The sequence below is a fragment of the Secundilactobacillus paracollinoides genome (assembly GCF_001702155.1).
In the GTDB taxonomy this organism is placed as follows: Bacteria; Bacillota; Bacilli; order Lactobacillales; family Lactobacillaceae; genus Secundilactobacillus; species Secundilactobacillus paracollinoides.
The window spans coordinates 1614800-1672470 of record NZ_CP014912.1; the positions used below are offsets into that span (position 1 = coordinate 1614800).

The 57671-nt window shown below is 43.4% G+C and carries 41 protein-coding genes and 4 pseudogenes (2 of these 45 running past the window's edge); 32 read left to right on the forward strand and 13 right to left on the reverse strand.

The window, feature by feature from the left end; genetic code table 11:
* The 4 genes and pseudogenes from AYR61_RS06785 to AYR61_RS15165 form a co-directional block, all read left to right on the forward strand.
* Positions 1-116: the 3' portion of a GntR family transcriptional regulator gene (locus AYR61_RS06785; protein ID WP_054712470.1), read on the forward strand. 964 nt of this gene lie to the left of the window's left edge; 116 of the gene's 1080 nt are visible here — the last part of the coding sequence; its start codon lies beyond the left edge, outside the window; its stop codon occupies positions 114-116.
* A 471-nt stretch (positions 117-587) separates the two neighbouring features.
* A complete protein-coding gene (locus AYR61_RS06790) occupies positions 588-1007 on the forward strand; it encodes a hypothetical protein (protein ID WP_054712467.1) in 420 nt (139 codons plus the stop codon).
* 245 nt (positions 1008-1252) lie between these two features.
* Positions 1253-2528, forward strand: a pseudogene (locus AYR61_RS06795) (IS1380 family transposase).
* Between the two features lie 418 nt (positions 2529-2946).
* Entirely contained in the window at positions 2947-3096 is a 150-nt protein-coding gene (locus AYR61_RS15165) for a hypothetical protein (RefSeq protein ID WP_156319416.1), read from the forward strand.
* 59 nt (positions 3097-3155) lie between these two features.
* On the opposite strand, the gene AYR61_RS06800 is transcribed toward AYR61_RS15165, so the two are convergent.
* Together AYR61_RS06800 and AYR61_RS06805 are read right to left on the reverse strand one after the other, a co-directional pair.
* Positions 3156-3779 carry a DedA family protein gene (locus AYR61_RS06800; RefSeq protein WP_054712913.1) on the reverse strand — a complete coding sequence of 208 codons (624 nt, stop codon included), beginning with the start codon at positions 3777-3779 and terminating at the stop codon, positions 3156-3158.
* Between the two features lie 127 nt (positions 3780-3906).
* Entirely contained in the window at positions 3907-5103 is a 1197-nt protein-coding gene (locus AYR61_RS06805; RefSeq protein ID WP_054712910.1) for an NAD(P)-dependent oxidoreductase, read from the reverse strand.
* A 79-nt stretch (positions 5104-5182) separates the two neighbouring features.
* Here AYR61_RS06805 and AYR61_RS06810 point away from each other — a divergent pair, with 79 nt between their 5' ends.
* The 6 genes and pseudogenes from AYR61_RS06810 (at position 5183) to AYR61_RS06835 (ending at position 13696) form a co-directional block, all read left to right on the forward strand.
* Complete coding sequence (locus tag AYR61_RS06810; RefSeq protein ID WP_065902260.1) at positions 5183-5812, forward strand: DapH/DapD/GlmU-related protein; 630 nt, start codon at positions 5183-5185, stop codon at positions 5810-5812.
* Positions 5813-6393: 581 nt separating this feature from the next.
* Positions 6394-7776: a group II intron reverse transcriptase/maturase gene (gene ltrA / locus AYR61_RS06815; protein ID WP_065900954.1), complete on the forward strand. Its 1383-nt coding sequence runs from the start codon at positions 6394-6396 to the stop codon at positions 7774-7776.
* Positions 7777-8417: 641 nt separating this feature from the next.
* A pseudogene (locus AYR61_RS06820) lies at positions 8418-9827 on the forward strand (NAD-dependent succinate-semialdehyde dehydrogenase).
* A gap of 841 nt (positions 9828-10668) precedes the next feature.
* The gene (locus tag AYR61_RS06825; protein ID WP_065902262.1) at positions 10669-11790 is read left to right on the forward strand and encodes an NAD(P)-dependent alcohol dehydrogenase; all 1122 of its coding nucleotides are present in this window, start codon (positions 10669-10671) and stop codon (positions 11788-11790) included.
* A 173-nt stretch (positions 11791-11963) separates the two neighbouring features.
* Positions 11964-12296 carry a PTS lactose/cellobiose transporter subunit IIA gene (locus AYR61_RS06830; RefSeq protein WP_065902269.1) on the forward strand — a complete coding sequence of 111 codons (333 nt, stop codon included), beginning with the start codon at positions 11964-11966 and terminating at the stop codon, positions 12294-12296.
* A 91-nt stretch (positions 12297-12387) separates the two neighbouring features.
* Positions 12388-13696: pseudogene (locus AYR61_RS06835) on the forward strand (nucleobase:cation symporter-2 family protein).
* A 591-nt stretch (positions 13697-14287) separates the two neighbouring features.
* On the opposite strand, the gene AYR61_RS06840 reads toward AYR61_RS06835, so the two are convergent.
* The 3 genes and pseudogenes from AYR61_RS06840 to AYR61_RS14875 all read right to left on the reverse strand — a co-directional run bounded on the left by AYR61_RS06840 (position 14288) and on the right by AYR61_RS14875 (position 17061).
* Positions 14288-15292, reverse strand: coding sequence for a hypothetical protein (locus tag AYR61_RS06840; RefSeq protein ID WP_065902271.1), 1005 nt, complete (start codon positions 15290-15292; stop codon positions 14288-14290).
* 121 nt (positions 15293-15413) lie between these two features.
* Positions 15414-15716 carry a hypothetical protein gene (locus AYR61_RS06845; RefSeq protein ID WP_065902273.1) on the reverse strand — a complete coding sequence of 101 codons (303 nt, stop codon included), beginning with the start codon at positions 15714-15716 and terminating at the stop codon, positions 15414-15416.
* Between the two features lie 323 nt (positions 15717-16039).
* Positions 16040-17061: pseudogene (locus tag AYR61_RS14875) on the reverse strand (IS30 family transposase).
* Between the two features lie 543 nt (positions 17062-17604).
* On the opposite strand from AYR61_RS14875, the gene eutJ reads away from it, so the two are divergent.
* The 7 genes from eutJ to AYR61_RS06890 all read left to right on the forward strand — a co-directional run bounded on the left by eutJ (position 17605) and on the right by AYR61_RS06890 (position 26192).
* Positions 17605-18510: an ethanolamine utilization protein EutJ gene (gene eutJ, locus AYR61_RS06860; protein WP_083215512.1), complete on the forward strand. Its 906-nt coding sequence runs from the start codon at positions 17605-17607 to the stop codon at positions 18508-18510.
* A gap of 28 nt (positions 18511-18538) precedes the next feature.
* Positions 18539-19279: an MBL fold metallo-hydrolase gene (locus AYR61_RS06865; RefSeq protein WP_065902276.1), complete on the forward strand. Its 741-nt coding sequence runs from the start codon at positions 18539-18541 to the stop codon at positions 19277-19279.
* A gap of 565 nt (positions 19280-19844) precedes the next feature.
* Positions 19845-20093 carry a hypothetical protein gene (locus AYR61_RS06870; protein WP_065902278.1) on the forward strand — a complete coding sequence of 83 codons (249 nt, stop codon included), beginning with the start codon at positions 19845-19847 and terminating at the stop codon, positions 20091-20093.
* A 283-nt stretch (positions 20094-20376) separates the two neighbouring features.
* The gene (locus tag AYR61_RS06875) at positions 20377-22077 is read left to right on the forward strand and encodes a DUF262 domain-containing protein (RefSeq protein ID WP_065902280.1); all 1701 of its coding nucleotides are present in this window, start codon (positions 20377-20379) and stop codon (positions 22075-22077) included.
* A gap of 164 nt (positions 22078-22241) precedes the next feature.
* Entirely contained in the window at positions 22242-22565 is a 324-nt protein-coding gene (locus AYR61_RS06880) for a MazG-like family protein (protein WP_065902283.1), read from the forward strand.
* Between the two features lie 17 nt (positions 22566-22582).
* Positions 22583-24361, forward strand: a complete 1779-nt coding sequence (locus tag AYR61_RS06885; protein ID WP_065902285.1) for a DUF2075 domain-containing protein — start codon at positions 22583-22585, stop codon at positions 24359-24361.
* A 103-nt stretch (positions 24362-24464) separates the two neighbouring features.
* Positions 24465-26192, forward strand: coding sequence for a DUF262 domain-containing protein (locus AYR61_RS06890; protein ID WP_083215513.1), 1728 nt, complete (start codon positions 24465-24467; stop codon positions 26190-26192).
* 94 nt (positions 26193-26286) lie between these two features.
* Here the strand turns inward: AYR61_RS06890 and AYR61_RS06895 are convergent, their stop codons facing one another.
* Positions 26287-29181, reverse strand: coding sequence for a DEAD/DEAH box helicase (locus AYR61_RS06895; protein WP_065902289.1), 2895 nt, complete (start codon positions 29179-29181; stop codon positions 26287-26289).
* Positions 29165-29578: a (deoxy)nucleoside triphosphate pyrophosphohydrolase gene (locus AYR61_RS06900; RefSeq protein WP_065902291.1), complete on the reverse strand. Its 414-nt coding sequence runs from the start codon at positions 29576-29578 to the stop codon at positions 29165-29167. The genes AYR61_RS06895 and AYR61_RS06900 overlap by 17 nt, the downstream gene beginning before the upstream one ends.
* A 1204-nt stretch (positions 29579-30782) precedes the next feature.
* Here AYR61_RS06900 and AYR61_RS15515 point away from each other — a divergent pair.
* The 8 genes from AYR61_RS15515 (at position 30783) to AYR61_RS06940 (ending at position 39880) form a co-directional block, all read left to right on the forward strand.
* Entirely contained in the window at positions 30783-32018 is a 1236-nt protein-coding gene (locus AYR61_RS15515; RefSeq protein WP_225356459.1) for a CRISPR-associated endonuclease Cas3'', read from the forward strand.
* A gap of 18 nt (positions 32019-32036) precedes the next feature.
* The gene (cas3, locus tag AYR61_RS15520) at positions 32037-33512 is read left to right on the forward strand and encodes a CRISPR-associated helicase Cas3' (RefSeq protein ID WP_225356534.1); all 1476 of its coding nucleotides are present in this window, start codon (positions 32037-32039) and stop codon (positions 33510-33512) included.
* Between the two features lies 1 nt (position 33513).
* Positions 33514-35235, forward strand: a complete 1722-nt coding sequence (locus AYR61_RS06910; RefSeq protein ID WP_065902293.1) for a type I-E CRISPR-associated protein Cse1/CasA — start codon at positions 33514-33516, stop codon at positions 35233-35235.
* A gap of 6 nt (positions 35236-35241) precedes the next feature.
* The gene (gene casB, locus AYR61_RS06915; RefSeq protein WP_065902294.1) at positions 35242-35841 is read left to right on the forward strand and encodes a type I-E CRISPR-associated protein Cse2/CasB; all 600 of its coding nucleotides are present in this window, start codon (positions 35242-35244) and stop codon (positions 35839-35841) included.
* Positions 35842-35846: 5 nt separating this feature from the next.
* Entirely contained in the window at positions 35847-36917 is a 1071-nt protein-coding gene (gene cas7e / locus AYR61_RS06920; protein ID WP_065902295.1) for a type I-E CRISPR-associated protein Cas7/Cse4/CasC, read from the forward strand.
* On the forward strand, positions 36898-37614 hold the full coding sequence (cas5e, locus tag AYR61_RS06925; protein WP_065902297.1) for a type I-E CRISPR-associated protein Cas5/CasD: 717 nt from the start codon (positions 36898-36900) through the stop codon (positions 37612-37614). Before cas7e ends, cas5e begins: the two co-directional genes overlap by 20 nt.
* Before the next feature lie 12 nt (positions 37615-37626).
* Complete coding sequence (gene cas6e, locus AYR61_RS06930; RefSeq protein WP_065902299.1) at positions 37627-38295, forward strand: type I-E CRISPR-associated protein Cas6/Cse3/CasE; 669 nt, start codon at positions 37627-37629, stop codon at positions 38293-38295.
* A gap of 925 nt (positions 38296-39220) precedes the next feature.
* Positions 39221-39880, forward strand: a complete 660-nt coding sequence (locus AYR61_RS06940) for a GNAT family N-acetyltransferase (protein WP_065902303.1) — start codon at positions 39221-39223, stop codon at positions 39878-39880.
* A 142-nt stretch (positions 39881-40022) separates the two neighbouring features.
* Here the strand turns inward: AYR61_RS06940 and AYR61_RS06945 are convergent, their stop codons facing one another.
* The 4 genes from AYR61_RS06945 to AYR61_RS06960 form a co-directional block, all read right to left on the reverse strand.
* On the reverse strand, positions 40023-41453 hold the full coding sequence (locus AYR61_RS06945) for an FAD-dependent oxidoreductase (RefSeq protein WP_065902305.1): 1431 nt from the start codon (positions 41451-41453) through the stop codon (positions 40023-40025).
* Complete coding sequence (locus AYR61_RS06950; protein WP_225356460.1) at positions 41428-42207, reverse strand: SDR family NAD(P)-dependent oxidoreductase; 780 nt, start codon at positions 42205-42207, stop codon at positions 41428-41430. Before AYR61_RS06950 ends, AYR61_RS06945 begins: the two co-directional genes overlap by 26 nt.
* 143 nt (positions 42208-42350) lie before the next feature.
* A complete protein-coding gene (locus AYR61_RS06955; protein ID WP_065902307.1) occupies positions 42351-42890 on the reverse strand; it encodes a TetR/AcrR family transcriptional regulator in 540 nt (179 codons plus the stop codon).
* A gap of 116 nt (positions 42891-43006) precedes the next feature.
* A complete protein-coding gene (locus AYR61_RS06960; RefSeq protein ID WP_065902309.1) occupies positions 43007-44482 on the reverse strand; it encodes a PucR family transcriptional regulator in 1476 nt (491 codons plus the stop codon).
* A 267-nt stretch (positions 44483-44749) separates the two neighbouring features.
* Between AYR61_RS06960 and AYR61_RS06965 the strand changes: the two genes are divergently transcribed.
* The 5 genes from AYR61_RS06965 to AYR61_RS06985 all read left to right on the forward strand — a co-directional run bounded on the left by AYR61_RS06965 (position 44750) and on the right by AYR61_RS06985 (position 51916).
* Entirely contained in the window at positions 44750-46552 is a 1803-nt protein-coding gene (locus AYR61_RS06965; protein ID WP_083215514.1) for an FAD-dependent oxidoreductase, read from the forward strand.
* A gap of 34 nt (positions 46553-46586) precedes the next feature.
* A complete protein-coding gene (locus AYR61_RS06970) occupies positions 46587-48626 on the forward strand; it encodes an oxidoreductase (RefSeq protein ID WP_065902311.1) in 2040 nt (679 codons plus the stop codon).
* Between the two features lie 97 nt (positions 48627-48723).
* A complete protein-coding gene (locus tag AYR61_RS06975) occupies positions 48724-50109 on the forward strand; it encodes a DHA2 family efflux MFS transporter permease subunit (RefSeq protein ID WP_065902313.1) in 1386 nt (461 codons plus the stop codon).
* A gap of 14 nt (positions 50110-50123) precedes the next feature.
* Positions 50124-50699 (forward strand): NADPH-dependent FMN reductase, encoded by a 576-nt coding sequence (locus AYR61_RS06980; RefSeq protein WP_065902315.1) that lies wholly within the window; start codon positions 50124-50126, stop codon positions 50697-50699.
* A 395-nt stretch (positions 50700-51094) separates the two neighbouring features.
* Positions 51095-51916, forward strand: a complete 822-nt coding sequence (locus AYR61_RS06985) for a glycerophosphodiester phosphodiesterase (protein WP_065937602.1) — start codon at positions 51095-51097, stop codon at positions 51914-51916.
* Between the two features lie 98 nt (positions 51917-52014).
* Here AYR61_RS06985 and AYR61_RS06990 read toward each other — a convergent pair whose 3' ends face one another.
* Both AYR61_RS06990 and AYR61_RS06995 read right to left on the reverse strand, forming a co-directional pair.
* Entirely contained in the window at positions 52015-53304 is a 1290-nt protein-coding gene (locus AYR61_RS06990) for a cation:dicarboxylate symporter family transporter (protein ID WP_065902319.1), read from the reverse strand.
* A gap of 344 nt (positions 53305-53648) precedes the next feature.
* Positions 53649-54368, reverse strand: a complete 720-nt coding sequence (locus AYR61_RS06995; protein ID WP_065902321.1) for an SDR family NAD(P)-dependent oxidoreductase — start codon at positions 54366-54368, stop codon at positions 53649-53651.
* Between the two features lie 340 nt (positions 54369-54708).
* Here AYR61_RS06995 and AYR61_RS07000 point away from each other — a divergent pair, with 340 nt between their 5' ends.
* Entirely contained in the window at positions 54709-55953 is a 1245-nt protein-coding gene (locus AYR61_RS07000) for an MFS transporter (protein WP_225356461.1), read from the forward strand.
* A 513-nt stretch (positions 55954-56466) separates the two neighbouring features.
* Positions 56467-57671, forward strand: the 5' portion of a protein-coding gene (ltrA, locus tag AYR61_RS07005) for a group II intron reverse transcriptase/maturase (RefSeq protein WP_065902193.1). The gene runs 178 nt beyond the window's last position; only the first 1205 of its 1383 coding nucleotides appear in the window; it begins with the start codon at positions 56467-56469; its stop codon lies off the right edge, out of view.

Sequence of the window (57671 nt, forward strand, 5' to 3'; positions counted from 1 at the left end):
GGATGGGCCACGATTCGGCACGGTTATTGATGACGATGATTGGCAAGAATCCGGTCGAATCCATTCAGTATGAGCCGGAATTGATTACACGAAAGTCGGTTGCAAAAAACGACTAATCACCAATCTTTCGAAAAATGGCAAACCGGGTTTTAAATGGTCTAAATAACTGATAAAGCCATTAATAAATTTGAATTTTGCCCATTATTTTCAGGCATTTTGGTGTATGATAATACCAGTCACATGTTTAACATGGATGATTAAAGGGAGATAGGGGCCTGTTAGCGCTGAGATGCGATCCTGCGCCGCTGACTGATGGAAAGCAGCGATGCTGTCATCGGTGTACCGGTCGGGTCTGCCTAACACGACGCAACATAACAGTTTCCTACAACATACAAAAAGCGTTCAGACAACCAGCTGTTTAGCGAGATGGTTGTCTGAGCGCTTTTTTTGATTTGCTGCAAAGGAGTATTTAGGGCTTAGCTGAAAAAACTTTTTGAAAAAAACTTTGAGTGTTTTACTTCGTAGTTATTTAGTAAAGCAATACAAAGAGGGGAAAATTAAATCCTCAAACTACTGGAGGAAGTTGGATGAATGAAGTGGGTAAGATTTTTGAAGCCAGTCAGCAGATTACATCAGTATTTTCAAATGTTGCCACGATAATGGGTGTTATTCTTATCGTGATTGCTGTTATAGAATTTAAAAATAATCGAAAGAAAGTTTTCAGAGAGGGAGAACAGTTGTTAGTTCAAAATTCGATTAATGTTTTGAAGACATTTAATGAAAGCATTTTGCCACAAATCGAAGAAGTGAAAAAGACTTATACGAGTAATTTTAAATTGATTAGGAAAACAAACGAGAATAAAATTGATTCAGGTCAAAGACTAGAAATGTCTCCAAATATATCAAAAAATCAACAGACCTTAGAAAAAAAGATGATATGGCTGGCAAAAAATAAAAGCGGTTATGGGCACTCTTTAACACGCTTGAACGCATTTCAGTCTATATGAACTACGATTTAGTAAAGGAAAATTTAGTCTATGAACCAGTTTATAAGATTTTCTTGGAATTTATTAGTGAAAATGTTGACTACTTCCTGATTTATTCACAAAGATATGCAAAATACCCATCAAACACATGCATCACGCGTTTGATGGGTATTTTGTATTTTCACCTTTTAAGTACACAAAAAGAGCCCCAGCTCTGGTATAGTTAAATTGCTAAACAAAACCACATGAGAGAAGAGGACTCTATATTGAAAACTTTACAGGAAATGGCATTAAATTTCAACAAAAACATTTTAGTATCGCATACGGGTGGTCAATTATCTTCCGATGGCGGGCTAACATTGTGTGTAGAGCTGATGGCAAAATTCCAGTTCACCATCTTGGCCGACAAACTATTGAGGTTCAATGACCAGCGACGATATTGTCAACACAGTAATTCTAGTATCTTAAAACAGTTAATTCTTCAGATTATTGCTGGTTATAGCGCAGATTCTGCGGCAACTTCTTTAGAAAAAGAACCGCTTTTTAAATTATTATTGGATAAACCGTCTTTGGCAACGCTTTGATAAAGATAGTGTTAGCACATTACAGACTTTAAATGAGGCTTTGATCGACCGTGTTCGACTATTAACCAACCAGACAGCCACGATTATTGATATCGATTCGACTCACTCAGACACTTATGGCAAACAGGAAGCCACTAACTACAACGCACATTATGGTACTGAAGGATATCATCCATTACTGGCAACTGATCAAGATGGTAACTTATTGAAAGCTGTCTTGCGTCCTGGAAATGCCTACACCAGCAAAGATGTAAAAGCTTTTTTAACACCACTATTAAAGCATTATCAAACTCAGCTGCCCACGACTGACATTCTGGTTCGTGGTGATAGTGGCTTCGCCACGCCAGAAGTTTACGATGTCTGTGAAGCCAACGATGTGTTTTACATTATTCGACTCAAATGCAATCGAAAATTACAGAATCTAGCTGAAAAGTTCGTCAAGATCAGTGATCAAACCCAGTGGCAAGAGGAAGAGACTCATTACTACTCTGAAATCTATCAATCAGCATCGTGGCCTAAGCCACGGCAGATTTATATTAAATCAACTCGAGTAGCTGGTGAACTGATCTTTTCACATGAATTTATCGTCACTAATCTGACTAATTTAACGGCTGAAACTGCCTTCGAACTGTATCACAAACGCGGCCAAATGGAAAATTACATCAAAGAAGCTAAAACAGGTTTCTTTTTCGATAAGACTGATAGTCCAACGTTTAATGCCAATGCTGCCCGGATGATGGTTAGTGTACTGGCTTACAATATTGTCAACTTTTTAAAGCAGCTAGCACTGACAAAACATGATTCCGGCTTGTGCGTTAGCACATTGCGGATCCGTTTATTCAAAGTTGCGGCACGTGTTGTGCATACTGGCCGACGCATTCAGTTGCGGCTGAGCTCGTATCATGTTTACCATCGGCTGTTCTACCAGGCTCTACAGCGTATCCAGGCTATTGAATAACCGGCAAAATTAAAAAAATCTGTACAACCAAGGGACAAGTGTATCCAAAAGTTCAAAGCAATTCTGAGTTAGTTGAAAGATCTCACTAGCTAGAACTGATAAACATCGTATTTCAGCAAAAGATAAAGACATACCCGTCAGTTTTCGAAAAAATACGAAAACTGACGGGATTTTTATGAACTATGAATAATTCAGGTACTTAATTGAAATTAAAAGTGAGGAAATTCCCTATACAAATTTGATTCATTTGTTTTTAAGATGGCACGACAAGTCTGATATTGAACGACAGAAAGGTAATCGTGCGTTAGATAACGAGAAGTTAGAACGAAGACTAAGGGCGGTTATAAAACAGTAATGCGATTCTATTTATAACCTGCTGAAAATATGATATATTCCACGGTAGGAGGAGGCTAAGCCAATGGAAAGCCAACAGGATATTTATGACCAAATCATTCGAGAAATTGATCGAGAAAACGCTGAATACCACAAGAAATTAGTGAGACATGCCTATTTAAGTTTAGATGAAATGATTGCCGAAATGAAAAAGGAAAACCAAAACGAAAAGTAAAAAAGCGTTCAGACAACCAGCTGCTTAGCGAGATGGTTGTCTGAGCGCTTTTTTTGCACTTATTTCGTGGCATTGGCTCGGCGTTTGCGTAGGTAGTAGTAACCGGCTAAACAGCAGGCGGCAATGACGATTACGGTAATGGCTGAACTGAACGATTCGATGGTGGCGAGAATCGTTTGCCAGTTGTCACCAGCTAGGTAGCCGGCAGAAATCAGAACTGTGTTCCAAATAGCAGTCCCCAGGGTTGACAGGACTGTGAAACGCACGAGTGGGTACTCGGCCATTCCGGCTGGGACTGAGATCAGACTCCGCACGACTGGAATAAAGCGCCCGAAGAAGATGGCTTTACCACCGTGATGGTTGAAGAAGGTAAACGCCTTGTTGACGTCCTTAGGCTTTAGTCGCAGGAGTTTCCCCACACGTGTAGCCAGGAAGTAATTTAAGCGGTCTTCTGTCAGTAGGCGGCCGATGCCGTACAAAATAATGGCGCCGAGAACCGAACCAGCAGTTGAGGCAAGAATCGCACCGGGAATTGTGAGGTGCGTTGATAGAATGAGGAATCCTGTAAAGGTGAGGATGATTTCTGATGGAATGGGGGGAAAGATATTTTCTAAGGCAATGAGCAGTAGCACTGCCAAATAACCGTACTGGTCAATGAGTGTCATGATGGTAGTGGTGTCCATGGTGGCCCTCCTGAGCGATTTCTTAGTTACCGTAGTTTACCGGATAGTGGGCGAGAACGCAATCACTCTTACTTTGGATCGGCAGGACTTAAGAAAATGCCAAGAAATTGGTGGTATTCAGTCAGTATTAAATGGATTCAGGCGGAATTGGTGTTTCGATAAAGTCTGACGGATTGGCCAACAGCCGAACGCGAATCATGCCCGGGACATTGCTTAGGGCGCTCAATATCGTTTCAACTTGGTCTTGGTCCTGATTCATTTCCGGAATCGTTGTATTGACCACGGTATACCCATAGTCGCCACGGGTGTTGCCCATCATTTCTTGCATGGGCAGTTCAAAGTGGTTGAGCACATCTGAGACGTCGGACCAGAAATTGTTGCGTGTTTTGAAAAACAGGGTGAAGCGGTAGGGACTCGTGAACGGCAGATCGACCGGCGGGAAGTTGACTGAGGAACGGATGGTGCCGGCTTCGAGAAAGTCGAGGGTGTTTTGCAGCGTCAGGTTGGCGCTGTTTGACAATGCTTCCACCGTATTGCCGCCAAGGTGGGGCAACATCGTGATCTGCGGTTCATCCTTCAGGTCATTTTGCGGGAAATCCGTAATGTAGTGGGCAAATTGACGCTGATGGAGGGCCTCCTTAACGGCGTCATCGTCAACCAGTGCTGCCCGGCCGAAGTTTAATAGGAAGGCAGTATCCTTCATTAACCGGAACTGCGCCTTACCCATCATGTGCTCAGTTTCATCGTTCAGCGGTAATAAGAGCACCACGAAGTCAGCCTGTTCGAGCACATCATTGATGTCTTCCATTTGCTGAACGTGTTGAAGATTCTTGAAGCTGCGGTTGTAGCCGAGCACCTGCATCCCGAGATGATAGCACGTGTTGGCCAGACGCTGGCCGATGGCACCAAGACCGAGAATGCCGACCGTTTTCCCGTAGAGTTCTTCGCCAACGTAGGATTTACGGATGCCCTCTGCCGCTGCTTGCAAGTCGTCAGCGACTAACTTTCGGGTGGCTGCTAAGGCTGAAAAGAGCGGCCGACCGCTGTAAAACAAGCACTGGATGATGAGTTCCTTTACCGCATTGGCGTTCGCACCAGGAGTGTTAAAAACCGCCGTGCCGTTTTCCGTACAGGCATCAACGTTGATCGTATTCGTGCCAATGCCAGAACGCGCGACAAGTAGCAGGTGCTCTGAAATCAGCTCGTCCGGCACCTTAGTACTACGAACCAAAACGGCATCTGGTGTATCCGATTCCGTCAATCTAAACGTGTCACCCGCAAAATCGGTGACGTCAAAGGTATCTAAAGCTTTCACTTGAAACATATTTTTCCACCCCTTTAGCCAAAAAAGACTTATAATATTCTGAAAACATCATAACGCAAATGAATTAGGAAGTGACACGATGCACATTAATTTTGTAAAATTGTCAAAGGATGAACCCGTCATTGGAAAAGGCGGGGAACACAAGGACATCACGTTTGGCCAGTACGTTGAAATTGGCGAACAGAACTATTTGGATAACAGCGCCATCGGTGATTATACCTATACCGGCCAATTCTGTTTTATTCAAAACAGTACTTTAAATAAGTTCATTAGTATGGCCGCCATGATTCGCATCGGCCCAACCAACCATCCCTACGACCGACCAGCTCAGCATATTTTTGCGTATAACGGTGCAGCGTACGGTTTTGATAATCCGGATACCGAATTTCTGGCTGGGCGCAAGATTCGAAAAACGGAGATCGGCAACGATGTCTGGATCGGCCACGGTGCCGTTATCCAGTCAGGCGTTCACGTCGGTGATGGTGCGGTGATCGGTTCAGGAGCCGTTGTCACGAAGGACGTTGCCCCGTATACGATTGTCGGTGGCGTGCCGGCAAAACCGATCAAGGACCGTTTCCCGGATGAACTCAAGGCTGACTTAGAAGAAATCAAATGGTGGGATTGGTCACGTGAAGACCTCGAAAAATACTATGATGACTTCCGGCTGCCAATTGATGAATTCGTGGCGAAGCATTTGAAGCGAAACTAGTATTTTCTCGAAAACGTCTGTTATTTTGAGTAAAAGGGCGTTACCATAGTGTTATGACACTTGATGTCGCGGACAATCATGTTAAATCATGATGTCATTGCACTTTTATGTGCTGCACCCTTTCTGAGGAGAGGGTGCTTTTTTTGGTGCGCCCGGCATGGGCGCCAACTAGACGGTGAAAGTCCGTTGCGGGCCGTAGTAGTCGGAACCGCAAGTCAATGACAAGGGTGTCCATCGTGAGGTGGAATCTGAAGGAAGTCGGCGACAAAGTACCGCATTGATGTACAAGAATCAGCTATAAGGCTGTGTTGGTCGGACGAGGTTGCCAAACAAACCAAAGTCCAATACTACTCGAGGCCATCGCAGTAAAGCTGGCAATGACATGGTACGAAAGTGGGCGTTCTTACCCGGGGAGGCCTGTATCGTACGTTCCCGACAAGAGGCGCGCTAAGCGCCACAGGAACAAACATCGCAGTGATGTGGTGCAGAACGATACAGGAGTCAGCCGAGGCCATAGTAGTGGTATCTGCCACGAAGGGCTGAACAATAATAGGTCATCATTGATATTGGAGGTGGAGACAGTGCAACAACCGCAGAATACAGAAAAAGCTGACCGCCGGCGGACAGTAGGACTGGAAGCCCAAGAACAAGTCGGGGTGCGTAGCACTGACTCTGGTGAAAATACGATGATGAACGGCACTAAGTTTCAAGAGTTAGTCTTAGACCGAAATAACCTGAACGAGGCTTATCTTCGCGTCTGCAGAAACAAAGGTGCAGCAGGACTAGACGGAATGACCGTTGACGAACTGTTGCCCTACTTGAGGAAACATAAACAGGAATTACTGCAAGCTTTACAAAACGAGACCTATCGGCCTCGTCCCGTTAAGCGGGTTGAAATTCCCAAACCTAATGGTGGTAAACGCAAGCTCGGAATACCAACTGTGATTGACCGACTTGTTCAACAAGCCATGGCGCAAGTCATGGTGCCAACATTTGAGCGTGTCTTCTCAGATAATAGTTTTGGGTTCCGACCGAATCGAAGTGCTAAAGATGCCATTGATAGAGTGGTTCAGTTCTACAATCAGGGCTATCACTATGTCGTGGATCTCGATTTAAAAGCATACTTCGATACGGTCAACCACGATCTGCTTATTAAATTTATTGAGCAGTATATTACGGATCCATGGATACTGCATCTCATTCGTCGCTTCCTAACCAGCGGTGTCATGAATGGTGGTCTATTTGAACGAAGTGATAAAGGCACCCCTCAAGGTGGCCCCTTATCGCCACTTTTGGCTAACATTTATCTCAACGAACTGGATAAGCTGTTAACTTCCAGAGGTCATAAGTTTGTCCGCTATGCGGACGATTGTAATATTTATGTCCGAAGCAAACGTGCTGGAGAACGGGTTCTGACTAATGTTACTCGCTTTCTTGAAGGCGACCTAAAGGTCACCGTCAATGAGGACAAGACATCAGTAAGTTCGCCTCTGCGGGCCAAGTTCCTGGGATTTTCCTTGGGGGTTGGTCGAGGAGGTGCGTATGCGCGACCTGCTTGGCAGGCCAAGCAACGCATCAAGTCTGCACTCAGGAAAATGACCAAGCGCAATCGGGGCGTTTCGTTAAACCTGGTGTTTAACGAGATTCATCAAAAGATGCGTGGGTGGTTACAGTACTATTCGGTCGGGAAAATGACCAATTTTATCCGTCACTTAGACGAATGGTTGCGAGCAAGGATTCGCCAGTATATTTGGAAACAGTGGAAGAAGCTCAAAACAAAGGTCAATCATCTTGTAAAACTGGGGCTTTCTGGCACCAGTGCTTATACAATGGCCAATACCCGTAAGGGTTATTGGCGAACTGCGCATAGCAAGACATTGACCTATACTCTGACAAACAAAAGACTGGAACGCCTTGGACTCATCAATATGAGCAAGACACTCCAGTCAATACAAAGTGCTTAAATTATTGAACCGCCGTATACGGAACCGTACGTACGGTGGTGTGAGAGGTCGGTAATTGAATTAATCAATTACCTCCTACTCGATTAGAGTGTGAAACCAGGGGCGGTTAAGGAGTGGAGCCTAGGGGACTTTGACCAGTAAAGCCTGGGCTTGGCTTTGGTGGTCGAAGTCCCCTAGGTGCAACTCCTTGCCCCGTGTAGCACGTTTAGTCTCGAGGACATGAGTGCGCGGTGAAGACTGTATTTTTAGTCAAAGTTAAATTAAACATCAATTGCGGAGGAAGGACGTCCCCAATCCAAAAAATCAAAAACAAGTCCCAATACATATGCCAAACAAACCCCTAATGAAACACAAATGAAAGCCTCCAAAAAACTTTCTAAAATGAAAGTTCACTCACATGTACCTTGCATCACTTGCAACATTTCCAGCTTACATCAATCACCAAAAACAGCATCAACGACTCCACCGAAACACGCGTCTGATAAATGGCTATACCATTCGATAACTAGCACCACTTGTGAAACCGAACACACTACTACATCAATCTTTCTTATTGATTTTAACAAACTATGCTTCTATACTATTGGCAACGGTTACAAAAGGTAACCTGCACTAGTCCACGAGAGAAAGGAAGCAACTAAATGGCTTACCAAACAATCAATCCGTATACAAACAAAGTTGTTAAAACCTATGAAAATCACGACGATGCTTACGTTGAGGAAACCCTGACGAAGGCTCACGCGCTGTACAAGCAATGGCGTAACGAACCTGTTGAAGGACGGGCTAAGATTTTACACCAAGTTTCTCAATATTTTACTGATAACAGCGATGAATTAGCGCGCGTTTTAGTTGAAGACATGGGGAAGTGATTTGAGGAAGCCAAGGGTGAAGTTGCCATTTGTGCGGCCATTGCTGAATACTACGCTGCTCAAGGTGAGCGCTTCTTAGAGAAGGAACCCATTGAGACCGTTATGGGATACGCCCACGTTGAAAATCATTCAATGGGGATCGTTATGGCCGTTGAACCATGGAATTTCCCATTCTATCAAATGATGCGGGTATTCGCGCCAAACTTCTTAGTCGGAAACCCACTATTATACAAGCACGCAAGTAACACCCCAGGTTCAGCCGTTGCCTTTGAAGCTGCGGTTAAGGCTGCTGGCGCGCCAGATGGTGCCTGTGTCAACCTGTTTATCAACTACGACCAAGTCAACAAGATCATTGCTGATATTCGGGTTCAAGGTGTTGCCCTGACCGGTTCAGAACGTGCCGGGAAGGAAATTGCTGCTGAAGCTGGCCGTAATTTAAAGAAGAGCTCACTAGAATTAGGTGGGAGCGATCCATTTATCATTTTGGATGATACCAATCTTGATGAAGTCAACAAGATCATTGATAAGGCACGTTTGTATAACGCTGGCCAGGTCTGCACCTCATCTAAGCGATTTATCGTGACTGAAAAGAACTACGATAAAGTCTTACAAATGATGAAGGACGCCTTCAGCAAGGCTAAGACGGGTGATCCGCTTGATCCAAACACCTCGTTGGCCCCATTGAGCACCAACAAGGCCAAGGCCGGTTTGATCAAGAAGGTTCAGGCTGCTTTGGATGATGGCGCAACGTTGGCCTTTGGCGAAGTTAACGAAGATATGGATAACAACTTCTTCGAACCAATCATTCTGACCGACATTGACCGCGACAACTCCGCTTACTGGACTGAATTCTTCGGCCCAGTTGGTCAAATGTACAAGGTTAAGGATGAACAGGCAGCCATTGATTTAGCCAACGACTCAAACTACGGCTTGGGTGGCATCGTCTTCGGCGGCGACCCGAACCACGCCGCAGAAGTTGCTGGTAAGGTTGAAACCGGGATGGTCTTCGTCAACAACTTTGGTGGTACCGTTCCTGAACTGCCATTTGGCGGTATCAAGAACTCTGGCTACGGCCGTGAGCTGGGTAAATTAGGCATTGAAACCTTCGTCAACCCAGAAATGATCATGGTCAACGAAAAGGATTACGTCGATATGGATAACACGTTCGGCGGATTCGTTTAAACTTAGGTAACATGATAAGTAACATCCTCCTTTAGAAACATGGGGCAGTCAGCAAGTGCGTGCTGGCTGTCTTTTTTTGAGTGCGCGGAAAAACGCGTGTCTATGGCACCCTGAAGGATTTTTCCAGTGTTAGGTGATAGTCCGATTTGGCACGGCATCGAAGTGGCTCGCGATGAAGCTAATTCGATTTCTGCTGCGCAGCTCTCGAATGGATCTTCATCGCATGTCACTAAATGGCCCAAGAACGGCCATCAAGTGACATCGACACCACGATGCCGTGCCAAATTGCTGCATTCCACTCACTGTGAGCATGTTGTTAATTTCTGTTAAGCATCAACAGGCAGTCACAGACCGTTCGCGGATTATTCGCCCTCGACTGCTGATTACCTGTTGTCAGCTAACCTATCGATCGTGGCTGTTAATTGTCAGTCGACATAGAATTGCAAAGCTATTCAACGTTACAATGTGCGTTGGCGGTACAGACTATCTTGATTTCCAGCAATTATCAGCGAAGTGGCGCCGTTCGGCATTGCAGGCTGGGGTGTCGGGATTAGTTAGCAATCGTTTTTGGTCGGTTACTAATACGGGAGACGTTGGAGATCCTTGAATTTCTGCCAAGACATTCACTAGCTCCCCGAAGCACCCCCACCTCAGCCTGCAGGGCCGAGCGGCGCAACACAGCGGGAATGGCACGCCAAAACGTGTTGTGACCATGCTAATTTATTGCACAAAATAAAACGTCGACAAAATCATACTGATAAAACTATTCGAAACCGCTTACATTTCTAGCGCGCTTGTGCAATAATAAACGTGTAACTAACAAACTGAAAGGGTGTTTTTCATGAAAATTAAAGCAGCCGTTGTTGATCAACAAAATGCGGATTTCGAAATTCGAGACGATGTTGAGTTAGCTGAAATGGGTCCCGATGATGTGCAGGTGCACATGGTCGCTAGTGGGATCTGCCACTCTGATGAGGCCTTGCGGGTCGGGGATGCCGTTATCGACTACCCAATCGTTTTAGGGCATGAAGGTGCCGGAATCGTCGAAAAGGTTGGACCGGAAGTTACGCAGGTCAAACCAGGGGATAGTGTGGTACTGGGCTTTTACGCTTGCGGCAACTGTAAGAGTTGTTTGAGCGGGGTTCCTACTCAGTGTGAAAACTACGCTGCCAACAACCTTTCAGGTGTGCGGCCGGATGGGTCAGCGCACTTTACCGAAAATGGTAAGAAGTTAGCTGACATGTTTGACCAAAGTTCTTTTACTTCAACCACGGTCGTGCGTGAACGTAACGTGGTCAAGGTCGACAAGGAACTGGATCTCCGCAAGCTTGGCCCACTGGGATGTGGCTACGTGACTGGTTCTGGGACTGTGTTGAACACCTTGAAACCAAAGCCGGGCGACACGATTGCCGTGTTTGGGACTGGTGCCGTTGGGTTGGCTGCGATGATGGCTGGTCGGATCTCTGGCTGTACAAAGGTGATCGGTATCGATATCGTTGATTCACGGTTGGAACTGGCCAAGGAATTAGGCGCAACGGATACCATCAACAGTAAAAACGAAGACGTTGTTGAGTCTGTCAAGAAGCTCACTGGCGGCTATGGCGTGAACTGGGCCGTTGATACCACCGGTGTGACTAAGGTCATGCAGGATTCGATTCAGGTGCTGGCTCAAGGTGGGACGACCGCAACGATTGCCGTGACGCCAAACCACATCGATCTGGATACTTGGAACGACCTGTGTGTGGATGACCGCAAGATCGTCGGCGTGAACATGGGCGATTCGATTCCGCAAGTCGATATTCCACGCTTGATTGAATTCTATAAGTTGGGCATGTTCGACTTTGACAAGACAGAGAAGTTCTACAAGTTCAGCGAAATTAATGAAGCCAATGCTGATTCACGCTCAGGAAAGACCATCAAACCAGTGTTGATTATTGATGATGACTACAAGCCGGGGGATTAACCCTTAGGAAGATAAGAAAAAAGCGCCAAGTCGTTTAAACGATTTTGGCGCTTTTTTGCGTCTATATAGGATGAGCCCAAATTTGGACACGAATGCCATAGTTGTCCAAAAAGTAATTGCGTTTGTGGCGAAACGGCGCTACGGTTAATTAAAGACCTTTTGGAGGAATCGATATGACGGCAGATGAGGAACAGCAGATAGTCATGCAGCTCATTTTGAAATCGGGCAAGGCACAATCGCAGGCGATGGCCGCGATAACGGCGGCAAAGGCTGGCCAGATGCAGGTGGCGGCGGATGACATGACCGAAGCCGAACAACAGTTGGCAGCGGGCCATCAGGCGCAGACGGACCTATTGGCGGAGGCGTCAGGTGAGGATCTGGCCCCCTCGTTGCTGATGGTGCACGCGCAGGACCACTTGAGTATGGCGATGATGGCCATTGAATTGGGTAAGGAGATCATTGACGTTTATAAACGACTTAATAACCCGAACAATGAAACTAAATAGGCGGTAATTGTTAATATTAAATTGCTAGACGGCTAATTAAATGATAAACTAGTCTCTGGTAATTCAAAAAATACGAATAAGGGGTCGAACAATCTTGGAGAACGCACAAAATGACCGCTCCGTTGTGAAAAATTTGATTTTAGGGTTTCAGCACTTATTAGCCATGTATTCTGGCGATATCCTGGTGCCGCTGCTGATTGGTGGCGCACTGCACTTTACAGCGGCCCAGATGACGTACCTCGTTTCTATGGACATCTTCATGTGTGGGATTGCCACACTTTTGCAACTGAAGCGAACGCCGATCACCGGGATCGGGTTGCCCGTTGTTTTGGGGTGTGCGGTTGAATACGTTGCCCCACTGCAAAGTATCGGGAAACACTTCGGTCTGGCATATATGTATGGCGGGATCATTTCTGCCGGTATTTTTATCTTCTTGATTGCGGGTATTTTTGCGGATCTGCGGCGGTTCTTCCCACCAGTTGTGACGGGCTCGTTGATCACACTGATCGGGTTTACGTTGATCCCTGTGGCGTTTCAAAACCTTGGCGGTGGTGATAATACGGCTAAGAGCTTTGGGTCACCGACAAATTTGATTTTGGGCTTTACAACGGCACTAATTATTATCGTGATTAATATCTGGGGTCGTGGTTTCTTAAAGCAGATCTCGGTGCTGATTGGAATTTTAGTAGGGACGTTACTCGCTATTGGCATGGGCAAGATTGGCTTTGCGCCCGTTTCTGCCGCCCACTGGTTCCAACTGCCGCAACTGTTTTACTTTGGCGTGCCCAAGTTTGAATGGTCGTCAATTGCAACCATGATCTTAGCTGCAATCACGTGTATGATCGAATCCACCGGTGTTTACTATGCGCTGGCAGACATTTTGGGGCGTGATTTGGATAACGCCGACTTGAAGCACGGGTACCGGTCTGAAGGGATTGCTGCGATTTTCGGTGGCATTTTTAACACGTTCCCGTATTCGACGTTCTCGCAAAACGTTGGGATCGTGCAACTGTCTGGGATTAAGAAATTACGGCCTGTGTACTATTCAGCCTTCTTGCTGTTGTTGCTTGGCTTGATTCCAAAGTTCGGTGCCATTGCAACACTGATTCCATCTTCTGTTTTGGGCGGTGCCATGCTGGTAATGTTTGGGATGGTTGGTGCTCAAGGCATTAAGATGTTGATGAAGGTTGAGCTTAATAACAAAAACATGCTCATTATTGCCATTTCGATTGGGCTTGGGTTAGGTGTTACGACGCAACCTACGTTGTTCCAGTTCTTGCCTGCTGAAGTGCAGACGATTTTGAGTAATGGGATGGTTGTTGGAAGTTTTACTGCCGTTATTTTGAATTTGTTGTTGAATAAATACCTCCCTGAAAAATAAGGTGGAAGAAGATAGCTGATTTTTACCAAACATTATTATCAAGTCATAAAAATGAGAGACTTTCTAATTATTGGATGCCGGTTTGACGGGATTTGTTTAGTGTGTTCCCCGCATGTGCGGGGGTGATCCCAATGTGGTGGGATCATCGTTCGTCAACCTCAAGTGTTCCCCGCATGTGCGGGGGTGATCCCATATGGAACGATACCAATCGTCTTTTAAGATAGTTTAATCGTAGAATTAGAATCTGCATACTCAAGAGCTTCAAGTATCATGTGATAACTGAATCCATCTACTTCATGAAATGTTTTCAATTGAGCTAAAATTTTTTTGAAAATACTTCAAATGAAATTTCTGCTTTAACCAATTAACAACTTGAATTCTTTCTTTATCGTTCTACAGCATGATCGGATAACGTTCAGGACAACTGTTCTTACCCTTAAATTTGTCATTTCACTGATTTCAAACTTCTTATTGTGGTCAAAGAAAGACTTGCCGTAACATTTGTGTTTCATATTCAACCCTCTTTTCACTATTGATTTATATATAGCTCAAGGTTAAAGAGTAAATTTATGTATTAAAAAGAGTGCTAAGAGCACCCCTCTTAAATCTATTATTTCCAAATTTGTTTATCAATAGCGTATGAAATTTGATCATAGTTATCTTGATAGAGGTTTAAAGTCCTCTCTAAACTATTCAACGTTTCCATATCATTTTTCATGTTGTTAACGTTGTGGTCCTGAATTTCTTTGTCTTTTTCAGTATCATATAAAGTTGTCTCTTCTTCTTTAGTTAAAACTATTCCAGCCGATTGCTTACCCTTAAGATTCGTAATTACTTGACTATCAGTACTGGATTTGGACAAATCCCTTTCGTAGTCTTTATATTCATCTTCTAAAGGCTTTAAAGCAGTTTTTCCTTGTTCGAGCAACATTGAATAATGGTCTTCCAACCCATACAAAATAGTTCGTAAATCATTTGGAGTGGCGAATGTTTGTCCTTTGATTGCGTCAGGAATAGCAACATCATTTAATGCAGTTGCATTCCTATCAAGAACGATTGGCTGTCCTGACCAGCCGTATTCTTTAATCTGCTCCTCAACATACGGGTTCGAAGACGTTGTATCTGATTGTGCTTGAGTTGGTTGTTGAACAGTTGGTGTTTGACTTGCTGTTGGTTGGGTCGTAGCTGTTTGATTTATTGATGTTTGAGAAGACCGATCAGATACTGGTTTTCTACTAGAAACAACAGTAGTTTGTTGATTAGTAACTTTCACCTTACCATTTAGAACATCTTTGGAGCTAATCCATCCAGTCCACATACTACCTTTAATTTTATAGTAAGTTCCCATATTAGAAACCTTAGCCTTGCGAGTGACTACAAAATTAGTTTTCTTGTAGTTCCAAAGGTTGTGTGTCTTGTGAGCTTTCTTGGTAGTCTTTGGCAGATAGTTCCAAACATAAGATTTTTTGTTCTTATAATGAATGAACGTCTGCTTGGAAACAGCTTTGTTCGAGAGAACTTTATAAGAACTCGTCTTAGCTTGAACAGTACTTCTAACAGCAAACAAAGATGATGCGACAACAAAAGCGACCCCTACAGTTACTTTCTTAATCATAATTTCCAACTCCAAATAAGTTATTTTTGAACATATACCAATTGATTATACTTGAATAGAAAATCTATTTCCATTTTTCTTTTGAATAAAGTTTGTGGATCTCTATCATGTATCCCATGACTTAAATCTTTCCAATGAATAAATAGTATAATATTTCAACTTTTTTAGTTCCCATATACCATTCTTTAAGAATCTTTTCTTCATGAGCTGAAATCAAATTTCTTGCAATGATTAATTTTTCGTTATCATCTTCATAAGGCCCATCAGGAATATCAGATATGAAATTAATTTTTGTAAGTGTTGCAGTTCTGCCTTTCATCAGTGCCATTGAGTCATCGTGCTCTGCTTGGACTTCACCTACTTCATCAACATAATCTGAATTATGATAGTCATAATCATAAGGAATGATTTCGTTTTTCAGCATGTGATTCCCAAATAGATCAAAAATTTCTGTTAACTGATTTGTATTCGTTTTTTCGTTAAGCCAATGCTTATAGTATTGTTATATATACATAATCGCAGCACTCTATATCACGACATAATATAATCGAACACGCTAAATAAAAAAATATCCCCTGCATGTGCAGAGGGGATTCTAAAACTGGTCTTGGGCTGACCACGCCCATGGAGTATTCCCCGAATAAGCAGTGGCGTGTATCATGATCAAATATTGTAATTGAAATTTATAAAGGAAAAAATTACCCGGAAGGTCAACTCAAGCGCAACACCATGGAGCCAGGCCGTGAGCTAGCTTGCTAGCGCGGCCTCAATAAGCTTGGCGGCGTTAGCGTAGCCGAGTGTCATGCGATGTTTTTGATTTAGCGCATCTTGAATCTTAGCGATGTCGTCCTCAGAGAAGCCATGTAGCGATAGGTCTTTCGGGATGTACTCTCGGATCAGACCGTTCTGGTTCTCATTACTGCCGCGTTCCCAAGGTGAGTAAGGGTGCACAAAGTAAATCTGAGTCCCTTCAACTTGGTCCAGCAGTTTGACCTCTGATCCATTATCAAAAGTGATTTTCTTAAAGTAGCCAGGATGCCGGTCAATGGTGGCCTGAAGCTTGTTTAAGCAGGTGTCAGCATGATAATTAGGAATCTTAATGATGATTTCATAGCGAGTCCGCCGTTCGGTCAATGTCATCAAAGCTGGTTCACTAGCCTGACGTTTACCTTTAACCAAGTCACCTTCCCAATCGCCAAAGCGTTCACGGTTATTGATAGCCTCTGGTCGTTCATCAATTGAGGTATCAGCCAGCCGTTTGTGCGTGAGTGGGTGTGACGATTGGACTTCACATGACGCCGCAGCTTGGCAGGCAGGTCGATATTTTTAATGTCTAAGCGCCCTTGATCAATATACCGATAAACAGTTGGCGTAGAGGGACATGGTTTGTCAGGATGAAGCTGTTTAAAGGCGTGTACGAAACCATCAACACTATCAATGCGTGGTCGACGTTTAAGGGCTGTTTTAAGCATCTTGAAGAACAGCCAGCAGACCTTTTCTAGTCCTCCAAAACGGCAGTTTTGACGGGCTTTATCATGTATAAGTTGGCTCGTATCCGCAAAGTGTTTGGTGAAAAAGAGATAGTCAGAATTACGCTGTCGAATAGTACCACGCTTGATTTCACGTGAGATGGTACTGCGACTGCGATTGATCAGACGCGCAATATCGGCTTGGGTTTTCCCAGCATTCAAATACGCTTCGATCTCGCCTCTTTCTTCTGGGGTAAGTTGTTGATACTGCTTGGTAGTGCTATTCTTGGGTTGGGTCATGGAGATGTCCTTTCTTTAGAGTTTCGGCACTTTAAGTTTAGGTCTCCATGGCCTATTTGTATAATTTGAACTTGTTGCACTTAGATTTTAAATCCGGGGAGGAAAAAAATTATACATCAAAATGCCTTTTTCGTACCATCAACATTTGTATGTACTCTGGCTAACGTCGTTTTTATATGTAAATATGTTGTTTGCTTTTTTAGAAAATGTAATGAAATTGTAAAAAAATTAAAGGCTCCCTTTTATAGAAGCTGGTTACTAATAGATAAAGCGAAATGTATTTCAATAGATCTTAATTGAAAAAAAGGAAATTATTGAAATAATACATGTTTGCGTATTATATTTTTATACTGAGCGTAAAATAAATGCTAGTTTGAAATGTTAAACTTATCTTATAAGCGATTTACTAGTAAGTGAACAAATTTAAATAGTACTTATAAATCAAGAAAATTTTACTATTCAAGTAAATGTAAGCGCATACTTATTCTGAGATTATAGGTACTGAGTATTTTGCGCTAATTTAAAGTAAAGTTGGGGATTGAAATGGCAGTGAAAAAAACAAAGAAAACGGCCGGGGAGGTCACACCACAGAAAAAAGCAGCACCAGCAAAAAAGAAATCAAATCTCGACATCGCTAACGAGAAGTTAGACGAATTCGCAAAAGTCGTGAATACTGATAAGGCGATGCGCAAAGCTAAGAAGGGTGAAACCTTCAAGTGCGGCGTTGATCTCGGGACGTCATCAATCGTGTTGACGGTGCTGGATCAAAATGACAACCCGATTTATGGTGCTTTTGAATATGATCATGCGGTGCGCGACGGCATTGTTGTGAACTACATGGAGTCTGTGAATATCCTGAAAAGGCTAAAGGCCAAAGCTGAAGAAGTCTTGGGTGTTGAATTGACAACAGCATGTGGCGCCATTCCACCACAAACAGGTGAGGGTGCTTCGAAAATTGTGCAAAACGTTATCGAGTCAGCGGAATTCATCTGCAACGCAGTGGTGGATGAACCGACTGCTGCGGCCAAATTCTTAGCAATGAAAGACGGTACCGTTGTGGATATTGGTGGTGGGACGACTGGAATCAGTATCTTTAAGAATGGCAAACTCATCGACGTGATGGACGAACCGACTGGCGGCTTCCACATGACGTTAGTTCTGGGCGGTGCGCACCATATTGATAACGATGCTGCGGAATTACTGAAACGGGATCCGAAGCGCGAAAAGGAAGTCTTTGGTACCATTAAACCGGTAGTTGAGAAGATGGCGACCATTACAAAACGTGGGCCAAGTGTGCCGGTAGTCGAACCTGTTATCGTTGTTGGCGGAGCTATTAACTTTGAAGACTTCATTCCTACCTTTGCTAAAACGTTGAGCATGCCGGCCTACAAGCCTGATTTTCCCCAGTTTGTTACGCCGCTAGGTATTGGGATGTACGATCACGAGTAGCATAGCGTTGTAGGAAGAGTGAGCTTAAATGAGTGAGTTAGAACCTTTAAAAGTGACACAACTTGATGATGATTTATACCAGTTCCAGCTGGATTTCGTTCACGCGTTTTTGATTCACGATGAGACGGATGGTTGGATTCTCATTGATGCTGGCTTTCCGGTGAAGCCTGAGCATCCCAATATATTGGCACGAGCGTTGAAACAAATCGGGTTGCGGCCCTGCGATATTGACCAAATCATCAGCACACACAGCCACCCGGACCACGTGGGAAATTTGGACCTCATCGAAGCCCAGTCCCATGCGCCAATCTGGATGAATGATGTTGAGGCGGATGTGCTGGAAAAACGGGTGCCGATGCGACCGGTGTTTACGCTGACGGGCGGGCCAAGTAACCTGGATCATCCACGTGCGGCAGTTCCCGTGTCAAACCGCATTACTGGCGAGACGCAGCTTCCATTTGCGGGCGGCATTGACTTTGTGCCAACACCTGGTCACAGTATTGGCCACTGTTCACTGCTGTGGCACAGGCATGGCGGTGTGCTGTTTACGGGTGATCTCGTTGTGAACGAAACGGGCCAGTTACGGATGGCAGCTGGAAATGAGAACTATGATCAAGAACGTGAAAGTCTGATAAAAGTAGGGCAGTTGCAGTTTGATCCGCTGCTGGTCAGTCATGGTGATGATATTTTGGCGGATGCGGCTGACATATACCGACAGGCGTTGCCACGACTGGTTGCCCAAGCACAACAGGCAATTACTATTCAGTAGTCGTTCTGACCGCGAAATGGGCGATAGGCTGGATATCGTTTCAATAAAAAAGAAGCAACCACTAACGGTTGCTTCTTTTTTATGACTCATTTTTCTCAATCTTAACCGGTTCTAACGCCGTGGTAACCAGTTTGAAATGGCTGTTGGAGAGCCGAACAAACACTTCGCCGATGGTAAGGATTCCACGGTTGATTGACTTGTTTGACTCTCTTGATTGATGCATAAAATTAATCACTTACATGTTTCTGTACCGGAAGAATACTCTTTGCAGAGTCCATGGACAATGGAATTTGTGCACTATGAAACAAATTACATCTGCTGCAAGCTATTTGGGGGAATTTGTGGCAGATACGGGTTGAAATGCTGCCGTTTGTTTTGAACAGTCGTTGGATTTTGTACCGGAAAATACATTTTATGAATAAAAAACTTTTGCGGGAGAAATACGTATGGTACCCTTAATGAATAAGATGTTACTAATGATCCTAGTTAATATAAGTGACGTTTGTAAACCATGGTCCAGAACTGACGACCTTAAAAGCTGAATTTATTGGGGGTCTCCATTTTGATGAAGACAATGAAGAAAACTGTATTGACTGTTGTCGTTGCCCTGGGATTGGTTGGCGGTAGTGTGCATGCTATTCTTACTACGACGGTTGCTCATGCTCGGACGACTTATGTTTGGATTGCGCCGAACCACGGGAAAAAGTACCACTACACGAAGAGCTGCCGCGGTTTAACGCTCGCTAAGTCTTATCGTCATGTGACTTTGAAGTGGGCTAAGAGTCATCACTATACGAAGTGTAAGCTAGGTTAATTATCTGCTTTCTAAAAATTGTGGTTGTTAATCATCCGGATATGAGTAGGATTAAAGCCAACTTTTTGATTGTGATAAATCTAAAGTAGACTAATGTGAAAAATATTAGTCTTATTTTTGCTTTCTTGATTGTAAAAAAACAATATCGGCGATCTCTGTCGTAGTTATATAATGAAGATTAGAATTGTTAGTTTTGGTCTTCAATTATTATAAAATAATTTTGCTGATTACTTTACTTACCGCTATAAAGTAACCAGTAAATAGAAATTTGTGGGTGAAAAATATGCAAGATTTTGTAGATATTCCTGTGCCGTCACGGTTTAGATTAGGAGAATTATTTAAAGACAATAACTTTAAGGTACCGCTATATCAGCGGAACTTTGCCTGGAAAAAAGAGGAAGTTGATGATTTTTGGAACGACCTGATGGATATAGTGTCAGGCGAAAGAAGCAGTCATTTCTTTGGCCAAATTGTGACCTTTCAGAATGAAAATCATATTCAAGAAATTATTGATGGTCAGCAGCGATTAACGACTAGCTCATTATTTCTTGCAGTAATTCGAGATGTTGCCAATGAATTATTTGAATCAAATAGAGATCATTTGATGAATGCAAGCGGCGATTCATTGCGCGATGTGATGTACAACGTCAAAAAGTATCTGCGAGGTGAAGACAACTCTATGTCGTCCTTGATGTTGCAAGAGGATAGCGAAGACCCAGACAAAAGTTTGAGTGCCTTCTTTATTCAATTAGTACATCAGGGGCATGATGTTGCAGAAACTGAACCTGAAAGGAAGCTTGTTTCAGCATATAAGATGTTGCACCAGCAGATTATCTCTGCCATTAAACAAGAAAAAACTATCACGGATCGCGTCAACTTGCTTAAGACAATTTTTGAATGCTTTACTGACCGTTTTTATATTGTGATGATCTCTGCACCTAGTCAAAAGGATGCATTCATTATTTTTGAAACGTTAAATAGTCGAGGTAAAGATCTAAAAGCTTCGGATATGATTAAAAATCATTTGATGTATGTTTCAGGTGACTCAATGAAAGCAGCTAATGGGTTATGGAACATTATTTCTCAGCGATTAAAGGAAGACAGTAATCGAATTACAAAATTTATTAGAACGTACTGGGCCGCGCGAAGCAAACTTGTCACTGAGGCAAAACTTTACCGATCACTGAGTCAAAAGATCAAAACTGAAAATGACGTTAAGAACTTTCTTGAAGATTTAGGGCATTTAGTCGACTTATATGCTGTTCTAGAATCGCCAATGTCACCTAAGTCTAACCTTGAATACTTTTCGAATGATTTACTGTTAGAGAAGGTCGATATTTTAAATCGTCTTCAAGTGAAATTGTATTATCCAGTAATGCTTTCTATGAAGATTGCTGACTTTAATGAAGAAGAAATGCTCAAAGTTGTGAATAAACTCTTGTCGGTATTTATTAGGCACCGAACAATTATTCATGATGGGACTAATACGTTGGAATCAGGTTTTTCGAACGTAGCCGAAAAAATTTATTCGGGTGAGCTGTCATCGGTTCAAATGATTAATGAGTGGATGGATGACAATTTGCTCCGAACGGATGATGAGGTTCGAAGCAGTTTTGATACATTGAAAAAAGATGGTGGACTGCGTGGAGCCAAGAAGTGGACCATTGTCTATCTACTGAGTGAATTATACGACGAGGATCTTTATGAGAAGGCTTTCGATAATGACAACTATCAACTAGTTCATATCTCTGAAAATCAGGTATCAAGTGAACTCCTTGATTACCTTGGAAATTGGACAATGATCGAAAAGACTTTAAAAACAGAATTCGATAAGGCAAAAAGCATCAACGAACAGCAAGCGTTGTTAAATAAGTCTGACTTAACCGAGAACCATGATATTGCAAACTTGCTCCCAAGTTGGAGTGATTCTGCGGTTCGAGGCCGGCAGGACAGGCTTAAAAAGAATGTTACCGTGATGTGGTAATCACATTTCGTGTTTATAAGTAGAGGTGGAAAAATTCACCTCTATTTTTATTGTGAAAAATTAACTTTGTATCATGCAGATCTAGTTCCGAGAAGGTTCAAATAGTATAATTAAGGTATTATCTAAGCTTTAGAGTTGGATAAAAGCTAGAGAGGATTGCACTGATGGAATATAAAGTAGTCATTGACGAGTTAATTGCATTTCGTAATCAGAAAAACTGGCAAAAATACCACACATTGCCAGGATTAGCACGGGCGCTATCGGTCGAGTCAGCTGAGGTCAATCAATTGTTTTTATGGCAAGATTCAGAGAATGATGACGTTATCTTACAGGATGGTAAAGCTGCCCAAGATTTAAAAATGGAACTTGCTGACACATTAACGTATGCATACTATATGTGCGAAAAATTGGGAGTGGAACCTAATGATTTGGTCCACGAAAAGTTACAAACTAATAAAAAACGGCACTGGAAGTTTGATGAAGATTAGGTAGGGTTGGTGTTGAGATGAGTGAAGATCATATAGATGCTCCAATTGTGAAAAGAATTGGATATAACGCTGTGGATCTATGGGAATTGTCCAAGAAACCAGATGATCATGAGCTGCTGTTTGATTACCCCACGGTTTATCTAATCTATAACCGTGATAAAAAAGGAAAGTACGATGTTTATGTCGGAGAGACGAATGATATTAAGCAGCGAACACGACAACATCTTATTGAAGATCCCAAAACTCGTGAGGATTGGGATGAGCTGAGGATCTCTGAAGATGCTAGCATGATTATTATTGGGCATAATCGATTTAATAAGTCGTTAACTCTGGATATTGAAAATAAGATGATGCTATATATGTCGGGAATCACTGACGTTGATCGGCTGAATAACCGGCGTGAAAATGAGCAAAATAAATACTTTACGGATGATATTCGCGATGTTATTTTCTCAAAGATTTGGCGGGAGTTACGTACCGTTGATAACGATTTATTTCCGCTGGAACGAATTATTCAAGATTCTGCCATTTTTAAAGCATCGCCATTTCATAAACTGACGGATGAACAGAATGATGCTAAGAATTTAATTTTGGAACGTGTAAGTGAGGCATTAATTGGTAACCAAACCGGCCAACTTATTTTGGTCGAAGGCGAGGCTGGCTCTGGAAAAACGGTGTTGTTAAGTACAATTTTCTACTTGATGACTCAATACAGTCATAATGACGAATTTCCAGAGTTTAAGAACACCCGTAATTTTCTATTAGTTAATCACGATGAACAGCTTAAGGTTTACGAAGATACAATCGAAAAACTGGGAATTCGTGGCGATGGTGAAAAGATTGTGTCTAAACCAACGACGTTTATTAATAATCATGAGCCTGAGGATAAGGTGGATGTCGTTCTAGTTGATGAAGCACACCTTCTCTGGACACAGGGCAAACAGTCTTATCGTGGTAAGAATCAATTACGGGATATTATGGCACGAGCTAAAGTAACAATCGCAATCTTTGACCCAAAGCAGGTGCTCAAAACGGAGGAATATCTCGAAGCAGAGCAAATTTTGGCTCTAGAGAACCATGCTTATAAGCAGAATAATTTAATTAAATTAAAGAACCAGTTGCGGATTAATGCTGATGATCAAACCGTTGACTGGATCCGGGCTATCACGGATGAACGCGTGATTAAGCCGATGCATAAAGATAGCAAAGGCTATGATTTACGAATTTTCGATGATCCTGTAAAAATGTATCATGAAATACAAAAATTGAACGGTGATCGAGAGAAGGCTGGTCTATCAAGACTTTTGGCTACCTTTGATTGGCCATATAAACAAAAAGGACACCCTGACGATTCACCATATTGGATGGTGAATACAGGTGACCTAAGCTTACCTTGGAATCTTCAGCTGCCGGTTGATGAGTCTCAAAGCCATTTGCGGAAGCATCTGTCTTGGGCTGAACAGAGTCAGACGGTTGATGAAGTTGGATCGACTTATACGATTCAAGGATTTGATTTGAATTACGCTGGTGTGATTATTGGCCCGTCAGTAAAGTACGTTGATGGGAAAATTGTATTTGATCCTGAGCTTAGTGAGAATAAAAATGCCGTTCGAAATCGGACTTTGAGTAATGGTAAGAAAGCTCAGGTCAGTGATGAGCTGTTGGCTAATGAGCTGAATGTCTTGCTCACTCGTGGGGTTAATGGGTTATTTATTTATGCGGTTGACTCTGATTTGAATAGTAGATTGCATGGTGAAATGATGACAAAAATTAGGATGGTGCGTAATAATGAGTAGTTATGATAATGAACGTTTACTTTTTAAAACAGACATTGATAGAATCAAGTTACCTAAATTTCAGCGTTTATTAGTTTGGAATACAGCCAAAAAAAGAGCTTAAATTTCGACCCTTCATAAAGGCTATCCTTTTGGGACGCTTTTAGTAGCGCCTCTTAAAAGTGAAGGTACGAAAGAATCAAAGGAGTACCTAAGACTACTTGATGGGCAACAGAGACTCTCTACTATAATTGAATATGAAAGAAATAGGGCGGAGTATTGGAGAAGTTTAAACGGTGAAGAATATCATAAGTCACTTAGTGAACTAAATGATATTTTAAAACAACAGACAGAAAATGATGTTGCTGTGGATCCAATTGACGAAATACAGTATAACGAATTATTAAATGGTAAATATAAGTTGGCTGATTGGACGGATAACTATGATCGTATGAAAGGCAGACAAACAAAAATAAAGCTTAGAGAAATGGTTGAAAATGTGCAAAAAAGGATTCATGATTATGTTGATCTCGATTCACTAGTACTACCAGCTATCTATTTCTATGGTGACGAGGCGGATCTTCCAGAAGTATATGAAAATTTAAATTTGAATTCTTCTCCCTTAACAAAGTATGAAATATTTAATGCAACATGGGCAGATGTCAATTTAATATTGCCAGAATATAATGAGAATTCATATTTAAATAACTTGGCAAATGAAGTTCTTTCGGATGTGAAAAATTACTACAACAGAATGACTGATGAAGGTGAATTTGAATTAGAGGGGTTTTCTGAGGATGAGATCACTCAAAATAGGATAATTAACTTAGCAGAATTTGGAAGAGCAATTGGTACCATGGTTACACAAAGAATACCATCATTAATATCGAAGAATGATGACAAAATTAAGAATGAAATTGGCTTTGGAATTCTTGGAATTGCAACTCATATTGATAATAAAAATCTGGTTAAAATAGATAAAAAATTAAGTTATATTCAATCAAATTTAGAAGAAATATTGAGTAGAGTTGATATGATTTCCTCAAAGCTAAATGATATATTCGCAAGACTACTTAGACAGAATATTTCGTTCAGTAAGAATAGAACCTCACCTAAATATGCGTATTCTACAGGATTAACAACTTCCTTTAAAGCTTTATCTTATTTTGCCACTCTATGGGAAATGAATAAGCAGGATACTGAAAAAACCATTTACAATATTCCGGCATACTATGTGTTCGATTATTTAACTGGAGTTTGGAGTGGGCACGGCGATCAGCGCTTATATGATTACTACCACCTAGTAGCCAAAAAAAACTATTTAAAACCACTAACTATTACTCAGTTTAACAGTGCATTTGCTGCATGGCTTTCAGAAAACAATGCTATGAGAAAAACCTTTTCGAAAGAAGTTAAGGCATTAATTACTATCCATTCGAATTTAACATATTTATCAGGTACTTTTAATAATGGTGAAGACTTTGAATTTGAACATATTATTCCTAAGGCACGGGCTTTAAAGGCGGATAAAAATTTAAGTTCGTTAAATTTAAGTTCTCTTGGAAATGGTATGTTTTTACCTAAATCATTAAATAATCGAAAACAAGAATTTACAATATATGAGGCTTCCAACAAATCAGACGGGATACAGAAGGAGCCATTATTAGAAGTATCAAACTATAAACAGCTGATTCATTCCTCGGACTACTTTTCTGAAAAAGAATTTGAAAATATATTTAGTAGGCTAAAAAAATATGATTTTGAATACGTGAATAAAAAGATTAGAGGCCGAGCAATACGAGTTGGGAAATCTATAGGAGAAAAATTGATCACACTAAAAAAATTCAACTAATCCTAAATTACTTTGATTGAAAAGATACCATACAAATCTCTGTAGTTCAGGTCTTTAATTGTTTTTATTGGATAACTAATGTACGCGAAAGTGGTTAATCGAATTTACTTAGAGCATGGTACAAATTAATATCTACGGGTTTTTGTAATTTTAATTTGAAACTGACAAGTTTAATTTGTTTATGTTCATTGTTAATGCGTGTAACATCATCCGCTTCAACAATTTTTGCTGAACCCAAATAATAAAAATCGTTACCTTCCTTTTTATCATCATCTGATTTCTTAACAAATAATTGAATCATCCCATACGATGGATTATTAATAACAGTCCGCTCTTGATTACTACTAGTTGAGCGGCCACTCTTAGAAAACCATCGCATGGTCCCGCGGTCTATGAAGGCATCTTCATAGGCCATTTTGTTTTGAAATTTTTCTGTCTTTTCAAGGGCGATAAAGACAGGGAAGAAGCGTTTATCTGGTCGCATGGCATAGCCACCGACATTTTGTGCATTTTGTTCTCCAGGCCAATCTAAGAGCTTAATGACGTCATTTCGAAAATACTTGTTACCAATAGTGAATCGCTCGTCAAACTTAAATGAAGCCTTTTTTAACGCGCATAGATTTGAATCGCAAACGTCTTTAACATACTCTGAAAAGATGAAGTATCGAAGATCATTTTTAAATTGTGTGCTCAACGCCCAGGTATTATGTTGATGGTCAACAAGTGGTATACCACCATACTTGTCTTGATTCATTTCCATGAAATAGGACACGTTCAATACGGATGCGACGTTAACCAATGTTTCTTCATCATAGAATATATGCTGAGTTGACAATAGTGATCGTAACTGCCGGTCGTCTAATGATCCCTTTTGAATAAGATGGTTTAGTAAAATAGCTTCTATCGGTCTTTTAGAAACAGCGATTTCTCTTGATAAGAATAAAAGAAATTTGTATTGCCGATCAGTTAACTCTGCAATTGGTTCTTCTTCAAACTTCAAACGCATATTGTACAGTGTTTTAAATTTACGAACGATGTCAGATACATTGACTGATCCAATTTGGGCAAAGTCTAACAAGGTAGGTTGTCGTCGACCAATCTTATCTTTAAGACTCTTATATGCATCCCTAAATCGAGACATAGCGTCTAATTTAGCGCGGCCCACAGCGTCAAGAATCCGTTTTCTAGCGATATGTTCAAAATTAATCGTAGAGACACCTGAGATTGTTGGCGAAATGATCTGCTTTCTAATTTGTTCTTTGTTACTAGAATGGGCTTTATCAAAGGCCATTGGGATCATGTAGTTTTCGTTATAATTACCAATAAAATCGAGGACTGTCACATAGTCTTTATCGTGATATTTTCGTAATCCTCTACCAAGCTGTTGTAGGAAAATAATGCTGGACTGTGTCGGACGCATCATCACAATTTGGTTGAGACAGGGGATATCAACTCCTTCGTTAAAAATGTCCACAGTTAAAATATACTGCAGTTCCCCGTTGTTTAAACGTTCAACAGCATCCTCACGCTTTTCAATAGGAGTTGCAGAGTAGACAAACTCAGCGTTGAAACCTTGTTGATTTAATTTGATTGCCAGTTTTTGACCTTCGTCTATACGACTAACAAAGATTAACCCATGTAACTTGCTGGGAGCAGGGCCATAGTAGCGTGTCTTTTTGATGAGGTGCGCCACACGTTCATCAGAAACGAGATGCTTCAAATCGGTTGTATCGGTAATTGTCTGACCGTTTTTTTCATAATCAGTGACGCCGATATAATGGAAGGGTGCCAGTAGGTCATTGTCTAGGGCGTCGATCAAGGAGTTTTCATAGGCAAGATTATAATCAAAATAGGCGTAAACATTGGTGCCATCCGTTCGCTCAGGAGTAGCAGTCATGCCCATCATGAATTTAGGATGAAAATATGCCATCAGTTTTTGATACATAGAAGCACGTTCACCTTCCACGTTTTGGCTAACTCGATGTGCTTCATCAATTAAAATGTAATCGAAGGCATCTTGTCCAAACTGTTCACGTACGTCTTTTCTTGCGGCCATGTTGACAGTTGCGAAGGTATATCGACAATCTAAATTCTTCTGGGTGCCACTTAAAATGCCATAATCTGAGTCTTTACCACCTAGTATTTTTTTGAAGCTTTTCATCGCCTTACTTAAAATCTGTTCACGGTGCACGACATAAAGCATCCTTTCAGGTTTAACATTACGAACATCGAAGGCGGCTAGATAAGTTTTTCCAGTTCCGGTGGCGGCAACGACTAAAGCTCGTTTGGCATGTTTTTCGGTTCGTAGATTACTAATTGCTTTAAGTGCTTCTACCTGCATGCTATTTGGTTGAATCAAATCTTCAGTCTTGTTGGTTTTGGATGGTTTAATAGACGCTCTTGGCACAGGACGCCATACTTGCTGGTAATCTAAAACCCATGCCTCAGTCAGTGGTTTCGATTTAGCCCATAAAGCGTCTAGGTCGTCTTTAACATCACAAACTACATCGCCACGTTCAGTTGAAGTCACGCGTAAGTTCCATTCGAAATTTTTCTTTAATGCATTTTGCGTCAGATTAGCACTACCAACAATCACACTTTCATAATCGTTATGGTCGAAATGGTAGGCCTTGGTATGAAACCCATCCTGGTCTAAGAGTCTGACATCGAGATTAGGGATGTTTAGCAGATCTTCGAATACTTCGGGTTTATTGAAATTCAAATAAGTAGATGTAATTAGGCGACCATGAACGTTGTGATCAGCAAGATCAGCTAAGATCGTTTTTAAATCGATTAAGCCACCACAGGTTACGAAAGCAACTGCGATCGTAAAGCTCGTAGCAGTTCGTAGTTCATCTTCAAGTGCATCCAAGACTGTATTTTCATGCGAATTAGTCACTAAAGTTGGTTGATAAATTTCTAACGATTCAGTTTGATTATTAATAAAGCCGAAGTTGACGGCTTTAGCGATTTCATCTTCTGTACTCATATGTAAAGCCTGCCTTCGCGAGTTCTTTAATAACTGGAACGTCTGTCGGTGCCCATTCCAGTTCTAGTGATTCAGACTCTGTTACCCAACGCAAATCGTCATGGGCAATTGTTTTAATGATTTCACTATCCAGTCTGGCGTAGTAGCAGTGTAGAATAACTTCACCAAAGTCGAATGTCGCGTCACCATTGATTGTAAACGGTTCAAAAATGGTAGCTTTTGCGCCAAATTCTTCACTTAGTTCGCGGGCTAGCGCGTTTTCTGGTGACTCATCTGGTTCAATTTTACCGCCTGGGAATTCCCAGAGCGAACCCAGGGCTCGATTTGCGGCACGTTGGGCAGCTAACAGCTTGTTGCTTTTTAAGATTATGGCACCAACTACTTGGATTTTTTTCATGAGGTATTGGTCCTTTCACGTAGTTTCTTAGTGTTAAGATTATCATAAAATAAAGGACACGTGTGCACTGATTTATAACGCAGGCGGGGTTTAAAGACATGGTGTGTTCTTGGATAATAAAATCCAGAAGAAAAAATCTTTGCCAATTTTTATATTGGCAGAGAACTCAGTCTGAGATAAAAAAATATGAATAGGTCAATTAAATCTTTGTGGAGAAAGTAGCGTGTTACAATAAATAAGATCTATTTGACACTGCTTTTAGGTGGGCTGTTAAATTGAGACTAGTTTATTCAATTGCAAGTCATAAAAAAAACGGGTTTTCCATTTTTAGAAATGTTGGTATGGCGGCCTTTGTTTAGTGTATTCCCCACGCATGTGGGGGTGATCCCACCACGGGCAATGCGGGCAACGAATACGGTAGGTATTCCCCACGCATGTGGGGGTGATCCCGGTGAGCGTCGTGGAAAAATTCAAATCAAAGAGTATTCCCCACGCATGTGGGGGTGATCCTAAAGCAAAGTACGCTGTCTTAACTCGTAAGATTTATTCCCCACGGATGTGGGTGACTTTGACAATTTGTCAGACACTGTTGATTCAATGGTGTATTCCCAACACATGTGTGAGGCTAGGAAAACTCTATTAAAATTTCTACTGATAAGTTCTCTCTATGTGATTTGGGTGTTTGCAGGCAGTAAAAGGTAGGTATATGTTGCTCACGTAACAGGAGATAAAAAATTGATATGAGAAAGCTTTTATTACTAACTTTTTGAAAACATATTGCTAATATTTTAATAAACAAGACTCTTGAATAGCCAAGGAGCAGCGAAGAAAGGTTCTTATTTATTGGAGCTAATTGCCGCAACATTACATAAAAAAGATAATGAAATAAAAGTTACCAACTGATAGTTATAAATTGCGGGTCTATTGCAAGCGCAGTTCTTTTAAAGTGGTATACTATTTGCAATAGTAGCCATTGAACCGAGTATTTTTAATAAACATGTTCAAATTGTTCCCCACACGTGTGGGGGTGATCCGAATGTTTAGAGGATATTCGAAAGAAAATAGGAGTGATCCCCATTTATGGGGGATAGTCTATTGCGATGGTTAGTAGAATACACTGCTAGGTTGAAATTATTCTTAGATTAGTGTATTTTATTAATTGTTAAGAACAATGTTTAGAGTATGCAAAGAAGAAAATTCTACGATGATTTTATCACCCGAAACAACAAGTTTATGGGCGAAGAAGCAAACCATTGATGGAGAAACGGCTTGGCTCCCCTTAATCGCTCATTTAATTGATACCCAAAATGTGATTACTTGGTTGTACAAAAATTGGCTTACTGCTGATCAGCGACTGTTTTTAAGCATCAACACTTCGAAGAATGATACGCAAAAACTAGTCAAATTTATAGGCTTCATGCATGATATTGGGAAATCTACTGCTGCCTTCACATTTAAAAAAGGTTTCGATGACCATTTGGATAAACGATTTCTTAGAAAATTAACTAAATCAGGGATACCCTCTAAAAGTACTGAATTGCTCTTTGATTTTAAAACCCCACACGGTTTGGCAGGTGAGGCCTTATTGTTGAAGGAGTACGGTATCCCTAAATCAATTGCTGCGATTATTGGTGGTCATCATGGCTTTCCTATTGAATATGATCCATCAGGTCAAATTGACGATTTTAAAGCCAATTATTTTCAGGATGACAAGAATGAACAAACACAGTTGGTTTGGAGAAAAATGCAAACGGAGCTTTTCCAGTATGGTCTAGAAACAAGTGGCTATAACTCATCAAGAGAAATACCTGAAGTATCCCAACCTCAGGCAATCATACTAGAGGGCTTATTGATCATGGCGGACTGGCTGGCCTCCAGCGAATACATGGACAAAGATAAAAAGAAAGTCTTGTTCCCACTAATTCCATTGGATAAGGGTTGGCAAGATATTTCAACAGATGAGCGATTTGAAACAGCAATGGCAAATTGGTCCCAAGCATTCAACCAATGGATTCCACAGGCAGTATCAACGAAAGAAGATCCATATCAAGAACGCTGGCATTTTAAAGCTTCTCAGATGCAAAAAATCATGACGGATGCTATATCAACATTCAAAGAGCCTGGGATGACAATCGTTGAAGCTCCAACTGGGAGCGGTAAAACAGAAATCGCACTGATAGCAGCTGAACAACTGGCAAAATCCGGTAAATGTAATGGGGTGTACTTCGCACTTCCGACACAGGCAACAACCAATGCTATGTATAAACGAGTCGAAAAGTGGCTAGCATTTCTGGCAAAGAAACAGAACACATCCTTTTCAATCAATCTGGCGCATTCTAAAGCTAAATTAAACCAAGACTATTTAAATCTCCCAGATGCATCGGGTATCGATAGTTTTGACGGTAAAGACAAGACAGGAACGGTCACTGTCAACAGTTGATTTTCAGGAAAAAAGCGAATTCTATCGCAATTTACCGTCGGGACAATTGATCAATTGTTGCTCATGTCAGTTAAGCAAAAGCATCTCTTTTTAAGACATCTTGCTTTCAGTGGCAAGGTGGTCGTAATCGATGAAGTGCATGCAAATGATTCATTCATGAATCAGCACCTATTCAAAGCCCTCAATTGGTTAGGTGCCTATCACGTGCCCGTCATTGCATTATCAGCGACATTGCCAAAAGAGACGCGAGTAAACCTACTAGCTGCATATTATCGGGGCAGATTTGGTAAGAGTATCAAACATGCGGAGGCCCCAGAAAACTGGCAAGAAACACAAAGCTATCCTCTACTCACCATGCTTGACGGCAAGCAGGTTAAGCAGGTGACTGAATTTGGAAATGAACAGACTCCTGTCACCGTGAAAGTGAATCGCCTCGACCAAACAAACGAAGAGCTCATGAATTCCATATTAAATAAAATAAAAAAAGGTGGAATAGCCGGCATTATCGTAGATACTATCAGGGAGGCACAAGAACTGGGCCGTTTAGTACCAGATGATGTCCCACATTTAGTTTTACACTCAGCATTTTTGGCAGGAGAGCGAGCAAGTAAAGAAGCGACGTTGCAAGAAAAAATCGGAAAGAACGGTCATCGTCCTGACAAAATGATTGTGATTGGAACACAAGTTTTAGAACAGTCTTTGGATATCGATTTTGACGTGCTATATACCGATATTGCTCCAATGGACCTTTTGCTTCAAAGAATTGGTCGGTTGCATCGACATCATATCCAGCGACCAGATGAATTGCGTCAACCAGAAGTCTTTATTATGGGTATTGAAGCATTTGGAAAGTACCGGGCAGGCATTTCGTTTATTTACGAAAACTATTTACTTATGAAGACTGACTACTATTTGAAAGATGAGCTCACACTGCCAACGGATATCTCACCCCTAGTCCAACAAGTTTATGATTTTGAGTCAAATGAAGAAATTCCCGACTTAAAGAAAGTGAAAACTCAATTTGATACACACAGGGAGAAACAGGAATCAGAAGCTAAGGCATTTCAAATCGGCTTGCCAAAACAAAATTGCAATCCGATTCATGGTTGGCTTAAACATCCGTACGACCCACAAAATGCGGATGAAAAGTCCGGCGCCGTTGTTCGGGATATTCAAGAAACGCTAGAAGTTATTTTAGTTAAACAAATTGGTAGTGAGTGTTTCACGCTATCAGGCACGAGAATATCGGATATGTCAGACATGGCAATTGCGGAGCAGACAATTCGACTTCCGGTAAGAGTAACTCAGAATATGGGAAACGTTGTCTCGAAACTTTTGGGACAAACCAATCGTTTCTTTGCCAATTGGAAAGAGAGCAAATGGCTCAAAGAATCGTATGCGCTTGTATTAGATCAAGACCAATCGGCCATTTTAGACGGCTGGCAGTTGCGTTACTCGTCTGACTGGGGATTGAGTTACAAAAAGGAGGAATAGTATGGCAACGAGATCGTTTAACTTAACGACGGAACCCTGGATCAAAGTTATTGAGTCAGCAACGAATCAGGAGAAAACCGTGTCCTTGATCGAATTTTTCGAAAATGCGCAAGATTATCAACAACTTGCTGGCGATATGCGCAGTCAGGATTTTGTGGTTTTTCGGTTGCTTCTGGCAATATTGACGACGATATATTCACGGGTAGATTTTAATAGTGATCCATATGATTGGCTGGAGCTTGATCAGCAGTTTCGTGTTTCCGGTGACGTTGAGCAAGATGACTACCAAGAAGATGATTTATTAGCAACTTGGCAGCAACTGTATGAGAATAAAAAGTTTTCTTCAGCAGTCAAGGATTATCTGATTGCTAATCAAGACCAGTTTGATTTGTTTGGCGACCATCCGTTTTATCAGGTGACCGAGGCAGAGTTCGATGCATTAGTGCCTGATAATAAGAAGGTTGCTACTGGGAAAGGCACCGTTGGCCTCAAACAGATCAATCGTCGAATATCTGAAAGTGGGAATACGCTCGCAGTATTTTCACCAAAGACTGGCAACTTCAAGAATCATGTACCAATTGACGAGTTTGCACGTTGGCTAGTGATGTATCAAAACGTGAGTGGTGTCACCGATAAAACAAAAATTAAAACGGAGGCGTCCTTTTCGATATCTACCGGCTGGGTATATGGTCTAAACCCGGTATTTGCTAAAGGCGCCACCTTATTCGATACATTGATACTAAATTTAGTTTTGGTACCCGATGCTGATCAATATGCGGTACAAAGACCTGTTTGGGAATATAACAGCGTTTTGGATTATGTAGAAGATAGAAAAAAAGAACTGGTTCCGGATAACATCGCCCAGCTATATACGACATGGTCACGCATACTACATGTTGACTGGCAAGACGATGGACAACCGGTTATCTTTAGTGCGGGAATTCCCATTTTTGATAACAAAAATGTGTTTATTGAACCGATGACTATCTGGCATCGTGACCCAAAGGCTGGCTATTACACGCCGCTTTATCGTGATATTGGTGCTTTATCGATGGCGATGTGGCGAAACTTCGGCTTGTATGTTGGCGTTGGTGACGATGATGGTATTCATGAACCTGGAATTGTCGACTGGCTGCACCGCTTAAAGGATGAAGGCTATGTTCAACAAAAACAGGCAATTACATTGTCATCAATCAATCTTCTGAATGATGGTAATAGTGCGTCACAAACTCCAGCTGCTGAGGTCGATGACGACATGCAGATTGAGGCTGATGTCCTTTTGGCTAAAAATCCTGAAGAGGCCAATTACTGGCCACAACAAATAGATGCAGTGATTAAACTCACACAACAAGTTGGACTTGATTATCGACATTTTGGCGCTGATATTGCAGCCATTCGCGGGCAGAAGAATTCAACCTTTGCAAACGATATCACTGCTAAATTTTATGAACGGCTTAACGAACCTTTTAAGTCCTGGTTACGTAGTTTGACTAATGAAGATGATCGTGGTCAGAAAGTGCTTGAATGGGAAAAGCAATTAAACACCATTGTGTTCGAGTCGAAGCGACGAATGATTTCTAGAGCAAAAATCAAGGATATTCGTGGCGCAATGGTTGAACGTCCAGGCAGAAAAGACGAAATAATTTACAACAATATTTTCATGGCAGGAAATAAGTTAGAACGTAATGTATACGCACGTTTGAAATTAAATAAAAAGGGGTGATCGTTTATGGGAAAACAGATCGTTAAAACGACGGCACACATCATTCAACAACTATACGGCAACGGAAATCTTAACAAAGCCGCCTTGGCGGGCATTAGAAATGCGACCTCAATTGAAAGTCCACAAGCTCAGGCAGTTTGGCCGATACTCATGGCGAATCTTGATGAGAATTGGCTAAGTACTACAGGCAAACCTACGAGGGCTGAAACGGCCATTTTTACGGCGGTTCGGCTATATGCTATTCATCAGCAAGGACAAACAAACTCAGTCTATGGACCAAGTTACGATAAGCAGGAAGATGGGGGTGTTCCACTTTTCACTGCTTTAGCGAGATTACGCCAGAATCCTGAGAATCAGGTTGCTCTGGATCGACGCGTGCAGAACTTGTTGGGAACGACCAATGTAGCAAGTGCACTCAATTCACTTAACCACATCGTGCCCATTTTGAAACAGCGAAACAGTGCTCAAAAAATTGATTATGCAAAATTAGCCGATGATCTCTATTGGTATCAAGTTGGCTATGAGCAGGCGAATGGTGTTCGACTTGTTTGGGGTCAGCAATATTATCAGAATTTAAATTTGAAAGCAGAAATTGAAGGGAAGTAAACTAAATGACAACTCAAAACCTATATGTAGATATCAACGTGTTACAAACTGTCCCATCTTCCAATATTAACCGTGATGATACTGGCGCACCGAAAACGGCTATCTATGGTGGGGTCACACGATCACGTGTATCATCGCAAAGCTGGAAAAAAGCAGTTCGAGATTACTTCAAGGATGCACACGTTGTAGCAAGCAGTCGAACGCTTGATGTTCCGAAGTTATTGGCAAATGCCTTAATGGCAACTGACTCATCTTTAGATGAAGATGCTGCAATTAAGAAATCGATTGAAGTGCTGAAATTAGGCGGTGTGAAAAACTTCAAAGATAATCGCACGAAGGCTCTTTTATTTGTAAGTCAAGGACAAATTGAAAAATTAGCAAGCTATGCCGTAAATAACGATAAACTTGATGCTAAGGAAATCAAGAAAGTGCTGAAAGGAAATCAATCCCTTGATTTGGCGCTCTTTGGACGAATGGTTGCCGATGAACCAGAATTAAATGTTGAAGGATCAGTTCAGGTTGCTCACGCTATTTCAACACATGAAATTATTCCTGAATTTGACTACTTTACCGCATCAGACGATGAGAATAAAACGACAAGTGGTGCCGCAATGTTAGGATCAAGTGAGTACAATTCTGCAACGCTGTATCGGTATGCCAATGTAAATCTCAACGAGTTGGTGCATAACATTGGTGAATCGGATGCAATTAACGGCGCAATGACGTTCATTAAACAATTTATTTTAACGATGCCGACCGGGAAGCAGAATTCCTATGCAAATAAAACAGTGCCAAATTACGTCATGGTTACTATCCGTCCTGATACGCCAGTTAATTTAGTCTCTGCGTTTGAGAACCCTGTTAAATCGCATAACGGATATGTGGAAGAATCAATTAGTCGGTTGGAAGCAGAATACCAGCGGACAGCAAAGTTTGTTGAGTCACCAATTTTAACCACAGTTTTAGGAAATGATGACACAACTATTGGCGACAAGATGACTAATTTATCGGACCTTCTTAACGAAGTCACTGAGCGCTTAACAAAGGCGGTGCAGGATGAAAACACTGACGATTAAATTAACATCACCACTTCAATCATATGGTGACGAGGCCACTTTTTTAAGACGAACGAGTGGTAGCTATCCTTCAAAGAGTGCCATTGTTGGTATGGTTGCTGCAGCATTGGGGTATTCAAGAGATGATGCGCGAATTCTCAAATTAAATGAGTTGGGTTTTGCAGTTAGAATTGACCAGGTCGGCGTTTCGTTGACTGACTTTCAAACAGTCGTTTGGAAAAAGGGGAAGGGTGGTACAAAAGTCTCGTATCGAGATTATTTGCAGGATGCGGTTTTTGTTGTTGCAATTGGCAGTGACGACGATGCATGGATCGACGCTATTCACTACGCACTGTTACACCCGCATTTCCAATTGTTCCTTGGGAGACGAGCTAATGTTCCAGCAGGCGTTCTCGAGACAGAACTGTTTTCAGATATTGATCCGGTTGCTGCCTTAAAAACCGTTCAGTGGCAAGCGGCAGATTGGTATCGAAAAAAGCATCGAAATCATTCGTCTATGATTTTGGATATTATTGCGGATGCTAATCTGATACCTACTAACAGAACACAACTGGTAAAGGACGAAGTCGGTTCTTTTGATCAACGAAATCGATACTTTGAATATCGCGGTATCGCCTTGGATTCAGTTGAAGTAACGAATAATAGATTTGAGGATAATAGAGACGATACTACCCATGATATTATGGGGAGCCTCTAGAAAGGAGTTCTTATGTATTTATCTCGAGTTGAGATTGACGTCAATAATCGGCGTAAAACTAAGGATCTAACACACTTAGGCGCCTATCATAACTGGATTGAACAGAGTTTTCCAGAAGAGATTGCTGCTAACGAAAGGCAACGGCATCTATGGCGCATTGATCAATTGAATGGGAAAAAGTATCTGTTGCTTCTAAGTCAAGAGGCACCTGATACAGAAGCGTTAGCGAGATATGGTGTTGGTGGTTCAGTTCAAACCAAATCGTATGATCAATTTTTGAACGGTATTAACGATGGCGAGTTGATGCGTTTTCGGCTAACTGCCAATCCGGTTCATGCGGTACCGCAACCAGGTAAAAATCAGCCTAAAATATATCCGCATATTAAGGTTGACCAACAAAAGGGATGGCTGATTAAGCGTGCCGATAAGTTAGGTTTTGAACTGATTAAGAAACAGCAAAGTGAAACCATTGAAGATGTGAATGATTTGGCCTTTGATATCGTTAGTCGCGATTGGCCAAGGCTTGCTCGCAAACAGAGCAGAGGTGCTAAGTTGAGTCGTGTGAGTTTTGAAGGTATGCTGCGGGTGACTGACGCTGTTACTTTTCGGCAAACGCTGGTAAATGGGATTGGGAAAGAAAAAGCATTTGGTATGGGGCTGATGACGGTGATTCCTGTTTGATTTTAGTGATGGTGAGTTGCAAGTTATAAAAAAACGGGTTTTCCACTTTTAGGAATGTTGATATGGCGGGATTTGTTTAGTGTATTCCCCACGCATGTGGGGGTGATCCTTCACGGGCCCTTGAAAGTGCGCAAACCCTCCGGTATTCCCCACGCATGTGGGGGTGATCCTATGACCACAGGACCCAGTTGTCATTATCGGCTGTATTCCCCACGCATGTGGGGGGTGATCCCTTGAACGTCAAGTCTTTCCACGCGTCCATGTCGTATTCCCCACGCATGTGGGGGTGATCCTAAGTCGAATTCCCCACGAAAAGACTCAATTGTGTATTCCCCACGCATGTGGGTGTGATCCCTTGCCGTTTGACCGTTCAGCCTCGTCACCGGTGTATTCCCCACGCATGTGGGGGTGATCCTCACTATCTCTTTCAGCAGTTCTCATCGGCTTGATATTCCCCACGCATGTGGGTGTGGTTCCATAAAGGACCTTGCAGACATTAAATATAATTTTCCTCCCTAAGGTGAATGAGAAGAAAACAGGATTGTGTTGATTTTCTAATTATCAGATGCATATATTAAGTGTTTTTCTATCCGTATATTCTTGATTATGTTTAAGGTTAACGGATTTAGCTTTTATTGAAGTTGGGCAGAACCAAATCACACTCAATATGACGCCCAACCATTTATGGCAAACCATTCAAACCCAATTCCGTTATCATTGACTAGAGAACAGAAATTTGCGTTATTATTGATAGTTGTATTTCTAATTATGTCGGCAGGATTGGACATAGATATGTTTGATTTCAAGGCTGACCAAGCATTTCGATATGGTCTTATTCGGCGGCCTCAAACACAGCTAACCGAGTTACAAGAAGCTTTTATAAAGGGAATTGGGCGGATTCAATAGGCAAATATAGGGGGAGATTATGACTAATCCAGTTACTGGCAATATTCAAATTAGAAATGAACACCCAAAGGACTATCGTAGCGTTGAAGAACTTATCCGGACTGCGTTCTGGAATGTATACACTCCCGGATGCTATGAGCACTATCTTGTGCACATCATGCGTGCTCATCCAGATTTCGTCACTAAACTGGATCTTGTGCTGACAGTAGACGATAAAATCGTTGGTAGCGTGATGTTCACAAAGGCTAAATTGATTGCTGAAAATGGCAAAATTAAGCAGGTTTTGACGCTTGGACCACTGGCAATTCATCCCGATTATCAGCGTTTAGGATTAGGGAAAAGATTGATTAATGAAGCGCTTGAACGGGCGCATAAACTTGAATTTGACACCGTTATTCTTATGGGTGCACCTAGTAATTACGTTGGTGCAGGATTTAAAAGTGCCATGAGGTACGATGTTTCAATGGGGCGTGATCAATACCTGACTGCGTTACTTGTTAAAGAACTGGTACCAGGAGTATTGGCTGGTCATCATTGGCATTTCGAAAGTAGTCCGGTTATGGATGTGGATATGAACGCTGTTGATGTTTTTGATCAGGAGTTTGATGCACTTCCCAAAGAATGGCGTCCAAGCCAAGAAGAATTTTATATTATTAGCCATTCTTATATGCAGAAGTAGTCACGAAAACTATTAAAATACTCGTCTCTTTTCGTGATTTATCGAAAGGCGACCAGTTTTTCTGACGATGTAAGGCTCAATATTAATACTAACAAAAAAACGGTGACCGACGCGCCAAGCGCCAGTCACCGTTTTTAAAATCCTACATATTCGCAACCGCATTCCGCCCAGAAAATGCCGCATACCCCGCAGTACTCCCTGGCAACGTCACTGCATAAGTATCCCCAACAAGCATCCCAGCAGCATCGTTACCAGCTGCAAACAGTCTAGGAACCGCATACCCATAATCATTCAAAACTTCATTATTATCGTTAACACGAATCCCGCCAAGTGCACAAGCCATCCCAACGCCCAGTTCGACAGCGTAAAATGGGCCATCAGCAACCGCAGTGAGGTAGTCGCGATTCTTCCCAAAATCAGTATCGGCACCGGTGCCAACTAGTGCGTTATATCGCGCCAAAGTGGCGGGTAATTTCGCAAGCCCAAGCTTTGAAGCCAGTTCATCGATACTATCAGCTTTAGTTAAATAAGGCGCGTGCTTTCCAAGATCAGCTTCGATCTCCTCAGGGAGTTTGTCCAGCGTATCAGGTGAAACAGGGGAGTTACCCACGATTTTATATAAGCCAACCTTAGCTAAGTGGTCGACAGCAGTCTGGTCAAAGATCGAGAACACGCGCGACTGGGTCAAAATGGCACTCCCAGCATGACACATGTTGTCGTTCACATCTTCATTCACAAACCGTTCGCCGCGTTCGTTGACCCATAAAATGGCCTCCTGCGTTGCGGCAGCCCCCAGCTGTGACATCATGTGGACAAATGGCGGTGTTTGCCGATCATAGATGGCCCCACCACCGTACTGGATGGCGCCCATGGAATAGTGTTGGGCACCGGCAGCCCAGGCGAGTTGCATGCCATCACCTGTTGACTTGCCGTCACTGACCGTCAATAGACGACCAACAAATGGCGTCCGTTTTTTCACTAATTCTGGATTATCGACGTAGCCGCCGGTTGCCAACAAAACGTTTGGGGCCGTTAGTTCCCGGTATTGGCCAGTCGCTTCATTCTTGATCACAAGACCGGAAATATGCCCGTTAGACTGCATCAGTCTTTGTGCACTGACACTCGTTACAAATTCAATCCCGAACTCGTCAGCTTTAGCCTTCAATTTCTCAATTGCTGCGTGGCCGCCGCCTTCAAACGTATGAATCGTTGGCCAACTTTTGCCTTGAGGACCGACCTTAGTAAACGACACCCCGAGTGACTGCAGCCAATCAATGGTGGCACCACTAGCGTCGATCAATTTCTTAAGGTGGGGTGCACTGGCTTCATAATGGGAATAGTTCAGCTCGTCTTGCAGCAGCTGCGTTTTGTCGATCGTAATACCGGCTTCTTTTTGCATAGCGCTATCTACACCCATCGCGCCCTCGACATAGTTGCCATCGCCACCCAGCGTTCGACCCTTTTCTAGCACAAGCGTTGTCAGATGCTTTTCGCCGGCTGCAACAGCCGCGGCGAGACCGCTTAGACCACCACCAACAATCACTAAGTCATAATCTGTTTTCTTTGGAAACATATCGGAAACCTCCCTTTAACCCTTCAGTCCAACGGATGCACCGCCATCGCTCAAGATCGTTTGACCGGTCATGAAGGTGGCTTCCGTGGCAACAAAGACATAGACCCTTTGCGAGCTCTTCAGTCGTTTCAAACCGCTTCATTGGCACAGTCGGTAACACGGCGTTCAAAAAGTCACCCTGCGTCAGCGGACTTTCGGTCAGTCCCGGTGCGATGCAATTGACACGAATATTCTGGGCGGCGTAGTCAACGGCAGCGGCCTGAGTCATGCCCATAATGCCGTTCTTTGCGGCATTGTAGGCACCCATACCACCGGGATTGTAGATGCTGCCGAGTGCGCCGGAGTTGACGATCGACCCGAAGCCCTGTTTTTCAAATAACTTGATCTCCGCGCGCATGCAAAGGAACGTGCCGCGCAAATCGAGATTAATGGTTTTGTCGAAATCCTCATCGGTCAATTCAGCGAATGGTTTCAAAACACCACCGCCTGCGTTATTCACGGCGTAATCTAAACGACCGAACTGGGACATGACCTTGGCCAGCGTGTCGTCAATACTGCTGGTGTCAGTCACATCCATGACTAAGCCGGTAATGGTGCCATCATAGTGGTCATCCAGCGTTTTAGCGACTTCTTCAACCTTGAGATTGTAGTCGGTCAGCACAACATCATTGCCTGCCTTCGCAAAGCCTTCACTAACAGCTAACCCGATACCCTGTGCGGCACCCGTAACTAACGCAACGTTATTTTTTGTCATGGTTATACCCTCCAAATTTTAAATTGACCAAGTATGACTTGCTCAATAGTTATCATTCGAGATAAGTGTAACCGATTACAAAATAGGTTGCGTAGACATAAAAAATAAAGTGTCTACTTAAAAATCAGGTAGACACTTCATTTTTATAGAATGGAGACGACGCCTTGCGACAGGGAAGTAGACGCCAACCGGATCATTTCATCCGTTGACACCTCATCATGCGTCAAAAACCAATTTAAAGTCGTGATCGTTGACGCCGCAAATAGGTCTGAAAAGTAGTCCAGTACCGGTGCAGACACCTGTCGTGATTTGCTGACCTCAGCGACAATAATCGTTTTAATGCGGTCTTGAAACTCGGTCAGTAAGTTGAAATCACCTTTTTGCACCTGCATCAGCAACTGCATCTGGTCCCGATGAACACTAATGAACTGCATGCCTTGTTGAACCGCTCGCTCATTTGCCGTGCCATTTTTCGTGATGGCCTGTGAGATACCAAGCAGGTATTCTCGAATAAGCGAAAAGAAAGCTTCTCGTGCAAGCTCGCTTTTATCTGAGTACAGCTGATAGAAGTAGGTACGCGTTAAATGGACGCGATTCATAAGCTGCGACACACTGATTTTATTGTAATCTTCGACTGCTAACAGGTCTAAAAAAGCAGTGATAAGATGATCTTCTGCTGTCATGATAGTCGCCTCACTTTAAATATAGTACTAGACAATCCTTGAATTAAATATGGACTGTATAGTGCTATCATACGTCCAAGTCAGCCACTACTGTCAAGTTAATTGTTACACAAAATTTAGATAGTGGTTGCGGGATCTTCAGCCGGCGTCCGTCGCGAGCGAGGTAGGCGAACCTTATTTTGACTATAAAGAATTAAAAATCCCATCCGATAATCTAAATTTTGTTTGCCGAAACTAAAATCATAATTCAGCAAAGTTTTAATTTTACCAATGCGATACAACAGCGTGTTGGGGTGAATGTGGAGATCGGCTGCCGCTCGTTTTGTATTCAGATCATCATACAAGTAAAAGTGCAGCGTATTCAGATAGTCAGTGTGATGGTCGTCATCGTATGCCATCAAATACTGCAAGTCAGGGTGCACATAGTCGGTGAGATTAACGCGGCCCTTCACCTGATCCACCAGTTCAAGTAGGGCAACGTCCTGAAAGAATAAAATGCGATCCGGCAGCGGCACTGTTACTGCATAGGCTTGTGTGGAAACGCATTGCTGATAGGCCACACTCGCTTGTTCAATTGTATTGAATGGTGCGCTAATGGTGATCGAGAAGTCGTACTTTTGTGCGTATTGATAGAGTGTGGCCAACGTGGCCTTCATTGTATTGAGAGGCTGCCCAGTACTACAGATTAAAATGAGACTGGTATTTTCAATGCAATAGCGCAGATCACCCAGCAAAGGCGTCAGCACTCGAAGGAAGTCCGTTACCATCAACGATTCGGGTGGCATCGCAAAGGTGATTCGGATGATGTAAGCAGAGACCTTAGGATCAAGACGCCAGTCCTTAAGTGTATCAGCGTTGATGGTCTGGCTATGGATGAGGTCCAACAGGGTGTTTGAAAAATAGGCGGCCGGCAGATTAGTCGCAAGCTTGTCGGCTGGTGCGGCAAGCGTTTCAATTTCATGAACTAACACGGTGCCGATGCGCCTTAATAGCCCAAAAGTATAAGCAGCCTGCTTTCTATCGGCAAGGGGTGTGGCAAACGTAAACCCGGGCTTAATGGTGATGGCTGCTAGCTGGGTGTTAGTCGTATCATTAAAAATCAGGCTGCCGGTGATGTCAGCTAGCGTCGGCAATAACCGGTGAATCACAGCTTGTGTCGACAGTCGTCCCAGTGAGCCATATGTGGACGAAATCACCAGTTCGTCATGCCGATCAAATAAGATCAGGGATTGATCAAGGTGGCGTGCGAAGACGTCCAGGTAGTTTTGAATCGGCAACTGGTCGGTTACGTCAGATTGAATGGATTCAAAAGTTTGGCTGGCAACATAGTCCCATTGAAGAGCTCCTTGAACCTTGTCCTTTAGCGTGGTGAGGGCATACGGGAGGTCCAAATAAAGTGTATTGTCTGGGCCAGTATTTCCATCTTGGACAAGTCGAAGATAGCACGGCGTGTCGTTATTAATTGTGTGAAGCGTTAAACAACTTTGCGAGATATCCAGGTCAGCATCAAAAAAGTTGGTCGTTAAAAGGGCCGGATTTTTAAATTTTATTGTGGGATTACCTAAACTTGCTATCAGGTCATTGATACGCATTGTTATCACTATCCTTAGTTAAAGTGTTATTAAACTGATCCTTTTAACGTGAAATATTGTGAGATTGCCCAATGAAAATAAAGCGCATACAAATTATAGTTAAAAGTAAAATAAAATACAATCTAAATCATCTCAACCTTCTCCAGAGCATGCCGTGCACTGCTGACTGGAATTCATTTTGCCAACTCTGCCAACAGTCTTAAAGCCCACTAAGCGCGCTCAAGAAGGCCAGTTGATTTAAGAATCGTTCATTTAGGAGGCGTCATCATGAAAGATGGAAGTTATCAAGCAAAGGGCCAGGGACAAGACGGTGAATTAACGGTTAAGGTAACCGTGACTGACGGTACTTTGGCGCAGGTGGAAGTTGTTGAGAATCATGAGACCCCTGGCGTTTCTAGCAGGGCACTGACTGACATTCCTAAACGCATCGTTGACCACCAAACGTATGACGTGGACGTGATTTCCGGGGCGACCAAAACGTCAACCGGGATCTCGAATGCTGTGAAGTCGGCCCTAGCCCAAGCAAACGCAGGAACCGCTTTTAGCCAACATGTTTCAGAGGTTTCCGCCAGTGATGCTCCGGTCGAACAGCTCACTGCCGACCTTGCCATTATCGGCGCTGGTCCAGCTGGTCTTGCTGCGGCGGTGGCGGCCGGTGAACACGGGCTGAAGACCGTTGTATTTGAAAAAAATGGCGTGGCTGGTGGCACCGCCAACATGGGCATGGGACCGCTGGGCATCGACACCGATATTCAACGGCAGGGATTCAATGACATCTCTGTCCCAGAAGCCCTGGAAGAACACATGACATACACCCACTACCGGGTTGATGAAGATCTTGTCCAGACCTACTTTAACCTCTCGGCCGATACGATCAAGTGGCTGCAGGACATGGGCGTGCAGTTTGCGGGGGCTTTCAAGTATTTCAAAGAATCCAACGCGACCTGGCATGTGGTTCAGCCCGATGATGGCAGCCAACCAGGTCCGGGTGCAGCTGCGGATATGAATAAACACCTCAAGGCACGCGCAGAAAAACTGGGTGCGACCTTCTATCTTGAAACACCAGCGACTAGCATTACGACTGCTGACGGCAAAATCACAGGGATCACGGCGCAAGCCAACAATGGTCAGCAGTATGCAGTCACTGCTTCAGCGGTTTTAGTTGCCACGGGTGGTTTTGGTTCCAGTAAGCAGATGTTGCATGACGAGTTGGGATTGAATTTAAACGAAGATTTCTTTACTTTCAACGTGCCTGGAATCGAAGGCGACGGTCTGCGGATGATGTGGCAGGCCGGCGCAAACAAGGATACTACCTCTGAAACCGTGGAAACAATTTACCTGCTGCCCGACAACTTTCAGTACTTCAACTCCGATGCTGCCCTCCGTCAGCCGAACCTCCTGATCAATCAACGTGGCGACCGGTTCATGAATGAGGGCGACATGGGCAACACCACCTACACGGGGAATGCACTTCGGTTACAACCGGGAAATTATGGCTACTGTGTGATGGATCAATCACTGCTGGATGACTATAAGGCAAACGGCCCAGCAATTGCCGATATTGTGCATCCTGCCAGTTGCTTCGATGACGCGGAAGGCGAGATTGAAAAAGCCCAAGCCAACAATTACGAGGGCATCATTGTGGCCGATACGCTATCAGAACTAGCTGAGAAATTAGGGATTAATGAAACAAAGCTGCAGCAAACCATTGATGATTATAACCAACTTTGTGTTCAGAATTTGGATACTCAGTTCCACAAACCGGCTAAGTTTTTAAAGCCTATTCGTGGCAATGGCTGTTACATTGTCGGAAAGTACTTTACCGGCGCGTACTCAACATTGGGCGGCATTCGGACGAATAAGTTTGGTGAAGTCTATGCAGATGCAACCCATGCTGTTCCAGGGTTGTACAGTGCCGGACAAGATGCCAATACCATCTACGGTGACAGCTACAACTTCACGCTGCCAGGTAATTCAATGGGATTTGCCGTGAACTCCGGTCGGATGGCCGCTAATGGAATTGCTGCGTATTTGAATGAGCGTTCTAGTAAAGCTGCTGTTAAGGTTTAAGTAAATTTGATAAGTTATTGGAGGAGAGATAATTATGAGTGAAGCGCTAAGTACTGAACAACCAGGTGTTATTAAATATCCGCATTTGTTTAAGCCAGTCACGATTCGTGGCAATGTTTATAAGAACAGAATGATAGCAGCTCCGACAATGTTCATGCATGCGAGTTACTTTATTCCGAAAATGCGAGAAAATATCTATCGAATGGTAGAACAGCGGGCTGCAGGTGGCTTTGGCTGTGTTTCAACTGGAGAAATGCCGCTAAATTTTGAAGAAGCGCGAACGTTGTTTCAGAAACGAAAAATTGATTTCACAAAGTATTCAGGTCCTGATTTTGAAATTGCTAAAGAATATGCCGATCGTATTCACGCTAAAGGTGCGATTGCCTATATGGAATTTTCCCACGAAGGAAGTCAGGCTGCAGAAGCTAAGGAACCTTGGGGCCCAGAGGATATGACCAGAGACGATGGCGTCAAAGTGAAGGGCATGGATGAAGAAATGATGGCAAAAGTTTGCAACGATTTTTACCAGATTTCTCGATTTGCAAAAAAGTGCGGATTTGATGGTGTGATGCTGCATGGTGGTCATGGATTTTTATTACAACAATATATCTCGCCGTGGACCAATCACAGAACTGATGAGTACGGCGGCAGCATGGAAAATCGAGCACGTTTTCCAAAACGGATTCTGGAAGCTTGTCGTCACGGTATTGGCGAAGACGGCATTTTAGAGTTAAGGTTCTCTGCAGAAGATGGTGTTCACGGAGGTATGAAAATTAACGATACTGTGGCTTTCTGTCAAGAAATTGATGGAATGGCAGATATTCTCCATATCTCAAATGGTCTAAAGTGGCTTGGCAATCAAACTAAGACGTTCTCCTCTTTCTTGGATCCTCATGGTTTGAATGTTGAATACGCGGCCAAGGTCAAGGCAGCGGTTAAAAAATCTTATGTAGCGACTATTGGTGGATTTAACGGCCCTGAACTTGCCGAAAAAGTAATTGCTGAAGGAAAGGCAGATTTTATTGAATTCGGGCGACAGTGTTTTGCTGATCCGGCAATGCCAAATAAGGCACTACAGGGCAAGGAAGATGAGATTCGCCGGTGTATTCGGTGTTTCGTCTGTTATCCAGGATTTTGTGAACATCCGACCGATATTCCGTTAGCTCAGAAAATTGGTCCAGAAAAGGCTGCAAAAATTTATTCACCAATGTCTATGGGGCAGTGTACGGTTAATCCAGAAAGTGGGTTTGACTTTAATCCAGACGCTTTTCCGAAACCAAAATCAGTTCATAAAGTGCTCATTATTGGTGGCGGTGTTGGTGGATTGCAAGCGGCGATTACAGCGCGACAGCGTGGGCACAAGGTCGTACTTGTTGAGCAACAAGATAGATTGGGCGGCACTGTTAATTTTACTGATGTTGATGAAGATAAAATAGATTTGTGTAATGCTAAAAATGTGATTATTAAGCAAGCCCAAGAAAGTGGTGCTGAAATACGCTTAAATACTAAAGCAAATGCTGACTTGATTGCTAAAGAAGCGCCAGATGATGTCATTATTGCTGTCGGTGCCCATTCGGTTGTTCCAAAAATAGATGGTATTGAAAAGGCGACACAGGCAATCGATGCGTACGCTAAAATTGATCAAATTGAAAGAAATGTCGTCATTGTCGGTGGTGGGCTAGTTGGTTGTGAGGTTGGCCTGCATTTAGCCCGACATGGGAAGGCTGTTACCATAGTTGAAATGAAGGATATGATGGCTGATGAAACGTTCGGCTATTATCGAAATGCGCTGTTAAATGAAATGGATCATCGTGGCATGAAACAGATACTTAGCGCTAAATGCCTGGCTTTTACTGATGACGGCGTTTTGATTGAAAAAGACGGTCAAAAACAATTAGTAAAGGCTGATTCAATGTGTTTCTCGATGGGCATGCATTCCAACGAGGATGAGGTTACCGAATTGAAAGCAGCATCCGGTGAAGCTGATGCATGGGTTATTGGTGATGCTAAACATGCTGGAAAAGTATATGACGCGGTTAAAGGTGGCTATATGACCGCCATGAAAATTATTTAAAGACTCAAGATGCAACCCCCAAAATGACACCGTGGACGACACCGGTTGCCATGGCGGGGGTTCGCTTGTCGATAGATGTGGATAGGGAGGTATTTCTATGACGAAGCAGATTAAAAGCCCATTTATGGTCGTATTGGGTGTTTTAGTCATTAATTTTTTAGGCTTGTTTTCAGAAACGGCACTTAACATTGCGCTGCCTCAGATTGGAAAAAGCTTTAATGTGAGTTCCGGTCAAACGCAGTGGCTGATCCTTGGTTACACCATGGTGATTGGAATCGTTTTGCCGCTCACAACCTTGATTTCGCGTTGGGTCAAAGCAAAAATCATTTTGGCGGTTGCCTCAGTGATCTTTATTTTAGGCTCTGTGATTGCTGCGCTGGCACCTAGTTTTACCTGGCTGTTTATTGGTCGGACGATTCAGGGTATCAGCACTGGCTTATTCATGCCGCTATTGTTTGCGGTGACACTGTTAGTGTATCCAAGTGATAAGCTTGGCTCGGCCATGGGAATCATCGCGGTCGTTATGAACTTTGCCCCCGCCATTGGCCCCTCGCTTTCTGGCGTTATCGTTAATTATTTGTCGTGGCGCTGGATTTTTATCATCTTTGTGCCGATTTCAATTATTGCGCTGATCCTGATTCTCATGACGGTGCCAGATGTCATTAAACAAACGAAACCCAAAGTAGATCTGTTATCCGTCCTGTATTCGATTCTTGGTTTTGGGTTACTGATTACCGCAGTTGGGATGTTCAGCAACTTTGGATTTGAAAACGTTGGCCTTTATGTATTACTGATTGTTTCGATCATTTTTGTCATCATTTACGTGCGCCGTCAGTTAAGAATAGCCACGCCTGTGTTGAATTTTCGCATTTTTAAGTCACGAAAGTATACGATTGCAGCCATTATTGCGGGCCTTAATTTTGCGATGGTCATGGCCGCAATGTATATTATTCCGCAAATGTTGCAGAGTGGGTTGCGATTTTCTGTCAGTGAGGCGGGGTTGATCTTGTTGCCAGCGGGCTTGGTGAATGCGTTTGTTTCTTTATTGGCGGGTCATCTCTACGATGCGTTTGGGGCGAAACGACTTGTGCGCATCGGTGCCATTATGGCGTTGATTGGGATTTTACTGCTCCTTAGAGTGACCGCATCCTCATCGCTTTGGTATGTCATTATTGTGGATATTATTTTGATGGCGGGGTCTGGTTTACTGCTATCACCAGCGCAAAGTTACGGCCTAGGTGATTTAAGCGGCACAGATTCCAATGATGGCAGTACCATCATGAACACCCTGCAACAAGTGTTTGGTGCGTTATCAGTGTCGATTGCAACGACTTTTCTGATCATCGGCCAACATGCCAGCACCAGCACGAATGCTGCAACCACCTATATGTCAGGGGCGCACATGTCGTTTTTATGGGTAACGGTATTGATGATCTGCCTGACATTCTTTGCGTTTAAGATCGTGGCGGAAAAGAAAGACTAAAGGAGATCTTTAAAATGGCTAAAGTTCAATTAGTAGGCATCGTCGGCAACAACGCACCGTTTTCATACAACCGAATGCTGCTCAGTTTTATGCAGCAGCATTTTAATGACCAGATTACGCTGGACATTTGCGAGATAGATGACATTCCGTTGTTTAATGAGTCTCATTTAGCGGCGGTACCGGATGCTGTGGCTACGCTGAGTTTAAAAATCAAGGCAGCGGATGGTGTGATCATTGCCACACCCGAATATGATCATGCGATTCCAGCCTGCCTCAAAAGCACAATTGAATGGCTGTCGGTTTATGAACACGCGTTGTCCACAAAGCCCGTGATGATCGTTGGCGCCTCGCTTGGTGTGCAGGGAACGGCCCGTGCTCAGGACAATCTCCGGCAGATTTTAAACTCTCCTGGCGTGAACGGGTTCGTGATGCCCGGTTTCGAATTTTTGCTGAACTGTGCAAAAGATAAGTTCGATGAAGAAGGGACGTTGACAGATTTTAGTACGGTGAAGTTTTTACGGGATTGCGTTGACCATTTTCTGGTGTTTGTGCGGGAGAATGAGAAGGCATTTGCGAGTGAAAACAGATAAGTGTTTTGCGTAGTTATGAAAGAAATAGTAAAGGGGTTTTATGATGCGTGAAGGCTACGGCGCAAGTCATAACTTCACGCTTTTAGGTTTTAATTATTAATGCTATGGGAAATCCCCAAGGACACGTTTGACTTTGCACATTTTTGGATCGATTAGTTATTGTCTTCTAATAAGCAATGGCGATTTTTGGCGGGAAAACTATGAGGTTGCGGCAATAATAGTAAAAAAAATCATACATCCAAATTTAAACTTCCATTTTTCATAAATTTAGTGCATAATTTTAAACATCGCTGACTTATCAAACATCTAATGATAGCCAGTAGAAAAGTGTAGAGGATTGGATTGGAAAAGTGAGTAGGAGAAGCAGTTGGACGTTTGTTTTGGGGCTATCACTGATGGTTGGAATAGTAGCACTTTGCACAACGCCTAGTGTGCAGGGGCAAGCCGCAACCATCTCAGTTAAGGATTATAGTGCATCACACCCGATGATTATTTCACATCGCGGCAGCCCGTTAAAATTTCCGGAGCACAGTTTTGCGGGGTATAACTACGCGATGGCCCATGGTGGCCACTTCATGGAGCAGGACATCATTTTAAGCAAGGATGGCCAGCTGGTGGATTCGCACGATAATAATCTGCACCGAACGTTGGGCCATAATATCGATATAACAAAGTCAACGCTCAAACAAGTGGATCGGTATAAATTTAAGAATGGTGAACGCCTGCATACTTTGGGGCAACTATTTGACCATTATCACCAGCGGACGAACTACGTCATTGAGACGAAGAAGACGGCGCAAGGTCACTACAAGTTAGAAAAGGAAATTATCAAGACGATAAAGGCACACCACGAAAAAGATAACGTCGTGTTGCAATCGTTTAGCATTAACAGCTTAAAATACATGCACAAACGGTTACCTGGTGTTCCTGAAATGGCCTTGGTTAACGGGCCAGACTCAACGAAATTGAAACGGATCGTGCCAAAGCTTCCCAGATATATCAATATAGTCGCCTTCTACATTCCAGGCGACACCACGTCAAACGTCAAGCTGTGTCGTAAGTATCATAAGCTACCGGCAGCCTATGTGCTGGATAGTGACAAGCAGTTGGACAATGGATATAAGACTGGTTTAGGCGGGCTCTTTACGGATAATACAGCTAAAACCGAAGTCTTCTATCATCGAATTGCGAAGAAACCGGAATTATTGACTCAATAGGGTTAACAGGTTTATCACAATCGCAGGAGTCTATCCATACAAAAAACGCACCCGAAGAAATTCGGATGCGTTTTTCAGTAGGCTTATTTAAAGGTAGTTTACCGTCCAGTAACAACATTTCCGCCAACCAAAGCCTTATCATCCTGAGGCGTAAATTCGCCCTCAGACTTGGCAATGACGACAGCGGACAACCCGTTACCAGCGATGTTAACAGCAGCCCGGGCCATATCAACGATTCGGTCGATACCGGCGATGAAAGCTAGGCCAGAGGCAGGAACCCCAATCGTGGACATGGTGGCAAGCAACACAACGAAGCAGGCACCAGACACGCCGGCAGTCCCTTTAGAGGTCAGCATCAACACGAGCACCAGCGTGATCTGCTGGGTGATTGACAGGTTGATGTTGTACGCCTGAGCCAAGAACAGGGCGGCCAGAGATTCGTACAGCGCCGCGCCATCCAGGTTGAACGAGTAGCCAGTTGGGATGACCAGTGACACGATCGAACGGCTGGCACCATAGTCGGTGAGCTTTTCGATGAGTTTTGGCATCACGGCTTCTGAACTCGCCGTAGAGAAGGTCAAAATGATTTCGTTTTTAATATGGTTCAACAGGTGCAGCAAATTGATTTTGAAGATCCGGGCAGTGATGCCGAGCACCACCACGATGAAGAGGATGAACCCGAGGTAGCACAGCCCCACGAAATAGCCCAGCGGCAGCAGTGCTGAAATCCCCATTTGTGCAATGGTGGCGCCAATTAAGGCACAGACACCGATCGGCGCGAGCTTCATGATCCAGTTGGTGACCTTGAACATAACCTGCGACATGGCGTTCAGGAAGTCGATGATGATCTGGCCTTTTTCGCCCAGGCTCGCGGTCCCGAGGCCAAATAGGATACAGAATAGAATGATCGGCATCATGTCACCTGCACTCAATGACGCGAAGATGTTGGTTGGCACGATACTCATGATGGTTCCCCAAACCCCGCCATCCGAGTTATAGGTCTTGGCGCTCTTTAGGTAGGAACTGATGTCGCCGGCAGTCAGGGATTTGATGTCAACGAAGGTCCCAGGGTGGAAGACGTTGGCGATGATCAGTCCCAAAATAATCGCGATGGTCGTGATCACTTCAAAGTAGACCAATGTTTTGATACCGACCCGGCCGAGCTTTTTGATGTTACCCATGCTGGCAATACCCACCGTTAGACATGAGATGACGATTGGAATCATGATCATTTGAATGAGGTCGATGAACATGGTCCCGATGTTGTTCATGGCGGTGATGGCGGTGGTGTTCTTGTAGAAGACCATCCCGAGGCCGATCCCGAGAATCAGGCCGATCATGATCTGCCAACTCAGCGAGATTCTGAAGCGTTTTTTCTTTGTCTCCATAACGAATTATTCTCCTTAACGTGACTAGGCTTAATTAAAATTTGGTGATAGATTATTGCTAATTTAAATTTACTTTTATTAAACTAGTTGCTGTAGCTTAAAACAAGCTTAAGTTACCGGAGAATGCGATGGGGTGATAGCTGAATAATGCAGTCTAATGGTGATTAAAAAATGGTGTGGGTTGGGGGCTGGATATTATTTCATCCAAAAAATAATTGAGAAATTCAAGCAATCGTGATAGATAATAACTATCGAACATCGACAAGATAACGTCAAATTGTTGACGATAACAAAAAGAGCCGCTCTATAAAGAACGACCCGTAAAACGATGTCCAGATGCGTGGCTACTGTGCGGTATACCCGCCATCGACGCTCACGATGGCCCCAGTTACGAAGGATGCCTTGGCACTCGAGAGGAAGACGATAACGTTGGCGATTTCCTCCGGTTCAGCTAATCGGCCGATCGGCATCTTGCCAACCATCGCGTCCGTGGTGGCCTTAGGCAACGTCTTCAGCAATGGCGTGTTTACATAGCCGGGCGCAACCGCATTGAACCGGATATTTCGACTGGCGTAGGTGACCGCTTGCGATTTCGTGAAGTTGGCAACCCCGGCCTTGGCCGCCGAATAGGCCTGCGACTTCGGACCACCTACAACGCCGAGGATTGAGGACATGTTCACAACACTGCCGCCGGTGTCCTGCTTGGCCATCTGCTGGACCACGTACTTATTTGTGAAGACGACACCAGTCAGGTTAATATCGATCACTTTTTGCCAATTAGCTTCATCCAGGTCGGCGACGTCAGCCTTCTCCTCAGCAACGCCCGCGTTGGCAACCAGGGCGTCAATGTGGCCATACTTCGCCACAACTGTATCGACCATGTGCTTTAAAGAATCCGGATCAGTGACGTCGGTTTTGACGAAATCGATTTGGTCATCCTCTGGAGCGTTGATGTCAGCGGAAATGGCGAACGCACCCTCTGCGATAAAGGCCCAGGCGGTTGCCAGCCCGATGCCGGATGACCCGCCTGTAATGACGGCGACTTTACTTGTTAATGCACTCATGTGATCACTCCTTTGTTTGGTTGTTATTCATTTTTAGCTTAGCACTGAATTGTTGTGATTGTAAGCGCTTAATAAATCAGAGAGTGGAGGAAGGCGGTTTAGGGGCGGTGTGTAAGGGACTCTGGCCGAAAAGCCCGGGCCTGACTTTTTGGTCAGAGTCCCTTACACGTTAGCCCCGTGCCTTCCGGAACTCGTTTCCACTATGTTGCCTATAAAGATCATTAACTGAACACAAAGATGCCGTATCGAACAAAAAAATCCAGAACCATCATTAATTTCAGCAGGTCCCTGTTCAAGCACAACTAAAAGCGCTATCATTAAAATCGGAAAATTTAGTTTATTGAAAAAACCAACTGAGCACTTATTCTATTTTGGGGTTGATATGATGGATCATTCTCGAGAACAGCACCGGTCGCTATTAGACCGGTTGGGTATCCCGAACGCTTTGGCTTGGGGGTTCGTGGGTCTATTTCTCTTTGTCACGGGTGCCACGATCGAGCAGGGGTGGTTTTCGTCCCTTCTTGTCAGTACTGGCTTCAGCAGTTCAAGCGTGGGACTGATTTTCACAGTGTACGGGATTGCCGTCGCCTTTTTCGCCTGGCTAACGGGTGCCAGCGCGCAGATTTTCGGGATTCGCCGGCTCATGTGGCTGGGCGTGCTCCTGTACTTCGTCGGCAGCGTCCCACTGATCTGGTTAGCGTTGCCGCTGCACAGTTACTGGCTCATCATGCTGTGCTACACCATTAGAGGGGCGTCCTACCCGCTGTTTGCCTACTCCTTCATGGTCTGGCTGAACTTCCGGGCACCCAAGTCGTCCCTTGCGCGGTCGCTGTCCTGGTTCTGGATATCGTTTGGACTTGGCATGACGGTCTTTGCACCGTACTTTTCGGGCGCACTCATGGGACCTATCGGGAAAATCAATTTGTTCTATGTCGGGTATGTACTGGTTGCGCTGGGGGCGTTTTGTGCCCTCGTTTTAAACCATGATTCTGCAGTGATCGAACAACCAGAGACCAACGCACCGGTGGGGAAAATGCTGCTGGACAGTTTTTTGCTGATCTTTAAACGACCGCGGCTCGGCCTGGGCGTCATTGTCAAAGCTATCAACGATATTGGCAAATTCGGCTACGTCATCGTCATGCCGCTGTACCTGATCCACTTCGGGTACACCACGCAGGAATGGCTGTCCGTCTGGGCCATCGTGAACATGGTCGGCCTTGTGTTCAACTATATTTTTGGCTACATCGCGGACAAGGTTGGCTGGCGCAAAACGCTTGTATTATTCGGCGGCACACTCTGTTGCTTGGGAACCGTGGGCTTGTGGCTGGTCCCACAATTGTTAGGCCATAACTTACCGGCATTGTTCATCTCACTGTTGATTTACACGATGGGGCTGGGCGGGTTTGTGCCGTTGTCGGCTATCATTCCCAATTTAGTGCCTGCTGAAAACAAGGGCGCTGCAATCTCGGCGCTTAACTTGGGGTCCGGATTAAGTAACTTTCTTGGACCACTGATCGTCAGTTTGACCATTGCACCGTTTGGTCCTGCTGGGGCTTTGGTTGCGTTGGCTGTATTTCTTGGCTAGTCCGCTGTCTTATTTTTTGAAGATGGATGGGGAATGAAAAAAACACAGCGGAAATTCCGCTGCGTCTTTTAAATATTGGTGCGCCCGGCATGGGCGCCAACTAGACGGTGAAAGTCCGTTGCGGGCCGTAGTAGTCGGAACCGCAAGTCAATGACAAGGGTGTCCATCGTGAGGTGGAATCTGAAGGAAGTCGGCGACAAAGTACCGCATTGATGTACAAGAATCAGCCATAAGGCTGTGTTGGTCGGACGAGGTTGCCAAACAAACCAAAGTCCAATACTACTCGAGGCCATCGCAGTAAAGCTGGCAATGACATGGTACGAAAGTGGGCGTTCTTACCCGGGGAGGCCTGTATCGTACGTTCCCGACAAGAGGCGCGCTAAGCGCCACAGGAACAAACATCGCAGTGATGTGGTGCAGAACGATACAGGAGTCAGCCGAGGCCATAGTAGTGGTATCTGCCACGAAGGGCTGAACAATAATAGGTCATCATTGATATTGGAGGTGGAGACAGTGCAACAACCGCAGAATACAGAAAAAGCTGACCGCCGGCGGACAGTAGGACTGGAAGCCCAAGAACAAGTCGGGGTGCGTAGCACTGACTCTGGTGAAAATACGATGATGAACGGCACTAAGTTTCAAGAGTTAGTCTTAGACCGAAATAACCTGAACGAGGCTTATCTTCGCGTCTGCAGAAACAAAGGTGCAGCAGGACTAGACGGAATGACCGTTGACGAACTGTTGCCCTACTTGAGGAAACATAAACAGGAATTACTGCAAGCTTTACAAAACGAGACCTATCGGCCTCGTCCCGTTAAGCGGGTTGAAATTCCAAAACCTAATGGTGGTAAACGCAAGCTCGGAATACCAACTGTGATTGACCGACTTGTTCAACAAGCCATGGCGCAAGTCATGGTGCCAACATTTGAGCGTGTCTTCTCAGATAATAGTTTTGGGTTCCGACCGAATCGAAGTGCTAAAGATGCCATTGATAGAGTGGTTCAGTTCTACAATCAGGGCTATCACTATGTCGTGGATCTCGATTTAAAAGCATACTTCGATACGGTCAACCACGATCTGCTTATTAAATTTATTGAGCAGTATATTACGGATCCATGGATACTGCATCTCATTCGTCGCTTCCTAACCAGCGGTGTCATGAATGGTGGTCTATTTGAACGAAGTGATAAAGGCACCCCTCAAGGTGGCCCCTTATCGCCACTTTTGGCTAACATTTATCTCAACGAACTGGATAAGCTGTTAACTTCCAGAGGTCATAAGTTTGTCCGCTATGCGGACGATTGTAATATTTATGTCCGAAGCAAACGTGCTGGAAAACGGGTTCTGACTAATGTTACTCGCTTTCTTGAAGGCGACCTAAAGGTCACCGTCAATGAGGACAAGACATCAGTAAGTTCGCCTCTGCGGGCCAAGTTCCTGGGATTTTCCTTGGGGGTTGGTCGAGGAGGTGCGTATGCGCGACCTGCTTGGCAGGCCAAGCAACGCATCAAGTCTGCACTCAGGAAAATGACCAAGCGCAATCGGGGCGTTTCGTTAAACCTGGTGTTTAACGAGATTCATCAAAAGATGCGTGGGTGGTTACAGTACTATTCGGTCGGGAAAATGACCAATTTTATCCGTCACTTAGACGAATGGTTGCGAGCAAGGATTCGCCAGTATATTTGGAAACAGTGGAAGAAGCTCAAAACAAAGGTCAA

What these genes read in the sequence shown, in the direction of transcription:
- AYR61_RS06965 (WP_083215514.1), top strand. Translation starts at nt 44,750, where the DNA reads ATGAAAGATGGAAGTTATCAAGCAAAGGGCCAGGGACAAGACGGTGAA.
- AYR61_RS06790 (WP_054712467.1), top strand. Translation starts at nt 588, where the DNA reads ATGAATGAAGTGGGTAAGATTTTTGAAGCCAGTCAGCAGATTACATCA.
- AYR61_RS06865 (WP_065902276.1), top strand. Translation starts at nt 18,539, where the DNA reads ATGAGTGAGTTAGAACCTTTAAAAGTGACACAACTTGATGATGATTTA.
- cas5e (WP_065902297.1), top strand. Translation starts at nt 36,898, where the DNA reads ATGAAAACACTGACGATTAAATTAACATCACCACTTCAATCATATGGT.
- AYR61_RS06800 (WP_054712913.1), bottom strand. Translation starts at nt 3,779, where the DNA reads ATGGACACCACTACCATCATGACACTCATTGACCAGTACGGTTATTTG.
- AYR61_RS06980 (WP_065902315.1), top strand. Translation starts at nt 50,124, where the DNA reads ATGGCTAAAGTTCAATTAGTAGGCATCGTCGGCAACAACGCACCGTTT.
- AYR61_RS06880 (WP_065902283.1), top strand. Translation starts at nt 22,242, where the DNA reads ATGGAATATAAAGTAGTCATTGACGAGTTAATTGCATTTCGTAATCAG.
- AYR61_RS06990 (WP_065902319.1), bottom strand. Translation starts at nt 53,304, where the DNA reads ATGGAGACAAAGAAAAAACGCTTCAGAATCTCGCTGAGTTGGCAGATC.
- AYR61_RS06840 (WP_065902271.1), bottom strand. Translation starts at nt 15,292, where the DNA reads ATGATTAAGAAAGTAACTGTAGGGGTCGCTTTTGTTGTCGCATCATCT.
- AYR61_RS06895 (WP_065902289.1), bottom strand. Translation starts at nt 29,181, where the DNA reads ATGAGTACAGAAGATGAAATCGCTAAAGCCGTCAACTTCGGCTTTATT.
- eutJ (WP_083215512.1), top strand. Translation starts at nt 17,605, where the DNA reads ATGGCAGTGAAAAAAACAAAGAAAACGGCCGGGGAGGTCACACCACAG.
- AYR61_RS06830 (WP_065902269.1), top strand. Translation starts at nt 11,964, where the DNA reads ATGACGGCAGATGAGGAACAGCAGATAGTCATGCAGCTCATTTTGAAA.
- AYR61_RS06845 (WP_065902273.1), bottom strand. Translation starts at nt 15,716, where the DNA reads ATGCTGAAAAACGAAATCATTCCTTATGATTATGACTATCATAATTCA.
- AYR61_RS06940 (WP_065902303.1), top strand. Translation starts at nt 39,221, where the DNA reads ATGACTAATCCAGTTACTGGCAATATTCAAATTAGAAATGAACACCCA.
- AYR61_RS06910 (WP_065902293.1), top strand. Translation starts at nt 33,514, where the DNA reads ATGGCAACGAGATCGTTTAACTTAACGACGGAACCCTGGATCAAAGTT.
- AYR61_RS06945 (WP_065902305.1), bottom strand. Translation starts at nt 41,453, where the DNA reads ATGTTTCCAAAGAAAACAGATTATGACTTAGTGATTGTTGGTGGTGGT.
- AYR61_RS06985 (WP_065937602.1), top strand. Translation starts at nt 51,095, where the DNA reads ATGGTTGGAATAGTAGCACTTTGCACAACGCCTAGTGTGCAGGGGCAA.
- cas7e (WP_065902295.1), top strand. Translation starts at nt 35,847, where the DNA reads ATGACAACTCAAAACCTATATGTAGATATCAACGTGTTACAAACTGTC.
- AYR61_RS06955 (WP_065902307.1), bottom strand. Translation starts at nt 42,890, where the DNA reads ATGACAGCAGAAGATCATCTTATCACTGCTTTTTTAGACCTGTTAGCA.
- AYR61_RS06960 (WP_065902309.1), bottom strand. Translation starts at nt 44,482, where the DNA reads ATGCGTATCAATGACCTGATAGCAAGTTTAGGTAATCCCACAATAAAA.
- AYR61_RS06810 (WP_065902260.1), top strand. Translation starts at nt 5,183, where the DNA reads ATGCACATTAATTTTGTAAAATTGTCAAAGGATGAACCCGTCATTGGA.
- cas6e (WP_065902299.1), top strand. Translation starts at nt 37,627, where the DNA reads ATGTATTTATCTCGAGTTGAGATTGACGTCAATAATCGGCGTAAAACT.
- AYR61_RS06875 (WP_065902280.1), top strand. Translation starts at nt 20,377, where the DNA reads ATGCAAGATTTTGTAGATATTCCTGTGCCGTCACGGTTTAGATTAGGA.
- AYR61_RS06805 (WP_054712910.1), bottom strand. Translation starts at nt 5,103, where the DNA reads ATGTTTCAAGTGAAAGCTTTAGATACCTTTGACGTCACCGATTTTGCG.
- AYR61_RS06970 (WP_065902311.1), top strand. Translation starts at nt 46,587, where the DNA reads ATGAGTGAAGCGCTAAGTACTGAACAACCAGGTGTTATTAAATATCCG.
- AYR61_RS15515 (WP_225356459.1), top strand. Translation starts at nt 30,783, where the DNA reads ATGATTTTATCACCCGAAACAACAAGTTTATGGGCGAAGAAGCAAACC.
- AYR61_RS06975 (WP_065902313.1), top strand. Translation starts at nt 48,724, where the DNA reads ATGACGAAGCAGATTAAAAGCCCATTTATGGTCGTATTGGGTGTTTTA.
- AYR61_RS06885 (WP_065902285.1), top strand. Translation starts at nt 22,583, where the DNA reads ATGAGTGAAGATCATATAGATGCTCCAATTGTGAAAAGAATTGGATAT.
- AYR61_RS06825 (WP_065902262.1), top strand. Translation starts at nt 10,669, where the DNA reads ATGAAAATTAAAGCAGCCGTTGTTGATCAACAAAATGCGGATTTCGAA.
- AYR61_RS06900 (WP_065902291.1), bottom strand. Translation starts at nt 29,578, where the DNA reads ATGAAAAAAATCCAAGTAGTTGGTGCCATAATCTTAAAAAGCAACAAG.
- AYR61_RS06870 (WP_065902278.1), top strand. Translation starts at nt 19,845, where the DNA reads ATGAAGACAATGAAGAAAACTGTATTGACTGTTGTCGTTGCCCTGGGA.
- casB (WP_065902294.1), top strand. Translation starts at nt 35,242, where the DNA reads ATGGGAAAACAGATCGTTAAAACGACGGCACACATCATTCAACAACTA.
- AYR61_RS15165 (WP_156319416.1), top strand. Translation starts at nt 2,947, where the DNA reads ATGGAAAGCCAACAGGATATTTATGACCAAATCATTCGAGAAATTGAT.
- AYR61_RS06995 (WP_065902321.1), bottom strand. Translation starts at nt 54,368, where the DNA reads ATGAGTGCATTAACAAGTAAAGTCGCCGTCATTACAGGCGGGTCATCC.
- AYR61_RS06950 (WP_225356460.1), bottom strand. Translation starts at nt 42,207, where the DNA reads ATGACAAAAAATAACGTTGCGTTAGTTACGGGTGCCGCACAGGGTATC.